This is a genomic window from Neisseria sp. P0008.S004 (genome assembly GCF_051962755.1).
GTDB lineage: Bacteria > Pseudomonadota > Gammaproteobacteria > Burkholderiales > Neisseriaceae > Neisseria > Neisseria subflava_A.
The window spans coordinates 34,485-90,440 of record NZ_JBQCUZ010000008.1 but is presented as its reverse complement, the minus strand read 5'-3'; the positions used below and the strand labels follow the sequence as shown (position 1 = coordinate 90,440).

At 49.6% G+C, this 55,956-nt stretch carries 55 protein-coding genes, 4 tRNA genes and 1 pseudogene (1 of these 60 cut by a window edge); 32 read left to right on the top strand and 28 right to left on the bottom strand.

Features of this window, described 5'->3' with window-relative positions; translation table 11 throughout:
• A protein-coding gene (locus ACTHSW_RS09360; protein ID WP_107831885.1) for an efflux transporter outer membrane subunit crosses the window boundary here: on the top strand, positions 1-1,382 show its 3' portion. 25 nt of this gene lie to the left of the window's left edge; only the last 1,382 of its 1,407 coding nucleotides appear in the window; the start codon falls outside the window, past its left edge; its stop codon occupies positions 1,380-1,382.
• Between the two features lie 74 nt (positions 1,383-1,456).
• On the opposite strand, the gene ACTHSW_RS09355 is transcribed toward ACTHSW_RS09360, so the two are convergent.
• Both ACTHSW_RS09355 and ACTHSW_RS09350 read right to left on the bottom strand, forming a co-directional pair.
• Positions 1,457-2,794, bottom strand: coding sequence for a GTPase/DUF3482 domain-containing protein (locus ACTHSW_RS09355; RefSeq protein WP_440373885.1), 1,338 nt, complete (start codon positions 2,792-2,794; stop codon positions 1,457-1,459).
• Between the two features lie 573 nt (positions 2,795-3,367).
• Positions 3,368-3,829, bottom strand: a complete 462-nt coding sequence (locus ACTHSW_RS09350; protein ID WP_079453694.1) for a winged helix-turn-helix transcriptional regulator — start codon at positions 3,827-3,829, stop codon at positions 3,368-3,370.
• Positions 3,830-4,045: 216 nt separating this feature from the next.
• Between ACTHSW_RS09350 and alr the strand changes: the two genes are divergently transcribed.
• A complete protein-coding gene (alr, locus tag ACTHSW_RS09345; RefSeq protein ID WP_070462007.1) occupies positions 4,046-5,104 on the top strand; it encodes an alanine racemase in 1,059 nt (352 codons plus the stop codon).
• 59 nt (positions 5,105-5,163) lie between these two features.
• Here the strand turns inward: alr and ACTHSW_RS09340 are convergent, their stop codons facing one another.
• Positions 5,164-5,907 (bottom strand): pseudouridine synthase, encoded by a 744-nt coding sequence (locus ACTHSW_RS09340; RefSeq protein ID WP_070462009.1) that lies wholly within the window; start codon positions 5,905-5,907, stop codon positions 5,164-5,166.
• A gap of 330 nt (positions 5,908-6,237) precedes the next feature.
• On the opposite strand from ACTHSW_RS09340, the gene ACTHSW_RS09335 reads away from it, so the two are divergent.
• Both ACTHSW_RS09335 and ACTHSW_RS09330 read left to right on the top strand, forming a co-directional pair.
• Entirely contained in the window at positions 6,238-8,319 is a 2,082-nt protein-coding gene (locus ACTHSW_RS09335) for a carbon starvation CstA family protein (RefSeq protein WP_070462011.1), read from the top strand.
• A complete protein-coding gene (locus ACTHSW_RS09330; RefSeq protein WP_049343946.1) occupies positions 8,309-8,503 on the top strand; it encodes a YbdD/YjiX family protein in 195 nt (64 codons plus the stop codon). The genes ACTHSW_RS09335 and ACTHSW_RS09330 overlap by 11 nt, the downstream gene beginning before the upstream one ends.
• Before the next feature lie 60 nt (positions 8,504-8,563).
• Here ACTHSW_RS09330 and ACTHSW_RS09325 read toward each other — a convergent pair whose 3' ends face one another.
• The 3 genes from ACTHSW_RS09325 to ppsA form a co-directional block, all read right to left on the bottom strand.
• On the bottom strand, positions 8,564-9,046 hold the full coding sequence (locus tag ACTHSW_RS09325) for a hypothetical protein (protein ID WP_070462013.1): 483 nt from the start codon (positions 9,044-9,046) through the stop codon (positions 8,564-8,566).
• A 170-nt stretch (positions 9,047-9,216) separates the two neighbouring features.
• Positions 9,217-9,921: a peptidoglycan DD-metalloendopeptidase family protein gene (locus ACTHSW_RS09320; RefSeq protein WP_070462015.1), complete on the bottom strand. Its 705-nt coding sequence runs from the start codon at positions 9,919-9,921 to the stop codon at positions 9,217-9,219.
• Positions 9,922-10,191: 270 nt separating this feature from the next.
• Entirely contained in the window at positions 10,192-12,576 is a 2,385-nt protein-coding gene (ppsA, locus tag ACTHSW_RS09315) for a phosphoenolpyruvate synthase (protein WP_070462017.1), read from the bottom strand.
• A gap of 417 nt (positions 12,577-12,993) precedes the next feature.
• Here ppsA and ppsR point away from each other — a divergent pair, with 417 nt between their 5' ends.
• Positions 12,994-13,815, top strand: a complete 822-nt coding sequence (gene ppsR, locus ACTHSW_RS09310; protein WP_036491303.1) for a posphoenolpyruvate synthetase regulatory kinase/phosphorylase PpsR — start codon at positions 12,994-12,996, stop codon at positions 13,813-13,815.
• A 55-nt stretch (positions 13,816-13,870) separates the two neighbouring features.
• On the opposite strand, the gene dcd is transcribed toward ppsR, so the two are convergent.
• The 6 genes from dcd to ACTHSW_RS09280 form a co-directional block, all read right to left on the bottom strand.
• Entirely contained in the window at positions 13,871-14,437 is a 567-nt protein-coding gene (gene dcd / locus ACTHSW_RS09305) for a dCTP deaminase (RefSeq protein WP_003680541.1), read from the bottom strand.
• A gap of 125 nt (positions 14,438-14,562) precedes the next feature.
• On the bottom strand, positions 14,563-14,994 hold the full coding sequence (locus ACTHSW_RS09300; protein ID WP_070462019.1) for a hypothetical protein: 432 nt from the start codon (positions 14,992-14,994) through the stop codon (positions 14,563-14,565).
• A 22-nt stretch (positions 14,995-15,016) separates the two neighbouring features.
• Positions 15,017-15,799 carry an ADP-ribosylglycohydrolase family protein gene (locus tag ACTHSW_RS09295; RefSeq protein ID WP_070462021.1) on the bottom strand — a complete coding sequence of 261 codons (783 nt, stop codon included), beginning with the start codon at positions 15,797-15,799 and terminating at the stop codon, positions 15,017-15,019.
• On the bottom strand, positions 15,799-16,371 hold the full coding sequence (locus ACTHSW_RS09290) for a hypothetical protein (protein ID WP_070462023.1): 573 nt from the start codon (positions 16,369-16,371) through the stop codon (positions 15,799-15,801). The genes ACTHSW_RS09295 and ACTHSW_RS09290 overlap by 1 nt, the downstream gene beginning before the upstream one ends.
• A 124-nt stretch (positions 16,372-16,495) precedes the next feature.
• Positions 16,496-16,648: a hypothetical protein gene (locus ACTHSW_RS09285; RefSeq protein ID WP_225905468.1), complete on the bottom strand. Its 153-nt coding sequence runs from the start codon at positions 16,646-16,648 to the stop codon at positions 16,496-16,498.
• Positions 16,649-16,679: 31 nt separating this feature from the next.
• A complete protein-coding gene (locus tag ACTHSW_RS09280) occupies positions 16,680-17,426 on the bottom strand; it encodes a hypothetical protein (RefSeq protein ID WP_225905513.1) in 747 nt (248 codons plus the stop codon).
• 220 nt (positions 17,427-17,646) lie between these two features.
• Here ACTHSW_RS09280 and ACTHSW_RS09275 point away from each other — a divergent pair.
• Positions 17,647-18,078, top strand: a pseudogene (locus ACTHSW_RS09275) (HD domain-containing protein); the annotation flags it as partial.
• Between the two features lie 53 nt (positions 18,079-18,131).
• Here ACTHSW_RS09275 and ACTHSW_RS09270 read toward each other — a convergent pair.
• Positions 18,132-19,031: a recombination-associated protein RdgC gene (locus tag ACTHSW_RS09270; RefSeq protein ID WP_070461640.1), complete on the bottom strand. Its 900-nt coding sequence runs from the start codon at positions 19,029-19,031 to the stop codon at positions 18,132-18,134.
• 133 nt (positions 19,032-19,164) lie between these two features.
• Here ACTHSW_RS09270 and ACTHSW_RS09265 point away from each other — a divergent pair.
• Together ACTHSW_RS09265 and serS are read left to right on the top strand one after the other, a co-directional pair.
• Positions 19,165-19,240: transfer RNA gene (locus tag ACTHSW_RS09265), tRNA-Glu, on the top strand.
• Positions 19,241-19,364: 124 nt separating this feature from the next.
• The gene (gene serS / locus ACTHSW_RS09260; protein ID WP_070461639.1) at positions 19,365-20,660 is read left to right on the top strand and encodes a serine--tRNA ligase; all 1,296 of its coding nucleotides are present in this window, start codon (positions 19,365-19,367) and stop codon (positions 20,658-20,660) included.
• 66 nt (positions 20,661-20,726) lie between these two features.
• Here serS and ACTHSW_RS09255 read toward each other — a convergent pair whose 3' ends face one another.
• The 3 genes from ACTHSW_RS09255 to ACTHSW_RS09245 all read right to left on the bottom strand — a co-directional run bounded on the left by ACTHSW_RS09255 (position 20,727) and on the right by ACTHSW_RS09245 (position 22,227).
• Positions 20,727-20,966 carry a putative hemolysin gene (locus ACTHSW_RS09255; RefSeq protein WP_070461638.1) on the bottom strand — a complete coding sequence of 80 codons (240 nt, stop codon included), beginning with the start codon at positions 20,964-20,966 and terminating at the stop codon, positions 20,727-20,729.
• Positions 20,967-21,095: 129 nt separating this feature from the next.
• The gene (locus ACTHSW_RS09250) at positions 21,096-21,899 is read right to left on the bottom strand and encodes a basic amino acid ABC transporter substrate-binding protein (protein ID WP_070461637.1); all 804 of its coding nucleotides are present in this window, start codon (positions 21,897-21,899) and stop codon (positions 21,096-21,098) included.
• A 76-nt stretch (positions 21,900-21,975) separates the two neighbouring features.
• Complete coding sequence (locus tag ACTHSW_RS09245; protein ID WP_003680526.1) at positions 21,976-22,227, bottom strand: NGO1151 family protein; 252 nt, start codon at positions 22,225-22,227, stop codon at positions 21,976-21,978.
• A 158-nt stretch (positions 22,228-22,385) separates the two neighbouring features.
• On the opposite strand from ACTHSW_RS09245, the gene ACTHSW_RS09240 reads away from it, so the two are divergent.
• The 4 genes from ACTHSW_RS09240 to ACTHSW_RS09225 all read left to right on the top strand — a co-directional run bounded on the left by ACTHSW_RS09240 (position 22,386) and on the right by ACTHSW_RS09225 (position 25,449).
• Positions 22,386-23,186, top strand: a complete 801-nt coding sequence (locus ACTHSW_RS09240; protein ID WP_070461636.1) for a hypothetical protein — start codon at positions 22,386-22,388, stop codon at positions 23,184-23,186.
• A gap of 121 nt (positions 23,187-23,307) precedes the next feature.
• A complete protein-coding gene (locus tag ACTHSW_RS09235) occupies positions 23,308-23,868 on the top strand; it encodes a DUF3465 domain-containing protein (RefSeq protein WP_070461635.1) in 561 nt (186 codons plus the stop codon).
• 116 nt (positions 23,869-23,984) lie between these two features.
• Positions 23,985-25,154, top strand: coding sequence for an O-succinylhomoserine sulfhydrylase (gene metZ / locus ACTHSW_RS09230; RefSeq protein ID WP_070461634.1), 1,170 nt, complete (start codon positions 23,985-23,987; stop codon positions 25,152-25,154).
• Positions 25,155-25,242: 88 nt separating this feature from the next.
• The gene (locus tag ACTHSW_RS09225) at positions 25,243-25,449 is read left to right on the top strand and encodes a DUF2788 domain-containing protein (RefSeq protein ID WP_003747401.1); all 207 of its coding nucleotides are present in this window, start codon (positions 25,243-25,245) and stop codon (positions 25,447-25,449) included.
• 66 nt (positions 25,450-25,515) lie between these two features.
• On the opposite strand, the gene ACTHSW_RS09220 is transcribed toward ACTHSW_RS09225, so the two are convergent.
• Complete coding sequence (locus ACTHSW_RS09220) at positions 25,516-26,307, bottom strand: Cof-type HAD-IIB family hydrolase (RefSeq protein WP_070461633.1); 792 nt, start codon at positions 26,305-26,307, stop codon at positions 25,516-25,518.
• 198 nt (positions 26,308-26,505) lie between these two features.
• A complete protein-coding gene (locus ACTHSW_RS09215; RefSeq protein ID WP_107811057.1) occupies positions 26,506-27,897 on the bottom strand; it encodes a 3'-5' exonuclease family protein in 1,392 nt (463 codons plus the stop codon).
• Positions 27,898-28,012: 115 nt separating this feature from the next.
• On the opposite strand from ACTHSW_RS09215, the gene ACTHSW_RS09210 reads away from it, so the two are divergent.
• From ACTHSW_RS09210 to ylqF, 17 genes are all read left to right on the top strand, one after another.
• Positions 28,013-28,089, top strand: a tRNA-Arg gene (locus tag ACTHSW_RS09210).
• Between the two features lie 12 nt (positions 28,090-28,101).
• A tRNA-Glu gene (locus ACTHSW_RS09205) sits at positions 28,102-28,176 on the top strand.
• Positions 28,177-28,345: 169 nt separating this feature from the next.
• Positions 28,346-30,571, top strand: a complete 2,226-nt coding sequence (locus ACTHSW_RS09200) for a DNA internalization-related competence protein ComEC/Rec2 (RefSeq protein WP_070461631.1) — start codon at positions 28,346-28,348, stop codon at positions 30,569-30,571.
• Between the two features lie 402 nt (positions 30,572-30,973).
• Complete coding sequence (locus ACTHSW_RS09195) at positions 30,974-31,594, top strand: phosphoribosylanthranilate isomerase (RefSeq protein ID WP_070461630.1); 621 nt, start codon at positions 30,974-30,976, stop codon at positions 31,592-31,594.
• 36 nt (positions 31,595-31,630) lie between these two features.
• On the top strand, positions 31,631-32,233 hold the full coding sequence (locus ACTHSW_RS09190) for a DNA glycosylase (RefSeq protein ID WP_049336521.1): 603 nt from the start codon (positions 31,631-31,633) through the stop codon (positions 32,231-32,233).
• 4 nt (positions 32,234-32,237) lie between these two features.
• Complete coding sequence (locus ACTHSW_RS09185) at positions 32,238-32,648, top strand: hypothetical protein (protein WP_049336439.1); 411 nt, start codon at positions 32,238-32,240, stop codon at positions 32,646-32,648.
• A gap of 112 nt (positions 32,649-32,760) precedes the next feature.
• Positions 32,761-33,963 carry a tryptophan synthase subunit beta gene (gene trpB / locus ACTHSW_RS09180; RefSeq protein ID WP_049344021.1) on the top strand — a complete coding sequence of 401 codons (1,203 nt, stop codon included), beginning with the start codon at positions 32,761-32,763 and terminating at the stop codon, positions 33,961-33,963.
• A gap of 195 nt (positions 33,964-34,158) precedes the next feature.
• Positions 34,159-35,064 carry a DMT family transporter gene (locus tag ACTHSW_RS09175; protein WP_070461629.1) on the top strand — a complete coding sequence of 302 codons (906 nt, stop codon included), beginning with the start codon at positions 34,159-34,161 and terminating at the stop codon, positions 35,062-35,064.
• Positions 35,065-35,116: 52 nt separating this feature from the next.
• A complete protein-coding gene (bioA, locus tag ACTHSW_RS09170; protein WP_070461628.1) occupies positions 35,117-36,406 on the top strand; it encodes an adenosylmethionine--8-amino-7-oxononanoate transaminase in 1,290 nt (429 codons plus the stop codon).
• Entirely contained in the window at positions 36,403-37,059 is a 657-nt protein-coding gene (bioD, locus tag ACTHSW_RS09165) for a dethiobiotin synthase (RefSeq protein ID WP_107811056.1), read from the top strand. The genes bioA and bioD overlap by 4 nt, the downstream gene beginning before the upstream one ends.
• The gene (locus ACTHSW_RS09160; RefSeq protein WP_070461626.1) at positions 37,049-37,543 is read left to right on the top strand and encodes a chorismate--pyruvate lyase family protein; all 495 of its coding nucleotides are present in this window, start codon (positions 37,049-37,051) and stop codon (positions 37,541-37,543) included. Before bioD ends, ACTHSW_RS09160 begins: the two co-directional genes overlap by 11 nt.
• Positions 37,544-37,716: 173 nt before the next feature.
• The gene (gene ubiA / locus ACTHSW_RS09155; protein WP_070843283.1) at positions 37,717-38,637 is read left to right on the top strand and encodes a 4-hydroxybenzoate octaprenyltransferase; all 921 of its coding nucleotides are present in this window, start codon (positions 37,717-37,719) and stop codon (positions 38,635-38,637) included.
• 269 nt (positions 38,638-38,906) lie between these two features.
• Entirely contained in the window at positions 38,907-39,356 is a 450-nt protein-coding gene (gene ptsN, locus ACTHSW_RS09150) for a PTS IIA-like nitrogen regulatory protein PtsN (RefSeq protein ID WP_039862228.1), read from the top strand.
• Between the two features lie 3 nt (positions 39,357-39,359).
• The gene (gene hprK, locus ACTHSW_RS09145; protein ID WP_003747372.1) at positions 39,360-40,322 is read left to right on the top strand and encodes an HPr(Ser) kinase/phosphatase; all 963 of its coding nucleotides are present in this window, start codon (positions 39,360-39,362) and stop codon (positions 40,320-40,322) included.
• Positions 40,303-41,157, top strand: coding sequence for an RNase adapter RapZ (gene rapZ / locus ACTHSW_RS09140; protein WP_070461625.1), 855 nt, complete (start codon positions 40,303-40,305; stop codon positions 41,155-41,157). Before hprK ends, rapZ begins: the two co-directional genes overlap by 20 nt.
• Positions 41,158-41,191: 34 nt before the next feature.
• Positions 41,192-41,416 (top strand): protocatechuate 3,4-dioxygenase, encoded by a 225-nt coding sequence (locus tag ACTHSW_RS09135; protein ID WP_070461624.1) that lies wholly within the window; start codon positions 41,192-41,194, stop codon positions 41,414-41,416.
• Between the two features lie 93 nt (positions 41,417-41,509).
• Positions 41,510-42,451, top strand: a complete 942-nt coding sequence (gene ylqF, locus ACTHSW_RS09130; RefSeq protein WP_377073150.1) for a ribosome biogenesis GTPase YlqF — start codon at positions 41,510-41,512, stop codon at positions 42,449-42,451.
• 55 nt (positions 42,452-42,506) lie between these two features.
• Here ylqF and ACTHSW_RS09125 read toward each other — a convergent pair whose 3' ends face one another.
• The 8 genes from ACTHSW_RS09125 to ACTHSW_RS09090 all read right to left on the bottom strand — a co-directional run bounded on the left by ACTHSW_RS09125 (position 42,507) and on the right by ACTHSW_RS09090 (position 52,343).
• The gene (locus ACTHSW_RS09125) at positions 42,507-43,100 is read right to left on the bottom strand and encodes a LolA family protein (RefSeq protein WP_070461622.1); all 594 of its coding nucleotides are present in this window, start codon (positions 43,098-43,100) and stop codon (positions 42,507-42,509) included.
• 58 nt (positions 43,101-43,158) lie between these two features.
• Complete coding sequence (locus ACTHSW_RS09120; protein ID WP_070461621.1) at positions 43,159-45,381, bottom strand: NADP-dependent isocitrate dehydrogenase; 2,223 nt, start codon at positions 45,379-45,381, stop codon at positions 43,159-43,161.
• A gap of 172 nt (positions 45,382-45,553) precedes the next feature.
• Entirely contained in the window at positions 45,554-46,756 is a 1,203-nt protein-coding gene (locus tag ACTHSW_RS09115; protein ID WP_070461620.1) for a beta-ketoacyl-ACP synthase, read from the bottom strand.
• 3 nt (positions 46,757-46,759) lie between these two features.
• A complete protein-coding gene (locus ACTHSW_RS09110) occupies positions 46,760-47,278 on the bottom strand; it encodes a hypothetical protein (RefSeq protein WP_107769280.1) in 519 nt (172 codons plus the stop codon).
• Between the two features lie 97 nt (positions 47,279-47,375).
• Positions 47,376-48,614 carry an NAD(P)/FAD-dependent oxidoreductase gene (locus tag ACTHSW_RS09105; protein WP_440373884.1) on the bottom strand — a complete coding sequence of 413 codons (1,239 nt, stop codon included), beginning with the start codon at positions 48,612-48,614 and terminating at the stop codon, positions 47,376-47,378.
• A 134-nt stretch (positions 48,615-48,748) separates the two neighbouring features.
• A complete protein-coding gene (locus ACTHSW_RS09100) occupies positions 48,749-51,067 on the bottom strand; it encodes an MMPL family transporter (protein ID WP_440373883.1) in 2,319 nt (772 codons plus the stop codon).
• A gap of 93 nt (positions 51,068-51,160) precedes the next feature.
• A complete protein-coding gene (locus tag ACTHSW_RS09095; RefSeq protein WP_070461616.1) occupies positions 51,161-51,778 on the bottom strand; it encodes a 4'-phosphopantetheinyl transferase family protein in 618 nt (205 codons plus the stop codon).
• 52 nt (positions 51,779-51,830) lie between these two features.
• Entirely contained in the window at positions 51,831-52,343 is a 513-nt protein-coding gene (locus tag ACTHSW_RS09090; RefSeq protein ID WP_234395463.1) for a hypothetical protein, read from the bottom strand.
• A 198-nt stretch (positions 52,344-52,541) separates the two neighbouring features.
• Here ACTHSW_RS09090 and ACTHSW_RS09085 point away from each other — a divergent pair.
• Both ACTHSW_RS09085 and ACTHSW_RS09080 read left to right on the top strand, forming a co-directional pair.
• Positions 52,542-52,634: transfer RNA gene (locus ACTHSW_RS09085), tRNA-Ser, on the top strand.
• Between the two features lie 80 nt (positions 52,635-52,714).
• Positions 52,715-53,275 carry a pseudouridine synthase gene (locus tag ACTHSW_RS09080; RefSeq protein ID WP_049332414.1) on the top strand — a complete coding sequence of 187 codons (561 nt, stop codon included), beginning with the start codon at positions 52,715-52,717 and terminating at the stop codon, positions 53,273-53,275.
• 55 nt (positions 53,276-53,330) lie between these two features.
• Here the strand turns inward: ACTHSW_RS09080 and ACTHSW_RS09075 are convergent, their stop codons facing one another.
• Both ACTHSW_RS09075 and radA read right to left on the bottom strand, forming a co-directional pair.
• Positions 53,331-54,137 (bottom strand): DUF4198 domain-containing protein, encoded by an 807-nt coding sequence (locus ACTHSW_RS09075; RefSeq protein ID WP_070461615.1) that lies wholly within the window; start codon positions 54,135-54,137, stop codon positions 53,331-53,333.
• Between the two features lie 149 nt (positions 54,138-54,286).
• Positions 54,287-55,663 carry a DNA repair protein RadA gene (gene radA / locus ACTHSW_RS09070; protein ID WP_070461614.1) on the bottom strand — a complete coding sequence of 459 codons (1,377 nt, stop codon included), beginning with the start codon at positions 55,661-55,663 and terminating at the stop codon, positions 54,287-54,289.
• 78 nt (positions 55,664-55,741) lie between these two features.
• Between radA and ACTHSW_RS09065 the strand changes: the two genes are divergently transcribed.
• On the top strand, positions 55,742-55,956 hold a 215-nt coding region (locus ACTHSW_RS09065; protein WP_440373882.1), incomplete at its 3' end, for a hypothetical protein.

Genomic DNA, 55,956 nt, shown 5'->3' with positions numbered 1-55,956 from the left:
TACTGACCGCCGTTGCCGCCGCCGTGGCTTTGTCGGCCTGTACCATGATGCCGAAATATGAGCAGCCTCAAGTTGCCGTGGCCGATACGTTTAAATACGACACTGTTGACGACGGTATCCGTGCAGCCGAATTGGGTTGGCAAGATTACTTTGCCGATCCTCGCCTTCACCGCCTGATCGACATCGCATTGGAACGCAATACCGATTTGCGTACAGCCGCGCTGAATGCGGAAATCTACCGCAAGCAATACATGATTGCGCGTAATAATTTGTTGCCAACCGTCAATGCCAGCGGTACAGGTTCGCGTCAAGGCAGTTTGAGTGGCGGCAGCGTTAGCAGCCAATACAGCGTGGGTTTGGGCGCAGCCTCTTATGAGCTTGACCTCTTCGGCCGTGTCCGCAGTACCAGCGAAGCCGCGTTGCAAGGTTATTTTAATGTGGCCGCAAACCGCGATGCCGCCCATCTGACCCTGATTTCTACCGTTGCCAAAGCCTACTTTAACGAACGCTACGCGGAAGAAACCATGGCATTGGCACAACGCGTATTACAAACCCGTGAAGCGACTTACAAGCTCTCGCAATTACGCCATAAGGCCGGCGTGATTTCCGCCGTTGATTTGCACCAACAGGAAGCGCTGATTGAATCGGCCAAAGCCGATTACGCATCTGCGGTAAAAAACCGCGAGCAAGCGCGAAATTCCTTGGCTATGTTGATTAATCAACCTTTGCCTGAAGACTTGCCTGCCGGTTTGCCTTTGAACAAACAGTTCAAAATGACCAAACTGCCTGCCGGTTTGAGTTCGGACCTGTTGCTCAACCGTCCGGATATCCGTGCGGCCGAACACGCGCTCAAACAAGCCAATGCCAATATCGGTGCGGCACGTGCGGCGTTTTTCCCGCGCATCAGCCTGACCGGTTCTGTCGGTACCGCTTCCGGCGAGTTGAGCGGCCTGTTTAAGAGCGGCACGGGTATTTGGGCTTTTGCACCATCCATCACTCTGCCTATCTTTGATTGGGGCACAAACAAAGCCAATCTTGACGTAGCCAAACTGCGCCAACAGGCACAAATCGTTGCTTATGAAGCCGCTGTTCAATCCGCATTCAAAGACGTTTCCAATGCGTTGGTTGCACGCGAACAGCTGGATAAAAGCTATGCCGCTTTGAGCAAACAAAGCCGTGCCTACAACGACAGCCTGCGCCTCATCAGCCTGCGCTACAAACATGGCGTATCCAGTGCATTGGATTTGCTGGATGCCGAGCGCAGCAGTTACGGCGCAGAAACTGCTCTTTTGGCTAATCAGCTGACCCGTTTGGAAAACCTTGCCGACTTGTATAAAGCACTTGGCGGCGGTTTGAAACGCGAAACCAAAGCTTCTGAATAAATATTTGCCTGCTAAGCTTAAAAGGCCGTCTGAAACATTTGGGTTTCAGACGGCCTTTTTGTTATGCGGCAATTCTAAGCTTTTAATTTCTCGCTTAAAGTGGCGACATAGGCTGCGCGTTCGTTACGGCTGGCTTCGGGCTGGTGTGTATTGAGCGAAGACCATTTGCGGTTGCTGCGTGCTTTGTTGAGTTCGCTTGGCAATTTGGCCGTATTCCATGGCGCTTTGCGTTCTTTTAGCTCGATATGTGATTGAGCCGCGTGGCCGCGCGTTTGCAAGACGTGCAATAAATCCAGTGCGCGTGCGGCGAGCAGGGTAAGGGTTTCCGGATCAGTATGCAGGGTTTGCCGGCCGTTGATTTTGTCGGTGATGTCTTGGGCATTGGGCAAAATGCCGCCCAACAGTCCACCGATGGCTGTGCCCAAACCAAGCGAGCCGCCAAGCGTGGCAATATCCAAGCCTAAGCCGATGAGTGCACCTGCGGTTGCGCCGGTACCGGTACGGATGCCGTAATGTTTGAGCAATTCGCTGTCAAACGGATCTTGTTTGAAGGCTTTGGGCATCCATGTGCTGTCACTGCCGACTTCGTCGTGATAGAAGCGGTAAAGTGTGAACAGGCGTTGTTGCATTTGCCGCTCAAGTTGGCGGATTTCCGATTGCATGACTTCCAAAGTCGGGGCAGGGTCGTCGTTTTCGGCAATTTCTTGGGTAAATGCGGCGGCATCCAGCAGAAAATCGGCAATTTCACGACGCGCTTCCGTATCCAGCCGTTGCCACTCGCGACGGCGCATATTGATGAGGCGGTCGAGGATGTCGCGCTTAGGTAACATGGTGGCAAGGTTGTCCCACAATCGGATTTCGCCTTCAAAGTCGAAGGCAACGGTATCGAAACCGGCGTAAACATGCAGGTTTCTGCGGGCGAGCATATTGGTCCAAGCGCTCAGGTCTTGATTTTGGGTGAAGTTGAACACGGGCATGATGGGCTTGGCGCACCAAGATAAAATGGTCAGCTCGTCTTTGTATTTGTCGAGGACGGGTTCCCGCGCGTCGATGACGTACATGGCCATATCGCTTTGCATGACTTGGCGCAGCACTTTGGCCTCTTGGTTGAACTCGTGATGCGCCTCATGACTGCTGAGGAATTGCTGGATGCGTTCGATACCGTCATCGCGTGCGGATGTGTGGGTTTCCAGCCAGTCCAATACGCCGCCGGCATCTTCAAGGCCAGGGGTGTCGTAGAGGTAAACCAAGCTGTCGTCACCGTCGTTTATGAGGGCTTCTTCGACATGGCGCGTGGTGGATGGCGCGTTTTTCACTTCGCCGAAGGTACTGTCGCGCAAAAGCGTACGTAAGAGCGAGGTTTTGCCTGTATTGGTATGGCCGACGACGGCAAGGGAAAGTGGGGTGGTCATGGTCTTTGGGTCGGGTTGATATGGACTATGAATGTGTGAGTATGGAGCCGTTTATCTTTAGTGGCAATATATGTTTCAGACGGCCCTAAATTTTTTATATATGGGCGAAAATAGCAAGAAAAAGAGGGGAATAGCGACTTTGTTGTTTTTTAGCAAAATACTTGAAAATAGATAGGAAAACAGTTGACAGGAGGGTAGAAGGCTAGGATAATTCGCGCCGTTGAGTTGCTTGATGCAGCTTGATTTTTCTCCTCTATTTCTCCTTTGTAGACTTGGCGCATATCAAAACGGTATGCGCATTTTTTTATCTATATTGAAATATGATTACATTTAAAATCTGTAAATCGAATAATTAAGAAACTTTACAAGAAAAATACTTGCGCGGTTGAGTCTCTTGTTGCATAATTCGTTTCGTTAGCTGGTTCGAGTAGTCAGTTAATAGTTTCTCCTCTATTTCTCCTTTGTAGACTTGGCACACATTCTGTCGGATGTGTGCATTTTTTTTTGCCTATTTAAAATAAAGGCCGTCTGAATGTTGTAATATTTCAGACGGCATTTGTGTGTTGAATAGAATTAGATGTCTAATACTACTTCTTCTTTGACTTCTTCCATGACAACATAGCTGCGGCTTTCGGACGCAGCCGGCAGTTGCAGCAGGATATTGCCGAGCATATCGCGATAGGCAGACATATTGGGCAGGCGGACTTTGATAAGGTAGTCGTATTCGCCGGAGACTAAGTGGCATTCCAGAATTTGCGGAATCTTCAGTACTTCGCGTTTGAAGTCTTCAAAAATATTGCCGGATTTGGAACGTAGTTTCAGCTCGACAAAGACCAATAGGCTTTGGCCTAAAGCATGAGGATTCAGATGGGCGTGATAGCCGGTGATAAGGTTGTCGCGTTCCAAACGGCGGACGCGTTCGGTTACCGGCGTGGTGGAGAGGCCGACTTTTTCAGCCAATTCGGTCATGGGGATACGTGCGTTTTGTTGTAGGAGCTTGAGAATTTTTAAGTCGGTTTTGTCGAGTTCTTTCATGGCCTTGATGTCTGTCGTTTTCATTTGGATTGAATCATAACCTTAAAACAGGCTGAGAAGAAGCATAAATGCCTAAAGGTGCGCATGAGGTCTAAATTATGAATAGATTATTCTTGTGGATTTCATGGAATCCTGTGTAGTTTTTGACCTATAATATTTGCTTCAAAGTAATGGGGCAGGCCGTCTGAAACGGAATGCCGATAAGAGGAATACATTATGCGTCCGCTCAATGCGCAAATCCGTTTGGATAATTTACGTCAAAATTATCGTTTTCTCAAAGAGTTGCATGGCAATAAATTGTTGGCTGTGATTAAGGCCGATGCTTACGGTCATGGCGCGGTCAGATGTGCACACGCGTTGGCGGATATTGCCGACGGCTTTGCGGTAGCAACGGTAGATGAAGGCGTGGAACTGCGTCAAAACGGCATTAAAAACCCGATTGTTTTGTTGGAAGGCGTATTTGATGCTGCGGAGTATGCGGATGTTGACCGTTATGATTTGTGGCCGGCAATCGGCAGCCAATGGCAACTGGAGGCATTTGTGCATCATGAGTGGCAACATCCGACAACTGTATGGCTGAAAATGGACTCTGGTATGCACCGTGCCGGTTTCTTTCCACACAATTATGCCGCTGCCTATACTGCATTGAAACAATCCGAATCGGTTGAAAATATTGTGAAATTCAGCCATTTTTCCTGCGCGGACGAACCGGAAAACGGCATGACCGAAATGCAGCTTGAAGCGTTTGATTTGGCGTGTGAAGGTTTGGAAGGCGAAGAGAGTTTGGCCAATTCCGCCGCGATTTTGAACGTGCCTGAAGCGCGCCGCGATTGGGGACGTGCCGGTCTGGCTTTATATGGTATTTCGCCTTTCGGTGGCGTGGATGATCATTTGAAACCGGTTATGCGCCTGACTTCCCGTGTTTTCGGCGAGCGCGTGTTGCAGCCGCATTCTCCGATTGGCTACGGCGCAACGTTCTACACCAGCAAATCTACCCGTGTCGGTTTGATTGCCTGCGGTTATGCCGACGGTTATCCGCGTCGCGCTTCTACTAATTCCCCTGTGGCCGTGGATGGTAAGCGTAGCCGTATTATCGGCAGGGTATCTATGGATATGATTACGGTTGAACTGGAAGCCTCGAAAGAGGGCTTGGGTGCGGAAGTCGAGCTTTGGGGCGATGTGATTAATATCAATGAAGTTTCCGAAGTTGCCGGTATGATTCCGTACGAAATCCTTTGCAATATTAAACGTGCGAAGTTTACTTATATCGAGTAAGCAGTAAAAGATCAGGCCGTCTGAAATGTGTTTTCAGATGGCCTTTTTGTTATCTGCAATTAAAACGATTCGTCAGCGCGTAAATAACGCCATTTGCCCGGCGGCAGTCGGCCAAGTTTGACTTTGCCCATGCGGATGCGTTTCAAACCGATGACGCGCAGGCCGACAAGTTCGCACATGCGGCGGATTTGTCGTTTTTTGCCTTGTCGCAAAATAAAGCGCAACTGGTCTTCGTTTTGCCATTCGACTTTGGCGGGACGCAATTTTTCTCCGTCCAAACTCAAGCCGTGGTTGAGCAGGGCGAGGCCTTTGTCGTCCAGTTTGCCGCGGACGCGGACGAGGTATTCTTTTTCGCTGCTGCTGTTTTCGCCAATCAGTTGTTTGGCAATGCGGCCGTCCTGAGTGAGTACCAACAATCCGACAGAGTCAATGTCCAAGCGGCCGGCAGGGGCTAAGCCGAATTTGTGCTTTTCGCTGAAAGGGATACGGCTGTCGTCGCCTTCCCAATGGTTGTCGGCGGTAATGAGTTCTGCGGCAGATTTATAGCCTTTTTCTGCCTGCGCGCTGACGTAGCCGACGGGTTTATTCAGAAGGATGGTTACACGCGCTGCTTGTTTTTCATGGGCTTGTTTGTTGAGGTCGATGCGGTCGCGCTCGGTGACTTTTTGACCGAGTACGGCGGTTTGGCCGTTTACTTTGACCCAGCCTTGCTCGATGTAGCTGTCTGCCTCGCGGCGCGAGCATAAGCCTAATTGCGCCATGCGTTTGGAGAGGCGCATGGTTTCGGAATCGTTGTTTTGCATGGTATGGCAATATAGAGAAATGGGAATGTCGGATTATAGCATTGACTGTTTGTCAGGCCGTCTGAAAACTGAATATTTGGGTTTTCAGACGGCCTTTCGTTTGCTATATGTTAAGGAATATTTGGTTTTGAAGTAAAAAATGAAGGGTATATTGTCTGTTTGTGTTAACCTTACGGACGAACTAATCATTTTGTTTTCAGTCGAATTGGGGTTGAAATGACATTTCACTCATGAAATCATGAAGACTATAATGACTGGTCTTTCTGAAGCGCATTAAGGCAGTTTGTCGCTAAAGCAAGCCTTGGTGCATCACGTTTTAAGGATAAATCAATGAAATCGCTCAAATCATTTTTGATTTGGGGCATTGTGGTTTTGGTCGGCCTGGCCTCCTTTACCACTTTGGCCCTCAGTCGCGGCGAGCGTGTCAGTGCGATTTGGATGGTTACGGCCGCCATTTCGGTATACTGCATTGCCTACCGTTTTTACAGTCTTTACATTGCCAACCGTGTGATGCAGCTTGATCCTAACCGTCTGACTCCGGCAGAACGCCACAATGACGGCTTGGACTATGTTCCCACACATAAAGGCGTACTGTTCGGCCACCACTTTGCCGCTATTGCCGGCGCAGGTCCTTTGGTTGGTCCTGTATTGGCAGCGCAAATGGGTTATCTGCCCGGTACTTTGTGGATTATCTTCGGCGTGGTATTTGCCGGTGCCGTACAGGATATGATGGTACTGTTTGTTTCTATGCGCCGTGACGGTAAGTCTTTGGGCGATATCGTGAAACAAGAACTCGGTACTGTTCCCGGCGTGATTGCATCCATCGGTATTTTGATGATTATGGTCATCATTATGGCGGTGTTGGCGCTGATCGTTGTGAAAGCATTGGTTCACAGCCCTTGGGGTACGTTCACCATCGCAGCGACTATGCCGATTGCCCTGTTTATGGGTATCTACACCCGTTACATCCGTCCGGGCAAAATTGGCGAGATTTCCATCGTCGGCTTTATTTTGCTGATGTTGGCTGTGATTTACGGTGAAGATGTTGCCCACAGCTCCTTCGGCCATTGGTTCGACCTTGATGGCATTCAGCTGACTTGGGCGATTATGATTTACGGTTTCGTGGCTTCCGTATTGCCGGTTTGGCTCTTGCTGACTCCGCGCGACTATCTGTCTACCTTCCTGAAAATCGGTACGATTGCAGCTTTGGCTTTGGGTATCGTTATTGTTAACCCGACTCTGCAAATGCCTGCAGTTACCCACTTTATTGACGGTTCAGGCCCAGTATTCTCTGGTGCATTGTTCCCATTCTTATTCATTACCATTGCTTGTGGTGCGGTTTCAGGCTTCCATGCGTTGATTTCTTCAGGTACTACGCCAAAAATGGTGGAAAACGAAACCCACGTCCGCATGATCGGTTACGGTGGCATGATTATGGAAAGCTTTGTGGCCATTATGGCTCTGGCTGCTGCCGCTTCGCTTGATCCAGGCGTGTACTTCGCGATGAACAGCCCGGCCGCGCTGATTGGTACAGATGCCAACACAGCTGCCGAAGTCATTACCACTAAACTGAACTTCCCTGTTGATGCCGCAACCTTGTTGCACACTGCTAGAGAAGTGGGCGAAAACACCATTCTGTCCCGTGCAGGTGGCGCACCAACCCTTGCAGTCGGTATGGCACACATCATGAGCCGTCTGATTCCGGGCGAAGCCATGATGGCGTTCTGGTATCACTTTGCCTTGCTGTTTGAAGCCTTGTTCATCTTGACCGCGGTTGACGCAGGTACACGCGTTGCCCGTTTCATGATTCAAGACTTGGGCAGTATCTTCTACAAACCATTCGGTAATACCGACTCTATCCCTGCCAACTTGGTTGCAACATTCTTTGCCGTGGCATTGTGGGGTTACTTCCTCTATACCGGCGTAACCGACCCTCTGGGTGGTATCAACTCGCTCTGGCCGTTGTTCGGTATCGCCAACCAAATGCTTGCAGGCGTAGCGTTGATTATGTGTACCGTTGTATTGGTGAAAATGAAACGCGACCGCTATGTTTGGGTAACTTTGGTTCCTGCTTTCGGCGTATTGTTTGTAACCTGCTATGCCGGTTTGCAAAAACTGTTCCACAGCGACCCGCGCATCAGCTTCTTGGCTCACGCAGGCAAATACCGCGATGCCTTGGCTTCAGGCGAAGTCCTTGCTCCTGCTAAAGACATTGGCGAAATGTCACAAATCATCTTCAACGACCAAATCAATGCCGGTCTGACCGCTTTGTTCCTGGCAGTTGTCGTGATTGTCGCCGTGTACGGTTTCCGTACCGCCATGAAAGCCCGCAAAGTCGGCTGGCCAACTGCTAAAGAAATTCCAGCAGTGTACCGCGACGGTAAACAGCCGGAGGCTCAGAATGAAGCATAAGCTTGCCTCTTGGTGGAAAACCATCAAGTTGACAGCAAACTTGATGGCCGGTGTCCCAGATTATGAAAACTACGTTGCCCGCCAGCGCAAACATAATCCCAATGCGCCGGTCATGACCGAGCTGCAATTCCAAGACTACTGCCGCAAACGCCGTTGCGGTAGCAACGGCGGACGCTGTTGTTAATGAAGGCATGAAAAAAGGCCGTCTGAAAATACTTTCAGATGGCCTTTTTAGTTCGATAAATTATTTATCTTGAGCGTTTTTTTGTTCGCGGACAACCCATTGGGCAATGTCAGAACCCAATACTTTGGAAGTACGGTTCAAGACGGCACAAGAGCTTTTATAAGCGCCAAACATACCGCCGGAAGAATTGCGGGTAAAGGTTTTTTTGCCAACTTGTTTACCGTCAACATACAAAGTGGCTGAAACAGCCATACCTTTGGCGTGACTGATAAAGGCATTGCCTGCACTCATGGCCGAAGTAATGGCGATATCTGCGTATGTGCCTTGTTTTTTACCGTCACGGACAACCGTTACATCGCTTTTGGCTGCAGTTTCTTGCAAAGATTTGGACATGATGCCGCCCACTTCTAAACACTCGGAAACAATACGGGTATCGATTTCTTCTTCATCGCGGTAAGGGATGCTTTCATCAATATGGACATCCGCGCTGGCGAATGCAGACGCAAACAAGAATGCGGTTGCAAGGATACGGTTAGGAGACATAGTAGGGTACCTGAAATGGAATGTTAAAAAGAGTTGTTATTGTATAACGGCATTTACACTCAATCAACATAAGTTAAATAGGAAAAGATTTTGTTGAAATAGCTGTTATAGCAAGATAATCAAAAGGCCGTCTGAAATACTGCTATTCAGACGGCCTTTTGATTAAGGTATTAATTTGTTCTGGTCAAATAAGGCAGGGGATCGACTGCTTTGCCGTTTAGACGAACTTCAAAATGAAGCTTGACGCTGTCTGTATCGCTGCTGCCCATGGTGGCGATAACTTGACCTGCTTGGACTTTTTGATCTTTTTGTACCAAAAGCGTGTCGTTGTGGGCATAGGCGGTAATGGTGTAATCGTTGTGGCTGATTAAAATCAGCTTGCCGTAGCCGCGGACTTCTTCGCCAACGTAGATGACGGTACCGGCTGCGGCAGAACGGATTTGTTGGCCTTGCGTGCCTGCAATATCTATGCCTTTGCTGGTTGTGCCGTTGTAGCGTTGGATAATGGAGGATGAGGCGTTATCGGTCGGCCATTGCAGGTTCAATCGGTTGATCGGAGTAACGGCAGTAGTTTGGCGTTGCTGTGTTGCGGTGCTGCGTGGGGCGACATGACGGCGGACGCGCAATACTTGACCGACTTCGATTTGTGAGGCGTTGGGAAGATTGTTCCATGCAACCAGTGTATTGACGTTTTGTCCGTAGCGTTTGGCGATTTGGGTCAGGGTATCGCCGGGGCGGACTTTGTAGTAGCCGTCGGGTACGGCGCGGTTGGAAGAGGTATTGTTGCCGGCGCAGGCTGCTAAGACGGCAATGGTGCTGATGAGTGCCAGACGTTTCAAGGCCGTCTGAAAGGTGGAAATAAAGTTTGTATTCATGGGTTGTTTCTAAATGTATCGTTATGCTGTGTATGATAGATAGGAAGAGTTGAAAAAGGTTCACTCAAAAGGCATGGAATAAACTGCATAAAGGCAGTATATTAACATTGAAAATTTGTGAATATGTCGGCATATTTTTTTATCATTTTGATGATAAAGGATTTTTTTGATAAGGTAAAAGAAAGTGAAAGTTTTTTCAGACGGCATTGAATAAGGCAATAAAAATCCCCTGCCGGGATAAACGGGCAGGGGATTTTTGTATTATCGAACTTATTTGTTCAATTCGTTAGCCAGATACAGCCAGGTTTCAATAACGGTATCAGGGTTGAGCGATACGCTTTCGATACCTTCTTCAACCAGCCATTTGGCAAAGTCCGGATGGTCTGATGGACCTTGACCGCAAATGCCGACGTATTTATTTTGTTTGCGGCAGGCAGAGATTGCCAAGTGCAACATCACTTTAACGGCAGGATTACGTTCGTCAAAGGAGTCGGATACCAAGCCGCTGTCACGGTCGAGGCCGAGGGTCAGCTGGGTCATGTCGTTAGAGCCGATGGAGAAGCCGTCGAAGTATTGCAGGAATTGTTCTGCCAATACCGCGTTGCTTGGCAATTCGCACATCATGATCAGGCGCAGACCGTTTTTGCCGCGTTCCAAACCGTTTTCTTTCAGGGCTTTAACAACAGCTTCTGCTTCACCCAAAGTACGAACGAATGGAATCATGATTTCGACGTTGGTCAAACCCATTTCATCGCGAACGCGTTTCAAGGCTTTACACTCGAGTGCGAAGCAGTCTTTGAAGTTATCGGCTACATAACGCGCTGCACCACGGAAGCCCAACATTGGGTTTTCTTCGTGAGGTTCGTAGATGCTGCCACCCACCAAGTTAGCGTACTCGTTGGATTTGAAGTCAGACATACGAACGATGGTTTTGCGTGGATAAACCGAAGCAGCCAAAGTTGCCACACCTTCCGCGATTTTATCGACATAGAAGTCAACAGGAGAAGCGTAGCCGGCGATGCGGCGGGTAATTTCAGCTTTCAACTCGTCGTCTTGTTTGTCAAATTCCAACAAGGCTTTAGGGTGGATACCGATTTGACGGTTGATAATAAATTCCATACGTGCCAAGCCGATACCTTCGCTAGGCAGGTTGGCGAAGCTGAATGCCAATTCAGGGTTACCAACGTTCATCATCACTTTGACAGGGGCTTTAGGCATGTTGTCCAAAGCAACATCGGTAACTTGTACGTCCAGCAGGCCGGAGTAGATGAAGCCGGTATCGCCTTCGGCACAAGATACGGTAACTTCTTGGCCGTCTGAAAGCAGATCGGTAGCATCGCCACAACCTACAACAGCCGGAATACCCAATTCACGCGCGATAATCGCTGCGTGGCAGGTACGGCCGCCACGGTTGGTCACGATGGCAGAAGCACGTTTCATCACCGGTTCCCAATCCGGGTCGGTCATGTCGGTAACGAGTACGTCGCCTGCTTCAACGGAATCCATCTCGGAAGCATCTTTCACCAAGCGAACTTTACCTTGGCCAACTTTTTGACCGATGGCTCGGCCTTCGCACAAGACGACTTTTTCGCCGTTGATAGAGAAGCGGCGCAGATTGCGGCTGCCGTCTTCTTGAGATTTCACGGTTTCAGGACGCGCTTGCAGGATGTAGAGTTTGCCATCCAAGCCGTCGCGGCCCCATTCGATGTCCATTGGGCGGCCGTAGTGTTTTTCGATGGTCAGCGCGTAATGAGCCAACTCGGTTACTTCGGCGTCGGTAATGGAGAAGCGTTGACGGTCTTCTGCAGGTACATCAACGTTGGTTACAGATTTACCGGCTTCGGCTTTGTCGGTAAAGATCATTTTGATTTGTTTCGAACCCATGGTTTTGCGCAGGATAGCCGGTTTGCCTGCTTTCAAAGTAGGTTTGAATACATAGAATTCGTCAGGGTTTACCGCGCCTTGTACGACGTTTTCGCCCAGGCCGTAAGAAGAGGTAACGAAAACGACTTGGTCGTAACCAGATTCGGTATCGATGGTAAACATCACACCGGAAGCACCGCTGTCAGAGCGCACCATGCGTTGTACGCCTGCGGAAAGGGCAACGATGTCGTGTTCGAAGCCTTTGTGGACACGGTAAGAAATGGCACGGTCGTTGTACAGGGAAGCAAATACATGGTGCATGGCTTCTTTAACGTTATCCAAGCCATTGATATTCAGGAAGGTTTCTTGTTGGCCGGCGAAAGAAGCGTCCGGCAAGTCTTCTGCTGTTGCGGAAGAACGTACGGCAACGGAAATGTCCGCACCGCCGGCATCAGCAACCATTTTGTTCCAAGCTGTTTCGATTTCAGCATCCAGCTGGTCAGGGAACGGAGTATCCAAAATCCATTGACGGATTTCTTTACCCACGCGCGCCAACTCGGCAACGTCTTCAACATCCAGTTGTTTCAGGGCTTCGGAAATACGCTCGCTCAGACCATTGTGAGCCAGGAAAGCACGATAAGCTTCGGCTGTGGTTGCAAAACCGCCGGGAACGCGCACGCCTTTTTCAGTCAGTTGGCTGATCATTTCGCCCAAAGAGGCATTTTTACCGCCCACTCGCTCAACGTCAGTCATACGCAGGTTTTCAAACCAAATAACGTAGTTTTCGGCCATTTGTGTGTCCAATCCAATCCAAAAAATGTTAAAAAAGAAACAAATCCGCCTGCTTATTGTAGCCATTCGTTTGATGGCTGTCATGTGTTTTATCTTTTTAAAAATCACAAATTCGTCTGTGATATTGTGCTTTTCAGGCGTGTAGCCTTCTGAAATGTGAATATCAGATTCATGTTTTTACGTGTTATCTTCTTGTTAAATATGGAAAACAAAATAAGTTAATAAATTTGATAAACAAGATTTATTTTGCAATTTTAGAATAAAATTCTACAAAATAGAAAAAAATAAAATTTTGTGCCAATTTAAAAATTGTTCAAATTTGTTGTAATCCTGTGTAATCTGTCGGGAATCGCTTTATTGCAAAGGCTGTAACTGCTATGATTGCCGTCTGAAACGTTACCCTCAAGAGGATTCATTATGACTGATCCACGCCAAGTCTTCTATATTTCCGACCGAACCGGCCTGACCGCTGAAAATATCGGTGAAGCCTTGCTGAACCAATTTGGCAATGTTGAGTTCAAACGCCATACCTATCCGTTTATCGATACGCCTGAAAAAGCGCGTGCTGTTGTAGACAAAGTCAACCAGTCAGCTGAAAAATTCGGCGTGCGCCCGATTGCTTTTGTCAGTGTGGTCAATGACGAAATCCGTGAAATCATCAAGAAAGCCAATGCGTTCCATATTAATTTCTTTGAAACCTTTCTCGGTCTTTTGGAAAAGGAACTCAATACGGAGGCGGTTGCCGCCCGGCAGGGGCACCACAGTATCGGCAATACCCAACGCTATGATGCGCGTATGGAGGCGGTCAATTTTTCACTGAATCATGATGACGGCGTCAGCGATAAAAACCTGCAGGAAGCGGATGTGATTTTGATGGGCGTGTCCCGTTCCGGCAAAACGCCGACTTGTCTCTATCTGGCCTTGCAATACGGTATCCGTGCCGCCAACTATCCATTGATTCCTGATGATTTGGAATCCACAGATTTGCCGCGTATGGTCAAGCCTTATAAAGACAAGCTGTTTGGTTTGACCATTCAGCCTGAACGCTTGCAGGCAATCCGTCAGGAGCGCCGTCCTAATTCGACTTATGCCAAAATCGATACTTGCCGCAGCGAGATTGCCGATGCGCAAAATATGTTCAAACGCCACGGTGTGCCGTTTACCAATACAACCGATAAATCTGTGGAAGAACTCGCCGTTCATATCTTGCAGGCTTGCAAGCTGAAACGCCGTTTCTAAATGAAATGATAAAAGGCCGTCTGAAATTTCAGACGGCCTTTTTTTATTTTGTGTATTAAGTCTTAGGCAGGGTAACACCGGTTTGTCCCATGTATTTGCCGTTGCGGTCTTTGTATGAAGTTTCGCAGACTTCATCGCTTTCAAAGAACAAGACTTGAGCCACGCCTTCGCCGGCATAGATTTTGGCAGGCAGGGGGGTGGTGTTGGAAAACTCAAGCGTAACGTAGCCTTCCCACTCTGGCTCAAACGGGGTAACGTTGACGATGATGCCGCAGCGTGCGTAAGTGGATTTCCCTAAGCAGACAGTCAGGACGTTGCGCGGGATGCGGAAATATTCGACTGTGCGCGCCAAAGCAAAGGAGTTGGGCGGAATGATGCAGCAGTCATCTTCGACTGTAACGAAGTTTTTCGGGTCGAAGTTTTTCGGGTCGACGATGGTGCTGTTGATATTGGTGAAGATTTTAAATTCATTGGCACAGCGGATGTCGTAGCCGTAGCTGGATGTGCCGTAGGAAATGATGCGTTGACCGTTGGCCTCTTTGATTTGGTTGGGCTCGAACGGCTCAATCATGCCGTGTTCTTCGGCCATGCGGCGTATCCATTTGTCGGATTTAATGCTCATGGTGGTTGTCCTGAGGTAAGGGTTGTTTGGAAATTCTTTGAAATCAACACGACAGCCTTTAGACAGGCTTGTCAATTGATGTTTCAGACGGCCTAAAAGCTGGATAAGGCCGTCTGAAAGGCTGTTTATTTGGTTTTGGAAGCAGATTTCTTAGGCAGTTTGACTTCTTTAATCATACCGTCTTCGCATTTCATGATGAAGACTGGTGTGCCGTTTTGGGAGGCAGTAAAGTTTCCGTGCGCCCTGCCTTTTTTGAACACGCCCTCCAGCGTCATATTGCGTAATTTGGCGCTGTTGGAGGAGAAAGGTTCGATAAAGGTTTCGCCGTTGCCGGAAACGGTATATACGCCTTTGCCGTCAAATTTGCCGTTTTTAAATGTGCCGACATAACTGCGGCCGTCTTGGCATTTCCATGTACCTTTACCGGACGGTTTGCCGTCTTTGCCGACATCGCCATCATAAGCGCAACCTTTTTCCTGATAAGGATTGATGGTTTCAGCAATGGCAGGCGTGCCCAGCATGAAGGCGATAGGGAGTAGGGCGAGGTATTTCATCATTCATTCCTTTTTGCAGGCAGTTTCAGACGGCCTGATATTGGGATTCAAAAGTCAGCAGGGTTTCAGCAATATGGCGTGGCAATATGGCTAAAGCGTGTTCGCGCATAGACGTAGGGATACCGTAGCAGGCTTCGGCAATACTGCCGGTAATGGCCGCCAAGGTATCGCTGTCTCCGCCAAGGGAAACTGCCAGTCGGATGGCGTGTTCAAAATCATCGCTTTCAAGAAAGGCAGTAATCGCTTGAGGCACGGTTTCCTGACAGCTTTCGTTGAAATGATAATGCGGGCGGATTTGGTCGCAACTTTGGCTCAAGTCGTAGCCGAATTGTCGTGTAATGTTTTCTTTAATTTGCGCTTTGCTTATACCAGTACGCGCCCAAAAGATGGCGGCGGCTACGGCTTGCGCACCTTTAATGCCTTCCGGGTGGTTGTGCGTTACGATAGCGGATTGTTCGGCAAAATGCAGGGTTTCTTCCAATGTGGCAAATGTCCAACCAACGGCAGAAACACGCATGGCCGAGCCGTTGCCCCAGCTATTATAAGGTTCTGGATCTTTCCATTCTATCCATTGTGAGAAGCGGCCGCCATATGCGCCTTTAGCGCAGGGATATGCCCTACACCAGCCTTGTAAAATAGAGGCCAAATTATCGTTGCAGCCTTGTAAAACCCAATCGGCGATGGCAACAGTGCAAATCGTGTCATCTGTAAAGTCGCTGTCGGGGCTGAAAATGTCAAAATCGGTGTGACGGTAGTTGTCAAACTCAAATCGTGATCCGGCAATATCGCCGATGACTGCGCCCAACATCATGACATCCTTTCTGATACTTCTATCGTCGTTACCGTACCGTCTGCCAAACGGCTGTTGGCAGGTACAAATACCACCATCAGCGTAGGATTTCCACGTGCCATCATCGGCATCAGACTAAGCGGCATATTTGGATCGGTTTTCTGAAAGCGTATCCGTTCATCACCTACACCAAACAACCTGTTTGGATGGCTGTGTGCCGCCTCATCCATTCCGGCCTGCAGGATTTTTTGTTTTTCGGCCGGAGTTTTACCGGTTAGCAGGCTTGGATTGGTTTTCTCAAAGAAGTTAGATTTTGCCAGCGTCCAATAAGTATCACCGGGCTGCCCGCTGGGGTTTTGGGTTTTCATCTTATGGGCAAAATAATCAACAGCCTGTTGCTGGTTCATTGCCTTGATTGCTTCTGTATTTGAGCCGTATTTGGTTTCTTTTGGGTTGTTCCGCAAATCAAACTGAAAACGGTTGTATTCGGCTTTTCCTTCTTCATAAACAAATCTTCGTGCATATTCATTCGCTGTTATATTGCGATTTCCATCAATATCAAGATCAAGCTTGGAAATGGTTTTCGACAAACCATGTCCTAACTCATGAGCCCAATCAGAAGCAGTCAGATATCTTTTGTCTGCCGTACTGAATACAATACTTCTATTTTCTTTACTGCCAATTAGTTTGCTTTGGAAAAATATGCCGGAATATTTAGTGTATTGCTTGAATACTCCCTAACCCCCATTGATTGATAAAGTTATGGGTTTGCCCCAGTAAAATTGAATCCCGAATAATCTGATTAACTTCCGAAACAGGCATCCCTAATTTTAAAAAATGCTGCCGGATTTGTGCTGTTGTAGCCATACCATATACCTTTAAAATTAAATACTATCGACTATCTGATAAGAAAGATGCTGGAAATATCATTAATGCATTTGTCTGTTGGATGCTGAAATAATATTCCTGCACCTTTCTCCTCCCTTATAACCAAATGTCTATCACTCCCGATCAAATGGTTGTTTTCATCTACTGCTACTTGTTTTACTACCGTATACCTAGGAAAAACTTGTTCTGTTCCATTGTTAAAGCATACGCTGACCGGGCTTAGGATATGAGATGAAACATAGGGTTTCGGCAAATCATCAGGATAACGGTCGTCAGGAAACAATGAACGGTATCGTTTTATATAATCAGGCGTTGCTTCGATTTCTAAAAAAGTACTGCCGTCGTAGTTGGTCTGATGCACTACCGTAAAGCCGTCGGTCGGCCGTTTTAGCTTACGCCGCCTGTGTTTGAGCCATTTCTGCCGCTCTGCCTTGTCTTTCCATCTGAGTACCGCCTGTTTTTCTCCGTCAGGCCGCAAACGGCCGGAAAGCCGCAGATAGCGCCGGTACACGGGAACCTGCCACTTTTTCGCTAAATCTTCAGGCGGCATATCAAGCAAACAGGCACTATGCAGCGTGCCGGCCATCTGTCTGAACAAATTCTCGAAGCTCTCTACAGGATAAAGCTGCCCGCAGCCCGTTGCGTCATCCGCATATGCTTGAGAAACAGAGACCGTCTGAATGCCGCTATCGGCATGAGACAAAATGGGCAGCAACATGGCCGGCCACAACAAAGCAGCTAAAAATTTCACACTCATCTCCTTCTTGATAAAAATTATTACTTGCATAAATATTATTCCCAATATTTTTCACTGCAAGCACATTTACACGCTAATTGTTTGTTTTATTTTGATGTTTATATGTTATTGCAAGTTGGGTAGCCCAGGCCGTCTGAAACATGCTTTGTCGCAAAATACGGGCAAGCTGCTACAATACAGCCGCTATGTCGAAACAAAACAAACGGAGAAACGGCATGCCATGAGCAACACACGACAAACACCGGAAATCCCCGCCGCACCGCTGCAAGAATCCCGCGCGTGGTTTGACGCGCACACCGCCGGTTTGCCCGAACCTGCGCAAAAGCTGCTTCAGACGGCCTTGTCGCTGGCCGAGACGCATTATCCTGCCGATGCGGCCACGCCTGCGGGCGAGCCGCTTTTGGCGCACCTTTTGGGTGCGGCGCGTATGGTGAACGAATTGGATTTGCTGCCCGATGCGGTGGCCGCCACGCTTTTGGCCGACATCGTGCGTTTTGTGCCCGACTGGCGTGAGCTGCTCACGGAACGCTGCAACAGTACTGTCGCCGAGCTGGTCAAAGGTGTGGACGAAGTGCAGAAGCTTACACACTTTGCCCGTGTGGACAGCCTCGCCACGCCTGAAGAGCGCGCCCAACAGGCGGAAACCATGCGTATTATATTTCAGACGGCCTTTGATATTTCCCAATCAAAAGGCCGTCTGAAAAATTATTCTTGCCAGCCGCCCAAATAAGAAACCAGTTCTTCCAACATGGTGCTGATGGCTTCGGTCATCAGGATTTGTGAGGCAAAGGCGAGGCTGGCTGCATCGTCGCCGTTGCTTTCGGCTTCTTCTTGCAAAACGTCCAGATACTGGATGCGTTTGAGTGTAAAGTCTTGAGTAAGGATGAACGCGATTTGTTCGCGCCATACCAAACCCAGCTGGGTAACGGTTTTGCCATTTTTGACGTGTTGTACCACTTCATCGGCGGTCAGGTCTTGTTTGGAAACTTTGACGACCGGAACAACATCGCCTACGCCTTTGAGTTCGCAATCGCTGTCCAATTCAAAACCGCCTTCGCAATGGCCTTGCAGCAGCCAGCTGGTCATCAGGGAGGAGGGCGATTGTTTGGTGTTGGGCAGGGCGGCTTCCAAACCACCCAACGCTTCGCGCAGTTTGGTCAGGATATTTTCCGCTTTGGCAGAGGCGGCATTGTTGACCAAAAGATACCCGTGGCGCGTGTCGAAAATCGCCTGTGTGCGGCTGCTGCGCGTAAAGGCACGGGGCAGCAGGTCGTCAGTAATCTGTTCTTTCAGTTCTTGTTTTTCCTTACGGCCTACATTACGCGCTTCGTTGTTTTGGATTTCCAAAACCTTTTCATCCAAAATATCGCGGATGACGCCGGCAGGCAGGACTTTTTCTTCTTTTTTCAGGGCAACGCGCCAAGTGTAATCGGCAGGGAAAACTAGCTCTGGCGAAAAGGAAACCGGCGTGGAAAAGCCTTCGCTAAACCAGTCCAAACCCTGACAATGGGCAAATTCGGATTGCGCCAATTTGTCGGCAAGGACTTCCAATTCGGGCAACTTGTCTTTGTTGAGCGGATAAAAACTGATTTGCTTAAACCACATGGCGAGTTTTCCTTTTTATTAAAACCGGCATTATACAGGGAAAATAACATACGGAAATCGGCAGCCTCTTTAAAAATGCAGTAAAGGCGTTGACAGAAGAAAAGGGTTTCTGTATAGTTCGCGCTTCGGTTACGCGCCCATCGTCTAGAGGCCTAGGACACTGCCCTTTCACGGCGGCAACCGGGGTTCGAATCCCCGTGGGCGTGCCAGAATTCTTAAAAAACGCTCCTGCTTTTGCAGGGGCGTTTTTTGTTTTCAGACGGCCTGTCGCTGTGAAAATATCTTTAAATTGGTTTACAATAATGCCATTCTGAATCTTAACGAGAGAAAACAATGTTAGACATCCAATTGCTCCGCAGCAATACCGCCGCAGTTGCCGAACGTTTGGCCGCCCGCGGTTACGAGTTTGATATCGCGCGTTTCAACGCTTTGGAAGAGCAACGCAAAGCCGTTCAAGTGAAAACAGAAGAGTTGCAGGCTTCGCGCAACAGTATTTCCAAACAAATCGGTGCGTTGAAAGGTCAAGGCAAACACGAGGAGGCTCAAGCTGCGATGGATCAGGTTGCCCAAATCAAAGTTGATTTGGAGCAGGCAGCCGCTGATTTGGATGCCGTTCAGAAAGAATTGGATGCTTGGCTGCTGAGCATTCCGAACCTGCCGCACGAAAGTGTGCCTGTCGGTAAAGACGAAACTGAAAACGTTGAGGTCCGCAAAGTTGGCACGCCGCGAGAATTTGACTTTGAAATCAAAGACCATGTTGATTTGGGCGAGCCTTTGGGTTTGGATTTTGAAGGCGGTGCGAAACTTTCCGGCGCGCGCTTTACCGTGATGAAAGGCCAAATCGCCCGTCTGCATCGCGCTTTGGCTCAGTTCATGCTGGACACGCACACGCTGAAACACGGCTATACCGAGCATTACACGCCTTATATCGTGGATGACACCACTTTGCAGGGCACGGGCCAACTGCCTAAATTTGCAGAAGATTTGTTCCATGTTACCCGCGGCGGTGACGAGAGCAAGAAAACGCAATATCTGATTCCGACCGCCGAAGTAACGCTGACCAATACCGTTGCCGACAGCATCGTGGCCGGCAGCGATTTGCCGTTGAAATTGACTGCGCATTCCCCATGTTTTCGTTCCGAAGCGGGCGCATACGGCAAAGACGTGCGCGGTTTGATTCGCCAACACCAATTCGACAAAGTGGAAATGGTGCAAATCGTTCATCCGGAAAAATCATACGAAGCGCTGGAAGAAATGGTCGGTCATGCTGAAAATATTTTGAAAGCGTTGGAACTGCCATACCGCGTGATCACTTTGTGTACCGGCGACATGGGCTTCGGCGCAACCAAAACCTACGACTTGGAAGTTTGGGTTCCTGCGCAAAATACCTACCGTGAAATTTCCAGCTGCTCCAATTGCGAAGATTTTCAAGCTCGCCGCATGAAAGCGCGTTTCAAAGATGAAAACGGTAAAAACCGTTTGGTGCATACTTTGAACGGCTCAGGCTTGGCAGTCGGCCGTACTTTGGTGGCGGTTTTGGAAAACCATCAAAATGCCGACGGCAGCATTAATGTTCCTGCTGCGTTGCAACCGTATATGGGTGGCGTGACCAAATTGGAAGTAAAATAATCGCTGTTTAAAAGAAAAAGGCCGTCTGAAACTTGGGTTCAGACGGCCTTTTCTATGATTGAGTAATTATTTGTTGTGTTGACGGAAATATTCCCATTCTTCGACAACGGTACCGTCAGGCAAGTGGCACACGCCGTATTCGTTGCCGTCTTTGTCTCTTTTGATTTCGGATTTGCCGCCTTGTTTGACGCAGAATTTGGAAGCCGGATTGGCCACGCCGACGTTAGGAGATTCTTGTTTTTCAGAAGCGGAGCAGGCGGCCAAAGCGGTTGCGGCAGCGAGGCTGAGGATGATGGGCTTGATCATGGTGTGTCTTTCATTTGAAAGATAAAAACAAGCGGATTATAGGGGGTGCTTGCGTTTAATTGAGTTAACCAGATTAAAGGCCGTCTGAAAAGTTTTCAGACGGCCTTTAGTTTAGGAAGTCAAACCAGATTATTTGGCTGCTTCGGCTTTTTCGCCTTCTTTAGCAAAGTATTTGGCGTAAATTTTGTCGTATTCGCCACTTTCGCGTACTTTTTTCAGTGCATCGTTCAACATTTTGATGGTTGCTTCGTCGCCTTTGCGTGCAGCGATACCGTAGTTTTCGATGGTGAAGTCAGGCAGGGAGATGAAATCCAAGCCTTTGGTCGGGTTGTTTTTTACATAGTTGGCAATAACCGCGCTGTCGCTGACTACGGAATCTAGACCGCCGTTTTCCAATTCTTTAATAATTAGAGGAACGCTTTCAAAGCGGGCGATTTTCGGATTGTCGTTGCCCAAGAGTTTGGAAACAGAGAAGTCGCCGGTGTAGCCGGTTACCACGCCGACTTTGGCCATGTTTTTCAGGTCTTCGGAAGAAGCTACTTTTTTGCCTTTTGGAACGAGGACAACTTGGGTGATTTCAAAGTATGGATCGCTGAAGAGCATGCTTTGTTTGCGGTCGTCAGTGATGGTTACGCCGGACATAACGATGTCCACGTCGCCGTTGTTCAAAGAAGGGAAGAGGCTTTCCCATGGCTGGTGTTTGAATTCGACTTTGAAGTTGCCGGCTTTAGCCATGGCGTCCATCAAGTCAACGTCAAAACCTTCTACTTTGCCGGCAGAATCCAAAGATTCAAATGGGGCAAACTCGGCGTTAGAGCCGACACGGTACACTTTATCGGCAGGAGCAGAGGCATTGTTGCTTTGACCGCCGCAGGCAGTCAGGGCAAGGGCGGAGCAAGCGAGGGCAGTGGCCAGCCATTTTTTCATGTTCATGATATGTGCTTTCTTAATAAAATGTTAACGGATAAAATCTTAGTTTAGCATAATTTTGTGAACAAACTAGCCGAAATCAGTGGTCTTTTTCTCGGAAAAATGCGTAGGTTACGTCATGGAAGAGGTCGGTGTGCGGACTGTCTTCATAGCTCAATTCCGCCAACGCGTCTTCAAAGGCAAGCTGGATGGATTCTACGGCATCGTTGGCCATGTCGGAGGGCAGGGAGCGGATGAGGCCTTTGAGTGCGGTGGCGAGGACGTGGTTTTGCATACGCAAAGCGTCGTTGGCCTCTTCCAGATATTCGAGGCGTTGTTCGATGCTGCTCATGATGTATCCTTGAGTTAAATAAAATAGTGATTATATAGCGAATTAATATTAAAATGTGACGCTTGCGCCGGCTTGCCGGATATGTCCAACCATTGGCCGTATTTCAAGTAATTTTAGGTTTGAAATACGGTTCACAATAAAAATGAAAAAACGAGATTATGGAAAACAACCGTCTTGACCCCACAGCCCTCGAGGAAGAAGACCTGAATTGGGAAAAACGCCTGGAAAGATTGCGTCAGGCACGACAATTCAATACTGAGCCGACTCATGCGCCATTGGTCAAAAAATCGGACGACGCTGTCGATGTTGCGCCCAAAACCGCGCCTAAAAAAGAATATAAACTGGATGCTGACAATCGTGAAAAAGTATTGGAAGAGTATTTGTACCGCTGGCAGTTGGAACACAATACTGCCCTTGCCGACGAGGGCGAGGCAGTGGAAACCGATGCAATGGTGGTTTTGCAGGATAACTGGTTGAGCGCGCAATCGGCATTGCAGGCTGCGGCTTCAGAGCGTCATATCGAATCAACGCGCACCGTCAGACTGAATCCGAAATCAGGTGCCGTAGATTTTGATGCGCCTGAAGTGGAAGAAACTGAAAAACCGGAAAATGATGATGCGGAAGTGGCTGAAGAGGCGGTTTCAGACGGCCTTGAAAAAGAACCGGCCATTAATGTCCATATCAATGTATTGAACCCGCAAGCGATTGGCCGTCGGGAGGTATTCTGCGTTTCTGAAAAAGATTTGACCGAGCGTCTGATTAAGCGTTTACGCCCCCATGTGGCCGATGCGGTCAATGGCATGATTCGGATTGCCGTGCAAAAACAAATGGCCTTGTTCACTTACCAGTTGCAGCAAATGCTGAACGAGCAGGCTCCGGGCTTGGTGGAAGATGTGTTGGAACACAACGTCAAACGTATTTTGGACGATATGAAGACCGAAATGAAATACCGCCGTTGAGTATCTGGGCTGTCTGAAAAGCTTCAGACGGCCTTCGGCGTAAATTTCCCTTAAAATTTTACGAAGCGTGTATAATAGTGGCTCACGTTTTCGTGATAAATATCCTTTCTAAATAGTTGATATGCCCGATGCAGAATCGGGCATTTTTTTTGAGATTGTTATGAATAAAAATAAAATCATTGTATTGCTGATTGCTTTGGTTGCCGTATTTGCCTATAACAAAATGCAAAACAAGCAGCCGGTACAATCGCAGAATCACCAGAAAATAGAAGCCGTTCAGAAACAAAATAATGCGGGCAAAAAGAATGCCGATACGGCTCAGCAGCAAATCGGTTCGGACAAGGAATCAGCCGAAGCGGTTTTGAAACAGGCGTTTGAAAACGAACAAAGCGATATTCAGGTTGAGGGCGAGGGCACGGTATGGAAAACCCTGCCGGATGACAACAAAGGCACGCGCCACCAACGCTTTATCTTGAAGCTCTCCAGCGGCCAGACGCTTTTGGTGGCACACAATATCGACCTTGCCGATAAGATTAAGGGTTTGAAAAAAGGCGATAAAGTAGCGTTTTACGGCGAATACGAATGGTCGGAGCAGGGCGGTGTTATCCATTGGACGCATCATGACCCGGCAGGCCGTCATGAAGACGGTTGGCTGAAGCACGGCGGACAGGTTTATCAATAACCGTTCAGACGGCCTCCTGCTTGAAAGATGACAGGAATAAGCGCAAAATGTTAACAAGTTAAACAGACGGAAAATATTGTTCCGTCCATTGGAATACACAGTAGATTGGAGAATAAATGAACAAAAAACTTCATCCGCAAACGCTGGCCATCCGGGGCGGCAAAGAGCAGACCGAATATCGTGAACACAATCAGGCGCTGTTTTTGACCAGCAGCTTCATGTGGGAAAGCGCACAACATGCGGCAGATTTGTTTTCCAAAAAAATTAAAGGCTTTACCTATACCCGTACAGCCAATCCGACTACTGCCGCTTTTGAAAAACGCATTGCTGCATTGGAAGGCGCAGAGCGCGCGGTAGCCACTTCGACCGGTATGTCCGCGATTCAGGCAGCGTTTTTTACCTTCTTGCAAGCTGGTGATCATGTTATTTCCAGCCGCAGTCTGTTTGGTACGACTGTTGGTTTTATCAATAATATCGTAACTAAGTTCGGCATCGAGGTCAGTCATGTGTCGCCAACCGATTTGAACGAGTGGAAAGCCGCGGTTAAAGACAATACCAAATTGCTGTTTTTGGAAACGCCGTCCAACCCTTTGGGCGAAGTTGCCGATTTGGAAGCTTTGGCCGAACTGGCACACAGCATCGGTGCGCTTTTGGTAGTGGACAACAGCCTCTTGTCGCCAGTCGGCTCGCAGCCTTTGAAACACGGTGCGGATATTTCTGTTTCTTCCGCAACCAAAGCGATTGATGGTCACGGCCGCGTGATGGGCGGCGTGTTGGCCGGTTCGGAAGAATTGATGACGCAAGTTGCCATGTATTGCAACTCTTGCGGTTTGGCGATGTCTCCGTTTAACGCATGGCAGCTGTTAAGCGGCGTGGAAACTCTGTCGCTGCGTATGGAAAAACAATACGACAATGCGCTGAAAATCGCGCAATGGTTGAAAGAGCAACCGCAAGTCCAAGCCGTGTACTACACCGGTTTGCCCGACCATCCGCAAGCCGAACTGATCCGCAAACAGCAAAATGGCGGCGGTATCGTCGTGGGTTTTGAAGTTGCAGACCAAGAAGAAGCATGGAAAATCGTGGACGGCGTAGAACTCTTTTCCCGTACTGCCAACCTCGGCGATGTGCGCTCGACCATCACCCATCCGTGGACAACCACGCACGGCCGGATGCAGCCTGAAGAAAAACTCGCCGCCAATATCCGCCCGGGCTTGATACGCCTCTCTGTTGGTTTGGAACACATCGACGATTTGATTGATGATTTGCAACAAGCATTGAACAAATAATCTAAAAACAAATTGCAGACGGCCTTAAATTTTAATAGGCCGTCTGAAAGCAATTAAACACACATCTTAAGAATAAAAGGAAAAAATAATGTCTGAAGCAGAATTCGCCTCGTGGGCAATGAAAATCCTCCTCACCGGCCTGATTATCTTTTTGGGCTTTATCGTTTGGAACTTGGGTAAAGAATCCAAAGCCGGCAAATTCGGCATTGCCATGCTCTTCTTGGTTTTGGGCTTGGGTGTGTTTGGATTCGTATTTAAAGAGTTGCTGATTAGCTTTTTGGTATTGCCAAAGTAAGCAGAAAGTTTATAGATAGAACAAGGCCTTCTGAAAAAATGTTCAGACGGCCTTTTGATTTGAAATTTAAATTACGCCCAATTCTTGCAAGCCGCGCAAGACGCCATCTTCATCAACACTTGGGCAGACGAATTGTGTGGCCGCTTTGGCTGCTTCTTCGCCATTGCCCATGGCAACGCCAAAGCCGACGGTTGACAGCATTTCCAAGTCGTTGAAGCTATCACCGAATGCCATCACTTTGCTCATATCAATGCCCAGTTTTTCCACTGCGTGGGTGATGCCCCGTGCTTTTGAACCTTCTTTGCGCAGCAGGTCCACGGCATATTCATGCCAGCGGACGGATTTGAAGCCGTGTTGCTGGGTTAGCGGTTGCAGGATTTTTTCTTCTTCTTTATCCACAAATACCAACATTTGATAAACAGGCTGTTTTCGGAAATATTCTTTATCCATCAGGAAGTTGGGCAGGATATGCGATAAGCCTTCGGCAACGCGCGGCGAATGGGAGGAAACGGCAATTTCTTGGTTGTTGACGAATGCGTAGTCTATTTTATGTTGTTCAAGCAGGTTGATGGCTGTTTCGATGTCGGCAATGTCCAAGGGGTAGCTTTGCAGGGGTTCGCCGTGAAAGGAAATATATTGGCCGTTGATGGTAACGAGCATGTCGATACCGCATTCTTGAATCAAGGCTTTGACTTTGGCGGGAATGGCGGCTTCCGGACGGCCGGTGGCAATGGCAGTCAAAATGCCTTTGGCTTTCAATTCGTGCATGGCTTTGGGAACTGAGGGACGCAGGGTATCCGTGTATTTGCGGTAGAGGGTGTCGTCGATGTCAAAGAAGATGATTTCAGGGTTGTTCATGGTTTACTCGTTGGGCTGGGTATACACAGCTTTCATTGAAAATTGTGTGAACAGCTTGTGTATAAATTGGTTTAGTATTTGATTGCTATTATAAAAATAAGTTCTGATTAAATTTTAGGCAGATTTTTATTTTGGGAATAAAGCGGAAAGTTATTCACAATAGGCCGTCTGAAAATTTGGTTTTTAGACGGCCTTGTTTTAAGCAATCAAACGGATATTTTCTTTGTCTTGCCTGAATTTGTTTTTAATCACGAGAGGCAGGCTGCTGTCGAAATACCAGCTGCCGTCAGGCAATGCCAACGCACCGCCGGCGCAGAGCAGGGTAATGCTGTTTCCGGTCAGGGGGTCGGTTTCGGTAATTTCAATTTCGTGCGCTTTGCCCCAATCGGTTACGGGGAGTAGGGCGGCAAGCTCGGTAATGCGTTGGTTTTGATGTTTGATGCCGTTTGGCTGGCGGCAGTTGCCATTGCATTTTCCGACGGCCTCAACTGGGCAGGGTTCTCCCTTTGCGTAGCTGGTCGGCAAAATGTTGAGCGAATCTGGGCAGAGCCTGTGTTCTTGCGACCATTGTGTCAAGGCGCGTTTGGCTGCTTTTTTGTGGGCAAACAAACCGTATGGACGCCAGTTTCTGGTGCCGCTGTTTAACAAGACAATGCGTGCTTGAAGGCTGCCGTGTTCGTCCGCGATAAAGCGGACGGTAGAAAACGATGTGGACTTTTCAGACGGCATCAGTTGGTATTCCTGCATGGTCTGTGCTTTGAGCCATAATGTATGAAGCTGTCCGACTGCCGGAATAAAACGGATGGAGGCCGCAGCTTTGATGTGCGGTGGCAGTTTTTTGCTGTGCAGCAGGGTAGCGGTTTCACTGTATGCGCGTTCGTGTGCTTCAATGGATTGGGCTTTGCCGAAATGGTCAAACCAAACCAATACACCGTAACTGTCGGGCAGGGCATAGAGCTGTTGGGCAAGCGAATCAGGCAGCCAAGTGGGCAACATTTTCGGATTCATCAATACACGGACGTGTTCGTCCCATTGTTGATGATTTTTTTCTGCTAGACTTAATTCGAGATAATCACACAATGCGGCAACATCGGTCATGGCACGGTGGCGGTTGGCCGTCCGAATGCCGGTGCGTTCGATAATGCTGTCGAGACTGTGTTTGTAAAATTCAGGATACAGGCGACGAGACAGTTGAACCGTACAGAGCGAGGGTGCGGCAAAGTCAGTATGGATACGGGCAAACTCGTGGCGCAGGAAGGTGTAGTCAAAGCGGCTGTTGTGTGCAACAACCACTGCACCTTGCAACAGCGGCAACAAATCGGCTGCAATATCGGCAAAGACAGGCGCGTTTTTCACCGTTTCATCATGAATTCCGGTCAGCCTGGCAACAAATTCGGGAATGCTGCGGCAAGGATTGACCAATTGCTCGTAATGTGTGGCGCGTCCTTGCTCAAAACGAACAAGGGCGACTTCCGTTATCCTGTCTTGATAGAAATTTCCACCGGTCGTCTCCAAATCCACCACAACCACAGGCCGTCCCAAACGGGAAAATGCTTCGGATAAGAGCGGCCAGCGTGCGAAATCTGACATTTTATTCTCTGTAAATTCAATAGCAAATGCGCATTTTACACGCTGTCTGCAAGTTTTCCAATTAAAACGCTTGACAGTAAACAGCCCTCTCTTTATAATTCAAATCTTTGTTGATGCACCCGTAGCTCAGTTGGATAGAGTATCTGGCTACGAACCAGAGGGTCGGGCGTTCGAATCGCTCCGGGTGCGCCACAGAAAATCTCCGCGCCCATCGTCTAGCGGTTAGGACATCGCCCTTTCACGGCGGTAACCGGGGTTCGATTCCCCGTGGGCGTGCCAGTTTATTAAAAAGCGCAATCTGTTTCGGATTGCGCTTTTTTGCGTCTATCGGTTTTGAAATGATTTGAACCTCTCTTTTTATCTACTAACGCTGGTTGGCATTTGTCATAATATACTAAAAGCATTTATTATTGCATATCTAATAATCATAATTTAAGGGAAAACGTTCATGGCGTGGCAGTTTGTGTTGCCTGCCTGGGTGGTTGGTGTAGTGCTTTCGTTTGCGCTGCCATTTGTGCCGCTATGGTGGGCTTGGTTGTCTGTAATCATTGGCGCGCTTGCGTTGTGTCGAAGATTTGCTGTGGCTTGGTTGGTGCTGGCCGTCTGTATGGGCATGGCGTTTGGTGTGTGGCGGACCGGGCTGGTGTTGGCTGGTCAATGGCCTGCAGGGGAAGTGGCTGCTCAAGTTTTGACGCTTGAAGTGGCGGATATGCCGCGTGATGATGGTCGGCGTGTGCAGTTTGCGGCAAGGGCTTGGGATGAGCGTGGGCAGGCTTTTGATTTGATGTTGTCGGATTATCAGCGGCGCAATTGGACGGTGGGCAGTCGGTGGTCTGTATCGGCACGGGTAAGGCCGGTGATCGGTGAAGTGAATGTGCGCGGTTTGAACCGTGAAACATGGGCTTTGGCCAATGGTATCGACGGCATGGGTACTTTGGGGCGCGACAGGAAACTCGTGCGGCAAGGCGGCGGTTTCGGTTTGGCTAATATGCGTGATGCGGTAAGCCGAAGTTGGCAGGGAACGGCGGACAAATATCCTGAGTTTTCAGACGGCATAGGGCTGATGCGTGCTTTGAGTATTGGCGAGCAATCGGCGTTGCGGCCGCCTTTGTGGCAGGCATTCCGGCCTTTGGGGCTGACGCACTTGGTCAGTATTTCAGGCTTGCATGTGACGATGGTGGCGGTATTGTTTGCCTGGCTGATCAAGCGAATTTTCCGTTATTTGCCGTGGATTCCGGCGAAACCGCGTGTGTGGATATTGGCTGGTGGTGTTGCTGGTGCTTTGTTTTATGCGCTTTTGGCAGGTTTTTCCGTACCGACGCAACGCAGTGTGTTGATGTTGGCTGCGTTTGCGTGGGCATGGTGGCGCGGAAGTGGCGGCTCGGGCTGGATGGCGTGGTGGCAGGCTTTGGCCGTTGTTTTGTTGTTGGACCCGTTGGCTGTATTGGGCGTGGGAACTTGGTTGTCTTTCGGTTTAGTTGCTGCTTTGATTTGGGCTTCATCAGGCCGTCTGAAAGAGTTGGGTTGGCGTTTGGCTGTACGGGGGCAATGGGCGGCAACGGTATTGTCGGTGGTATTGCTGGGCTATTTGTTTGCTTCGTTACCTTTGCTCAGTCCGTTGGTTAATGCCCTGGCTATTCCTTGGTTTTCTTGGGTGTTGACGCCGTTGGCTTTGCTGGGTTCGGTTTTTCCCTTTGAGCTTGTCCAGTCGGTAGCGGCATTTTTGGCGGAATATACTTTACGCGGTTTGGTATGGCTGGCTACGGTATCGCCTGAATTTGCCGTCGCAGCGGCGCCTGTGCCTTTGCTGGTGTTGGCGATGATGGCAGCTTTGCTGTTATTGCTACCTAAAGGAATGGGCTTAAAACCTTGGGCATGTCTGGTTTTATTGGGCTTTGTGTTTTACCATCCTGCCAAGCTGGAGGAGGGGGTAGCAAGAGTTATGGTGATGGATGCAGGACAAGGTTTGTCGGTGTTGATACAAACGCGTAACCGCAATCTTTTGTTTGATACGGGAACGGAGCAAGTGGCGCAAACAGGTATTGTGCCGAGTTTGAACGCTATGGGCGTGCGCCGTTTGGACAGCCTGATTTTGTCGCACCATGATATTGATCATGACGGCGGTTTTCAAAGTGTAGCGGCTGTCGGTGCTGATAAATTGCTTGCCGGACAACCTGAGTTTTATCCGAATGCAGAGTTTTGCCAAGAAGACAAATGGCAATGGGACGGCGTAGATTTCGAGTTACTCAGGCCGTCTGAAAATGCAGGCAAGGAAGATAATGACCAAAGCTGCGTATTGCGTGTCGTGGCAAACGGCAAAGCCTTGTTGATAACCGGCGATTTGGGCGTGAAGGGCGAGGCCGGTTTGATTGAGAAATACGGCAATGCGCTGTATAGCCAAGTGTTGGTATTGGGACATCACGGCAGCAGCACGGCTTCGTCAGGCAGCTTTCTGCATACGGTTTCGCCACAATATGCCGTGGCATCCAGCGGCTATGCCAATGCCTACAAACATCCGACCGTTGCCGTACAAAATCGTGTCCGCGCGCACGGTATTACTTTGTTGAGAACGGATTTGTCAGGCGCGTTGGTGTTTGCTTTGGGACAGGACGATATATTTCAAGGCCGTCTGAAAAAGGATAAGTTTTATTGGCAGAAGAAACCGTTTGAGTAAAAAGGCTAAAAGGCCGTCTGAAAGACTTTTCAGACGGCCTTAATATTTTTCATTGACGGGCATTATCCAAATTTTGTGTGAATCCAATTGTGGATAGTTTGGTTTGATATTTGATAATAAAGAATAAATTAATTGTGATGAAAAAATAGGCAGTTTAAAAATAGGGTAATAATTACAAAGTTATTAGTAATAATCGGTATGATGTTCTGTATATCAAGCAGAGCCTAAAGCAGCACAGAGTTTGCACGTTTCTACAATGAAGATGCTGCGCAGCTGACAGCCGCCAATATTATCGGCTGATTGTTATTTTAAAGTTTAAGGCCGTCTGAACCTGATATTTCATGTTCAGACGGCCTTAAACTTATATAATATCCGACTCATCTGTTTAAAAAGGCAATTTCCATGCACACCATACGCACCAAAATTTGCGGCATTACCCGACCTGAAGACGCGCTGACTGCGGCCGAATTGGGTGCGGATGCCATCGGGCTGGTGTTTTACGCCAAGAGTAAACGGGCAGTGAGTATTGAGCAGGCGCAGGCGGTTGTGAAAAATCTGCCGCCGTTTGTATCGGTGGTGGCCTTGTTTGTGAATGAAAACGAGCAAACCATCCGCGAGATTCTGCGTCAGGTGCCGATAGATATGATTCAGTTTCATGGCGATGAAGACGATGATTTTTGCCGTCGGTTTGACCGCCCGTATTTGAAGGCCGTGCGTGTACAGTCCGCAGCCGATTTTCAGACGGCCTGTGCCAAATTTCCGAATGCACGCGCCTTGTTGTTTGATGCTTATCATCCGACCGAATACGGCGGTACGGGACAAAGTTTCGATTGGACCATGTTGCACGGCAATATCGGCAAACCGTGGATACTTGCCGGCGGATTGACTGCGGAAAACGTTGCCGAAGCGGTAAAAATCAGTGGCGCGGCGGCGGTGGATGTGTCCGGCGGCGTGGAGATCTCCGGTGGGGTTAAGAGCAGGGAGAAAATGGCGGCGTTTATTCAGGCAGTAAAGGCCGTCTGAAAATTTGTTTGAATGAAAAACAACCGGAATACAGATATGCAAGAGTCAATCGTTGAGTCCCACCCCTTCGCAGCCTTGTTGCCTCCGCAGGCAACGGTCATGATGATGGGGACGTTTCCGCCTAAAGAAGAAAAACACGCGATGCAGTTTCATTATCCGAATTTTCAAAACGATATGTGGCGTGTGTATGGGCTGGTGTTTTTCGGCGATGCGGCGCATTTTCAAAAGCAGGGCGAAAAAGCGTTTGATGCCGATAAAATCAAAGCGTTTTTGAGTGAAAAGGGGATTGCATCCTGTCCGACCGTATTGAAGGCAATACGCGAACATGGCAATGCTTCGGATAAGTTTTTAAAAGTGATAGAAACTGTCGATTTGGCGGCAGTATTGGCGCAAATGCCCGAGTGCCGCCATCTTTGCACCACTGGCGGCAAGGCAACCGAAGTTTTGTTGGAGATTCAAGGCAGCGGCATGAAAATGCCGAAAACCGGCGAAACAGTGCCGTTCCCCTATGCAGGGCGTGAGTTGACCCTGACGCGTCTGCCTTCGACTTCGCGTGCCTATCCTTTGAGTTTGGCAAAAAAAGCAGCGGCGTATCGGGCTTTTTTTGAAATGGCTGGATTGACTGTTTTTCAGGAGTAGGGCGATGGATCGTTATGAAATCTCTTTAATGGTGTTTATGGCTTTGTGGTGGCTTTTTAATGTCGTCTCAGTGTGGCTGAAGGCCAAAAAATGGCACATCAGGGTATTGTTGGGCGGAACGCTTTTGTATGTGATACAAATATCTGCAGTCATTATGTCTGTTAACGGCCTTAATTGGATATTTTTGAACGTAAGTACTATAAATACCAATGAGTTGATTATTGCTTTGCTTGTGCTTAACTTTCTGGGTTGTTGGTTGCTGGCGCTGTGGCTGGGGATGTTGGCATTGAAACTATGCCTGAGAAACAAAAACGAAGAAAAATATATCGCGCCTCCGTTGGGTACGGCATTGATTGCAACATCGAGCTGTACGCTGTTGTTCCTATTTTGTCTGCTGATATTATTATTCAATTAGTTGCCGACAAGATGAATGGAAAACAGCTATAATTGCTGACAATTTTTACTTTCAGACGGCCTTTTACTGAATCAGGCCGTCTGAAACCATAAAACGAACAAGGAAAAATCCCATGAAAAATTATCACGCTCCCGACGAGAAAGGCTTTTTCGGCGAACACGGCGGCCTGTACGTTTCCGAAACCCTGATTCCGGCATTGCAAGAATTGGCAGAAGCCTATAAAGCAGCGAAAGAAGATCCTTCATTTTGGGAAGAGTTCCGCCATGATTTGAAACACTATGTCGGCCGTCCCAGCCCTGTTTACCATGCCGCGCGCTTGTCCGAGCATTTGGGCGGCGCGCAAATCTGGCTGAAGCGTGAAGATTTGAACCACACTGGCGCGCACAAAGTGAACAACACCATCGGTCAGGCTCTGCTTGCCCGCCGCATGGGCAAAAAACGCGTGATTGCCGAAACCGGCGCGGGTCAGCACGGCGTGGCTTCTGCTACCGTCGCCGCACGCTTCGGCATGACTTGTGACGTGTACATGGGCGCGGACGATATCCAACGTCAAATGCCGAATGTGTTCCGCATGAAATTATTGGGTGCGAACGTGGTCAGCGTTGACAGCGGCAGCCGTACTTTGAAGGACGCGATGAACGAAGCCATGCGCGAATGGGTGGCGCGTGTGGACGATACGTTCTACATCATCGGCACCGCCGCCGGTCCCGCGCCGTATCCCGAAATGGTGCGCGACTTCCAATGCGTGATCGGCAATGAAGCCAAAGAGCAAATGTTGGAAGCCATCGGCCGCCAACCTGATGTTGCCGTTGCCTGCGTGGGTGGCGGCTCGAACGCCATCGGTTTGTTCCATCCCTATATCGAAGAAGAAAACGTACGTTTGGTCGGCGTAGAAGCCGGCGGTTTGGGTGTGGATACCCCTGACCACGCCGCACCGATTACCAGTAAAGCCCCTATCGGCGTATTGCACGGTTTCCGCAGCTATTTGATGCAGGACGAAAACGGTCAAGTCTTGGGTACGCACTCCGTTTCCGCAGGCTTGGACTACCCAGGCATCGGCCCGGAACACAGCCATTTAAACGATATCAACCGCGTGGAATACACCGTTGCCAAAGACGACGAAGCACTCGAAGCCTTTGACTTGCTCTGCCGTTTCGAGGGTATTATTCCTGCGCTGGAATCCAGTCACGCAGTCGCTTGGGCAGTCGCCAACGCGCCGAAAATGGGCAAAGACCAAGTGATTCTGGTCAACCTGTCCGGTCGCGGCGACAAAGACATTAATACTGTGGCGAAACTCAAAGGCATTGAGTTGTAAGCCTTATTGATTGAGCAGTAAAGGCCGTCTGAAAAAGCTGGATTTCAGTCTTTCAGACGGCCTTTGTTTCCGTAATGATTCAGCGTAGTATTTTATCCGCGCAAACTCTATCAAGTATCGGCGGCTAAGGAAATTTATCCTTCCAAACTGCGTGTGTACGCTTTCTAAACCGATTTATTCAAGTTATCCATCACCATGAAACATTTAGCAATCCATCTAAAACTATTGGGCATGGCGGCGTTTTGGGGCGCATCTTGGCCGATGGGGCGGATGCTGGGACAGGCGCTGCCGCCTTTAACGGGCGGTATGCTGCGCTTTTTGACGGCGGCAATCTTGCTTTTGGGCTGGCTGTTTGCACGGTATCGATTGCGTACTTTGGCGGTTTTGTCGCGCAAACAATGGCTTGGATTGGCACTGGCGGCGGCATTCGGCGTATTTGGTTTTACTGTGTTATCTATGCTGGGTTTGCAGCGGATTCCTGCTTCAAGGGCGACGGTGTTGGTTACGTTTAATCCTGTGTTGACGATGTTTTTTGCGGCTTTGCTGTTTGGCGAGAAGCTCAACGGCAAGATTGTGTCGGGCATGTTGTTGGCAGTGGCAGGCTCGATATGGGCGGTTACGCATGGCGAGATTGCGGCATTTTTATCGGGCGGCGGCATAGGGTGGGGCGAAGTTCTGGTGTTTTGCAGCCTTTGCTGCTTGGTTACTTATACGATGATAGGCAGGGCGGTGTTGCAGGGGATTGATGCGCTGACGGTTACCGTGGCCACCGCTTGGCTGGGTGCAATGATGTTGCTGCCGCCTGCGTTGGTTTCAGACGGACTGCCGTTTGGCATGCTTGCCGAAATGGACGGCAGGGGCTGGTTTGCTTTGATTGGCCTGTCTGTCGGCGCAACGGTCTTAAGCTATGCGTGGTATTTTGAAGGCGTGAAGACTTTGGGCGCAGGCAGCGCGGCGGCGTACATCACTTTGGTTCCGGTATTCGGCATTTTGTGTTCTGCTTGGTTTTTGGACGAGGCATTGCATGTTTCCTTGGTTGTCGGCTGTTTGGCGGCGGTGGGCGGATTGGCGTTGATGCAGTACGGAAGACGTGCCGTCTGAAAAGGTAAATATGTTATATAATAATGAAACTGATTAAACCATTGTTTTCAACATGTCCGAACATTCCTCCCTGCTCGATTTCGACCGCGCCCACCTGCTCCATCCCTATACATCTATGACCGATCCGTTGCCTGTTTATCCGGTGCGACGAGCGGAGGGTGTACACATCGAATTGGCGGACGGCACGCGGCTGATTGACGGGATGTCGTCTTGGTGGTGTGCGATACACGGTTACAATCATCCCGTTTTGAATCAGGCGGTTGAGGCGCAGATTAAGCAAATGTCGCATGTGATGTTCGGTGGTCTGACGCATGAGCCTGCGGTGGAACTGGGTAAATTATTGGTCGAGATTTTGCCACAGGGACTGGACCGTATTTTTTATGCGGACTCGGGTTCGGTTTCGGTAGAGGTCGCGCTGAAGATGGCAGTGCAATACCAGCAGGCGCGGGGGCTGAAGGCGAAGCAGAATATCGCGACGGTGCGGCGCGGGTATCACGGTGATACTTGGAACGCGATGTCCGTCTGCGATCCGGAAACAGGGATGCACCATATTTTCGGCAGCGCGTTGCCGCAGCGTTATTTTGTCGATAATCCGAAAAGCCGCTTCGACGATGAATGGGACGAGGCGGATTTGCAGCCTGTCCGCGCCTTGTTTGAAGCACATCATGCGGATATTGCCGCCTTTATTTTGGAACCGGTCGTGCAGGGCGCGGGCGGCATGTATTTTTATCATCCGCAGTATCTTCGCGGTTTGCGTGATTTGTGCGACGAATTTGATATCGTGTTGATTTTTGATGAAATCGCCACCGGCTTCGGGCGAACGGGCAAGATGTTTGCCTGCGAACACGCAAATGTCGTGCCGGATATTATGTGCATCGGCAAGGGCTTGAGCGGCGGCTATATGACGCTGGCGGCGGTAATCACTTCGCAAAAAGTCACCGAAACGATTTCGCGCGGCGAAGCGGGCGTGTTCATGCACGGGCCGACGTTTATGGCAAACCCGCTGGCGTGTGCCGTAGCCTGCGCTTCGGTCAAACTGCTTTTGTCCCAAGATTGGCAGGCAAATATCCGCCGCATCGAAAGCATCTTAAAAGGCCGTCTGAAAGCTGCGTGGGACATTCGCGGTGTGAAAGATGTTCGCGTTTTGGGTGCTATTGGGGTGATTGAGTTGGAAAAAGGCGTGGATATGGCGCGTTTTCAAGCGGATTGCGTGGCGCAGGGCATTTGGGTGCGCCCCTTCGGCAGGCTGGTATATCTGATGCCGCCTTACATCATTTCAGACGACCTCTTAACCGAACTTGCCGACAAAACCGTGCACATTTTGAAGGAACACAACAAATGAAAGGCGTTTACTTCGTCAGCGGCATTGATACGGACATTGGCAAAACCGTCGCCACCGGTGTGTTGGCAAAACAATTGTTGCAGCAGGGCAAAAGCGTGATCACGCAAAAGCCTGTGCAAACTGGTTGCCAAGACATCGCTGAAGACATTGCCGTCCACCGTAAAATCATGGGCATACCCATGCAGGAAGTCGACAAGCAAGGGCTGACCATGCCCGAAATCTTCGGCTATCCCGCCTCGCCCCATCTCGCCGCCCGTCTTGACGGCAGGGCTTTGGATTTGGACAAAATCCGTACCTCCACTCAAGAGTTGGCGACGCAATACGAAATCGTCTTGGTCGAAGGCGCGGGCGGATTGATGGTTCCGCTGACGGAAAATCTGTTGACCATTGATTATATCCGTCAGCAAGGCTATCCCGTCATCCTCGTTACCAGTGGACGGCTCGGTAGCATCAACCACACCCTGCTCAGCTTTTCCGCGCTCAAACAATACGGTATCAGCTTGTATAGCCTGATTTTCAACCATATTCACGACAGCAAAGATGAAACCATTGCAGGCGATACCTTGGAATATCTTAAAGGCCGTCTGAAAGATGAGTTTCCCGAAGCCAAATGGCAGGAGTTGGCCAAAACAGAGGTGTCAGATGGAGCTTGATATACCGTGTGGCACGCTTTGTTCGTATGCCGAAGCTTCAAGTCTTTTGTCGTCTAAGGCCGGACATTTGCTGACCGTTTCTTCGCTAACCGCTGCTTTACGTGCTTCCGGTAAGGATTTTTCAGTCGAGCCCGTGTATTTGGGTTTGACGAATTGTGCGGAAAACGGAGACGAAATCTTTGTACGCGATGTTTTGCTCAAACTGGACGGCGAAACAGTGATACAAGCCAGAAGCGCGTGCCGACCGGACAGCAGTCTATGGACAGAATTATTAGATTGCGGAACGCAGCCTTTGGGCGAGCGCCTGTTTGACGGTACATTGCCGTTGAAACGTTCGGATTTTGAGTTTCTTCGTTTTGAAGATTCCGACTATCCATCTTTCAGACGGCCTGTTACCGCGCGCCGTTCGTATTTCGATTGGAACGGCGAAACATTGGAATTAACAGAATATTTCTTATTGAAATTAATAGATTTATACCGCTAAGGCTGTCTGAAAATAAAACCGTTTACCGATGTTTGTCATAATTCTGATATAATACAATAAATTAAATTGTTAAGATCTGTTTGATTTCAGACGGCAATAAATTATAATAAGAGCTAAGGCTCTAAAAAGCCTTTCCTTCCGAATCGACACATAAACAACGACACATTACATCAATGAACATAAGGCGCTTTTTTCTACAATTTCTACCGCGTTACGCTGTCGGACGGATGGTGATATACGCCAAACTGATGCGCGTCGACAAACCCATTGGCACACTGCTTTTGCTGTGGCCGACTTATTGGGCATTGTGGATTGCGTCTAAAGGCGTTCCTGACGCGGATATTTTTCTTGCCTTTAGCGCAGGCACATTTTTGATGCGCAGCGCAGGTTGCGTGGTAAATGACTTTGCCGACCGCAATTTTGACGGTGCAGTAGAGCGCACTAAAAACCGCCCGTTTGCCAAAGGTTTGGTTTCTAAAATCGAAGCGCTGCTTTTGACCGTCATGTTGTGTCTGATGGCAGCTTTATGCTTGGTGCAGCTCAACCGCTTTACTTGGCTGATGAGCCTTCCGGCCTTGTTCCTGGCCATCACATATCCCTTTACCAAACGCTTTTTCCCGTTGCCGCAGTTTTATTTAGGACTGGCATTTTCGTTCGGCATTCCCATGGCCTTTGCCGCCGTGCAAGGCCGAGTGCCTTCCGAAGCGTGGCTGATGTTTACCGCCAATGCCTTATGGACGTTGGCTTACGACACGATTTATGCCATGGCGGACAAAGAAGACGATTTGAAAATTGGCATTAAAACTTCGGCAATCACATTTGGCCATCACGACATTACTGCCTCTATGCTTTGCCATTTTTGGTTTACGGTATTGATGGCGGTGTTGGGTATCAAAATCGGTGCAACTTGGCCGTATTGGTTGATATTGCCGATAACTGTTTATTGGCAGTATCAGCAATATGTTGTCATCCGTACGCGCAATCGCCAGTTGTGCTTCCAAACGTTTTTGGCCAATAACCGCATCGGTTTGGCGTGGTTTTGCGGATTGGTCTGCCATTATTTCTGGGTATTTTTGGTTTCCAAACTGTTTTAAAAAAAGAAGTTGGGGCCGTCTGAAAAGAAGGGGAAAAGGGGTATGCCGGGCATACCCCTTTTCATTTGAATCATAGTTTGGCTATTGATAGCATTTTTACTTTAAATTCAATATAAGCAAGCAGTTGGATTATTTTTAGCTCGTTAAAAAATATCAAGAACAACATGGAAAATGTTAGCAGGGCGAGTGTAAATTACGCCTTCAGGATTGAGATTTGCACCGACAATCGGTACAATCCTATTGTTTTGCGACATTTAAAAGAGATACACATGAGCCTGATTGGCGAAATTTTACCTTTGTCCCATATCGTTTTGGATTTGGAAGTCAGCAGCAAAAAGCGTCTGTTTGAAGAGGCCGCCCAGCTGCTGGAGAATGAAGCAGAATTACCGAATACCAACGTGTTCGACTGCCTGTTTGCCCGTGAAAAGCTTGGTTCGACCGGTTTGGGGCAGGGGGTGGCGATTCCTCACGGCCGTCACGCATGCGTGAAAAAAGCCACCGGTGCGTTTATCCGCACCAAAGAGCCGGTTGCCTTTGATGCGCCCGACGGCAAACCCGTTTCCTTGATTTTCATCCTGCTTGTGCCTGAAAACGCTACCGGCGAACATTTGGAAGTCTTGTCCAAACTGGCCGGCAGATTCTCTCAAAAAGCCATCCGTGAAGCATTAATGGCCGCAACTTCTGCCGAAGAAGTACGCACACTTCTGACCGAAGAGTAATTCATGCCCAGCATATCCGTCCGCCGCCTGTTTTCCGACAATCAGCACAAACTCGAACTTGCTTGGGCTGCCGGCAATTCTGGCGCGGACAACCGTATCGGTGTCGAAGCCGATAAACCCGTCTTGGCCTTGGTCGGCCACTTAAACTTTATCCATCCCAACCAAATTCAAGTTGTCGGCGTAGCTGAAGCCGAATATTTGCGCCGCTTGGAGTCGGGCGAGCTCAACTACGATTTCGGAGAGCTTTTCGACATCCCCATGTCTTTGGTCATTGTCGCCAACGGCTTGCCGGTATCGCCCAAATTGCGCGATTATTGCCATACCAACAGTATCCCCTTGCTGACTTCCAAACAGGAAAGCCCGCACCTGATGGACGTTTTGCGGATTTATCTGCAACGGACATTGGCAACTTCCACCATCAAGCACGGCGTATTTTTGGATGTATTTGAAGTGGGCGTACTCATTACCGGACAATCCGGCTTGGGTAAGAGCGAATTGGCATTGGAGCTGATTTCGCGCGGCCACAGCCTGATTGCCGATGATGCGGTCGAACTTTTCCGTACCGGCCCGGAAATGCTGGAAGGCCGTTGCCCGCCTATGCTGCGTGATTTCCTCGAAGTACGCGGTTTGGGCATACTTAATATCCGCCATATTTTTGGCGAAACCTCTATCCGTCCGAAAAAAATCCTCCAGCTGATTATCAATTTGGTTCCGGCCGACGACGGATATATGAAACAACTTGATCGATTGAGCATCCGTACCGAAACAGAATCTATCCTCAACGTCAGCGTCCGTTCCGTTACCCTGCCTGTTGCAATCGGTCGAAACTTAGCAGTATTGGTTGAAGCTGCAGTACGCAATTACATCCTTCAATTGCGTGGTAAAGACAGCACCAAAGAATTTCTCGAACGTCACCAAACACAACTCAAAGAAAACGAACAAAATCATGAAAATCGTCCTGATTAGCGGCTTATCCGGCTCGGGAAAGTCCGTAGCTCTTAAGCAGCTCGAAGATTTGGGCTATTACTGTGTCGATAATCTTCCCTTGGAAATGCTTCCATCATTGGTTTCACTCCATATCGAACGGGCCGATGAAACCAAACTCGGTGTCAGCGTTGATATCCGTTCCCGTATTAATATCCAAGAAGCGCAAGAGCAAATCCAATATTTGCGTGACGAAGGACATCAGGTTGAAGTCCTGTTTGTTGAAGCAGAAGAGGGTGTTTTGGTTCGCCGCTTCTCAGAAACCCGACGTGGACACCCTTTGTCTGGTCAAAACCTGACTTTGTTGGAAAGCCTGCAAAAAGAACGCGAGTGGCTCTTTCCGCTTAGAGACATCGCATATTGCATCGATACGTCCAAAATGAATGCTCAGCAGCTGCGTTATGCTGTGCAACAATGGCTCAATATTGAACGTGTCGGTTTGCTGGTCATTCTTGAATCCTTTGGTTTCAAATATGGCGCTCCCAATAATGCCGACTTTATGTTTGATATGCGCAGCCTGCCCAATCCGTATTACGATCCGGAATTACGCCCCTTTACTGGCATGGACAAACCTATTCAAGATTATTTGGGCCAGCAGCCGTTGGTTCAAGAAATGGTTGATGACATCGACCATTTTATTAGCCGCTGGTTGCCGCGCCTGCAACAAGAGAGCCGCAGTTATGTGACGATTGCCATCGGTTGTACCGGCGGTCAGCACCGCTCCGTTTATGTTGTGGAAAAACTGGCCGAGCGCCTCAAAGGCCGTTATGAACTCCTTGTCCGCCACCGTCAGGCTCAAAGCTTGGCAGGACGCTAACTTGCCGTTTCAGACGGCCTCAAAGGAAGAAACCATGAAAAAAATCAGTCTGACCGCATTATCCTTGCTTATCTTGACCGCCTGCGCGACAGAGCCTGTCACTGCTTACCGTTGGCATCGTACCGGCGCGAGCGAAGCTGAAGTTTCCCGCCAAATCAATACTTGCAAATCGCAAGTCCAAAATAGAAATACATACAAGACGTTCGAGCAATGTATGGATGAAGCAGGTTATTACAGCTATGAACATGGCAATCTCTAAATCCGGATTGACCGATTATCCAAATACCGAGGCCGTCTGAAAAAAAATGATTGTTCAGACGGCCTCAGATACGAATAGAAAGAACAAAAAGACATGGCTATCCAATGGTTTCCCGGCCACATGAACAAGGCAAAAAAAGCCATTGCCGAACGCATTAAAAGCGTTGATATGGTGATTGAGATGTTAGACGCGCGTATGCCTGCTTCCAGCGAAAACCCTTTGCTTGCCCAGTTGTCCAAAGGCAAGCCAAAACTCAAAATCTTAAACAAGCAAGATCTTGCCGATCCCGAGCGTACCAAAGTTTGGCTCGAACACTACAACAGCCGCCAAGATACCCGCGCCATTGCGCTTGATTCTTCCGAAACCGGCGCTCATGGCAAAATTACCCAAGCCTGCCGCGCCATGATTCCGCATCGCCAAGGTATCGAGAAGCCGCTACGTGTCCTGATTTGCGGCATTCCCAACGTCGGCAAATCCACCTTGATTAACGGCATGATCGGCAAAAAATCTGCCAAAACCGGTAACGAACCCGGTATTACCAAAGCCGAACAACGCCTTTTCCTTGCAGACGATTTCTGGCTTTACGATACCCCCGGTATGTTGTGGCCGAAAATTATCGTCGAAGAAGGCGGCTACAACCTTGCGGCCGGCGGTGCAGTCGGACGCAACGCACTGGATGAAGAAGAAGTAGCGCTTGAGCTTTTGGATTACCTCCGCCGCCATTATCTGGCCCTGTTGCAAGAGCGCTATCAAGCCGACAAAGATCCAAGCAGCCATTGGGACGATACTTCTTGGCTGGAGTGGATTGCCAAGAAACGCGGTGCGGTTTTGAGCGGCGGACGGATCAACTACCAAAAAGCCGCTGAAAATATCCTGACTGATTTCCGTGAAGGAAAAATCGGCAGAATCACGCTGGAAACGCCAAACCAATGGGAAACTTGGCTGAAAAAAGCCAGACAGAAAGAGGCCGAACTCAAAGCCATTCGCGAAGCCAGAAAGGCGGAAAGAAAAGGGCAGCAGCCTTCAGCCGATTAATCTAAAAGGCCGTCTGAAATCTATTTTCAGACGGCCTTTTGTTGGAATAGGCAATTTAGAGGGCGGTACGGCTGAAGCTGTCCAGGGCTTTATCAGTTTGGATTTGGTTGAACTGCATGATGGTTTTGTCGCCTTGCTTTTCGTCTAATTCGATTTTACGTACCAGCGTATCGCCGTTGATTTCGATACGGTTGAAGATTTGACGGGTAATGGCGGTTTTCGGAGTTAAGGTCAACGTCCATTTTTTCTCGTTGCCGTTTAATTTCAAATCAAATTGTTTTTCCAGGCCTTGGGTATTGCCGCCCAAAAGGTCGAGGAAGAGTTTGATTTGGCGGCTTTGGCCGTTGAGCTTGCTGGCATTTGGGTTGACCCATTGGCTGCCGTTCCATTGCATGATGCCGTCTGAACGCACGCGCAGGGTGGTTTCAAATGGTTTTTGCATTTTCCAGAGCAGGCCTTTTTGTGGGACAAGGGTAAAGCTGCCGCTGGTGGTCATGGGTTTGCTGAGGGATTTAAGCTGGCGTTGTTGGACAAAATTGCCTTGCACGTTTTGCGGTTTTTGCAGGGTTTGTGCCAATTCGGCAGGGGAAAATGCCCACAAAGCCGGAGCGCTGATGAGGAGAGTAAGAGAAAGAATGTTTTTTTTCATTGTGCTTCCATAAGGTTTGAGGCCGTCTGAAAATTCAGACGGCCTTTTATTGCTTTAATTATAAGGCTGACAAGGCCTGATTAAAGGTTGCGCTTGGACGCATCGCTTGTGCCGCTTTTTCAGGATTGGCTGCGTAGTAGCCGCCGATGTCGACCGCTTTGCCTTGTACGGCAGAGAGTTCTTCAACGATTTTGGCTTCGTCGGCAGTCAAAGCGGCTGCCAATGGAGCAAATGCGGCTTTCAGTTCGGCATCTTTGTCTTGCGCCGCCAATTCTTGCGCCCAGTAGAGGGTGAGGTAGAAATGGCTGCCGCGGTTGTCGAGTTCGCCTGCTTTGCGTTTAGGCGATTTGTCGTTCAACAGCAGTTTTTCGGTGGCTGCATCCAAAGTGTCGGCGAGGACTTGGGCTTTGGAGTTGCCGGTTTTTTGCGCCAGATGTTCAAACGATACGGCGAGTGCGAGGAATTCGCCCAAAGAGTCCCAACGCAAGTGGTTTTCTTCGAGGAATTGTTGGACATGTTTCGGTGCGGAGCCGCCAGCGCCGGTTTCAAACATACCGCCACCATTCATCAATGGAACGATAGACAGCATTTTCGCGCTGGTACCCAGTTCCAAAATTGGGAACAAGTCGGTCAGGTAGTCGCGCAGGACGTTACCGGTTACAGAGATGGTGTCTTCGCCGTTTTTCAGACGACCCAAGCTGAACTTGGCAGCTTCTTCGGGAGCGAGGACGCGGATGTCGAGACCGTTGGTATCCAGTTCGGCAAGGTAGGCTTTAACCTTGGCGAGCAGGCTCTTGTCGTGCGGACGGTTTTCGTCGAGCCAGAACACGGCTGGCGTGTTGCTCAGACGGGCGCGGTTGACGGCGAGTTGTACCCAGTCTTTGACGGGCGCGTCTTTGGTTTGGCACATACGCCAGATGTCACCGGCTTCAACGTCGTGTTGCATCAGGACATTGCCAGCTGCATCAATGACTTGAACTTGGCCGTCGGCTTCGATTTCAAAAGTTTTGTTGTGCGAACCGTATTCTTCGGCTGCTTGCGCCATCAGGCCGACGTTAGGAACGGTACCCATTGTTGTCGGATCGAACGCGCCGTGTTCGCGGCAGAAGTCGATGGTTGCTTGGTAAACGCCGGCGTAGCTGCTGTCAGGAATGACGGCTTTGGTGTCTTGCGCTTTGCCGTCTTTGTCCCACATACGGCCAGAATTACGAATCATCGCAGGCATAGAAGCATCGACGATGACATCGCTAGGAACATGCAGGTTGGTAATGCCTTTGTCGGAATCAACCATGGCCAAATCAGGGTTGGCGGCGTAAACGGCAGCGATTTCAGCTTCAACGGCGGCGCGGGTGTCCGCATCCAGTTTGTCCAGATTGGCAAGCAGGTTGCCGAAGCCGTTGTTGACGTTGACGCCTGCGGCAGCCAGTTTGTCGCCGAATTTTTCAAATACAGGCGCGAAGAACACTTTGACGGCGTGTCCGAAGATAATCGGGTCGGACACTTTCATCATGGTGGCTTTCATGTGCAGCGAGAACAATACGCCTTTAGCTTTTGCGTCTTTCACTTGTTCGGCAAGGAAGGCGAGCAGGGCTTTTTTGCTCATTACGGTCGCGTCGATGATTTCGCCGGCTTTCAAGGCAACAGGTTCACGCAGCTCTTTTTTGTTGCCTTGTTTGTCGGTGAACACGATGGATACGGAAGTCGCTTCAGGTACGGTAACGGATTGTTCGTTATGGAAAAAGTCGCCGCTTTGCATGGTGGCAACATGGGTTTTGGAATCTTTGGTCCATGCGCCCATGCTGTGCGGATGTTTTTTCGCAAAGTTTTTCACTGCTTTAGGCGCGCGACGGTCGGAGTTGCCTTCACGCAGGACAGGGTTTACCGCACTGCCTTTGATGCGGTCGTAGCGTTCGCGTACGGCTTTTTCTTCATCGGTTTGAGGATCGGCAGGATAGTCGGGAACGGCAAAGCCTTTAGACTGCAATTCTTTAATCGCGGCCGTCAGTTGAGGTACGGATGCGCTGATGTTCGGCAGTTTGATCACGTTTGCATCGGGTTGTTTCACCAGTTCGCCCAATTCGGCAAGCGCATCGGGTACGCGTTGCGCTTCGGTCAGGTATTCGGGAAACGCCGCCAAAATACGGCCGGAGAGAGAAATGTCGCTGGTTTTGACATCAATATCGGCGTGGCGGGTAAACGCCTGCACGATTGGCAACAGGGATTGAGTGGCCAATGCAGGAGCTTCGTCGGTGTAGGTATAGATAATGGTGGATTTAGTCATGGGATTATTCTCTATGTAGGTTAAGTTTTTCTTTTCGGGCACATCGCGAGAAGAAACGTGCTAAGCCTATTATGGCATATTTCGGCGGATTTGGTTGTTGTTTTGATGTTATTGTTTTTTAAGTTGCGGAAAAGAAAAAGGCCGTCTGAAAAGACAGCCTAAATATAAGGACTTATCCGATAATCAAAACAGCATTGCTGCCGCCGAATGCGAATGACGAGCTGGCGGCAATGCGTTTTTCAGACGGCCAGCGGCTGTTTTCGTCGGTCAAAGCGATGTTGGGCAGCTCGGAATCGGGTATGTTGTCCCATTGTTGCGGCGGCAGTTTGCCTTCCGGATTGTATTGGCGGTTGGCCATCAACCAGGCAAACGCGGCTTCGATCGCACCGGCTGCACCCAAAGTATGACCGGTGGACGGCTTGGTTGAGGTGCAAAGGGTGTGGTTGCCAAATACTTCGGCAACGGCTCGGCTTTCCATGCTGTCGTTGTGTTGCGTGCCAGTGCCGTGCAGATTGATCCAGCCGATGTCTTCTGCTTTCAAACTGGCTTTATCCAAAGCAGCCTGAAAGGATTGGGCAGCACCCAAACCGTCGGGGCGGGGAGAAGACATATGGTAGGCATCACTGCTTGCACCATAGCCCAGCAACTGCATTTTGCCGTCAAAATCCGCATCGCGCGTCATCACGAAAAATGCGGCTGCTTCGCCGATATTGATGCCGTTGCGGTTGGCAGAAAAGGGCTTGGCGATGCCGTCTGAAAGCACTTCCAAAGAGGCAAAACCATTAATCGTCAGCGGAGAAAGCGTATCCGCGCCGCCGCAAATCACGGCATCACACAATCCGGCACGAAGCAATCGGGCTGCGCTGATGAGGGCGCGTGCGCCGGAAGTGCAGGCGGTGGAGACGGTATAGCGCAAGCCGTCCAAACCGTAAACTTGGGCGATAAATTCGGAGGGCGAAGCCATGGTGTGTTGCAGCTGCTTGAACGGAACATCCGTCCATTCACCACCTTGGATAACGTGTTGGAACAAAGGGATATTTTCATCTGCGCCACTGGTGGACGTACCGGTAACGACAGCAACCCTTTCTTTGCCGTAACGTGCAATGGCCGTCTGAATCAGTCCGTCTATTTGCGAAAGCGCGTGCAGGATAAGCTGGTTGTTGAGGCTGCGATGCGCTTTGGGAATGCTGTCGGGCAGAGGCATCAGGGTTTCTTTGACCGCACCGAAAGCATGCGTTTTGCCTTTTACCCATTGGTCTGAAAAAGTCAGGGGTGTGTTTTCAGACGGCGTGAGTAAGGCATCGGCATGAACTTGCAAGCCGCTGCCCAATGCGCTGGTCAGTGCCGGACGGCTGAGATAAACAGGAGTATTCATGAATTAGTCTTCTGCAATCGGGCTGACCGTCCAGAAAGTTTGGTCGGGGAAGCCGATAAGGAATTGTTCGGAATGGTGGGCGACACACCACAAATCACGCTCGTGGTAGCTGAACACCGCGCCTTTGCCGTCAGGGCAGAAGCCTTTATGAGTGGCGTTTTGTTGGTGGGCTTCAGGGTAAAGCGTGGCGGCTTGTTCGGCGGCCAAAAGCGGCAACAGGGCGGCAAACAGTCGACGCGAATTGGCATTGGGCATCACAAAGCCGTCGTTTTTCCAGCCTTTGGTACTGACCGATTGGCGCGATACCGGCGCTCCCAGTGCATCGGTTTGGACAAAGCGGATGCCGTCTGAATGAGGCTCGACTGCCAAGAGATTGGTTTGAACGGTTTGCCCCGCCGCATTAGTCTGCTCAAGTTTGAACCATTGCCCTTCTTTGGAAAGCAGCGGCAGCGTTTGCGGATGGGGGAGCGAGGTCGCACATGCGGAAAGCAGCAGTGCGGCAAGCAAAGGGATAAATCGCATAAGGTTTTATCTATCGGTCAAAATATTTAATGGTGTGGATGAAGTTTCAGACGGCCTGTTCTGTTTTCAGTCTAGGCCGTCTGAAAGGCATTCGTCCTTATTCTACCTTCAAATCGCCCACCAATGCGGCAAGTGTGGACAAGCGTTGCTCGGATTTTTCCACGAATGGATTGTCTGTATCCCAAGCATAGCCTGCCAAAATAGACGAAATCATGCGGCTGATTTCAGGGCTGCGGTTGGGCGCATAGATGGCGTTTTGGAAGCGGAAATCGTACCAACCGTTTACATAAGTGCGGAACGCGTTCACGCCGATCATCAGTTGGTCGGCAAATTCGGTTTGCCAATCGACGGCTTCGCCTTTGAGCTGTTTGCCCAACAAATCGGCATCCAGTTTGGCAGAGTGCAGGGCAATGGTTACACCGGAGGAGAAGACTGGGTCGAGGAATTCGGCGGCGTTGCCCAAAAGGGCGAAATGTTTGCCGTATAAGGTTTTCACGTTGGCGGAATAGCCTTGGATAGAGCGGAACGGAAAGTCGTTTTCCCAAACGGCTTTATCTAAAATTTCCGCCAGCATCGGGCATTCGTACACAAATTTTTTCAACACGGCTTCTGATTCGCCTGCCAGTTTGTCGGGCGTGCCGACAACGCCGATGGAGCAGCGGTTGTCGCCGAAAGGAATCAGCCAAATCCAGACATCGCGATGTTCAGGATGCGTGTTGATCAGGATTTTGTTGCGGTCGAATTTCGGGCTGGTGATGTTGTCGTCGATATGCGTGAAGTGGGCTTGGCGCGGAGGCAGCTCGGACGGGCTTTCCAAGTCCAAAAGGCGGGGCAGGACACGGCCGTAACCGCTGGCATCCAAAACGAATTTGGCAGTCAGTTCATAGTTTTCGCCTGTATCGGTCGCAACGCTCAAACGTGCCACATCGCCGCTGTTGTCAAACGCGGTTACGCCGTGTCCGAAGCGGACATCGACGCCTTGTTTTGCCGCTTCATCAATCAGGATTTTGTCGAAGATGCCGCGGCGCACTTGATAAATGGTGCCAGGACCGTCTGAAAATTTTTCAGTAAAGTTGAAATCTGTGTAACGGCTGCCCCATGAAAACGCAGCACCGTCTTTAAATTGAAAGCTGGGCTCGGCATGTACTGCATCGGCAAAACCGGCTTCTTCCAACATTTCCATGCAATGCGGCAACAGGCTTTCGCCGATGACAAAGCGCGGGAAATGTTGTTTTTCCAATACGCAAACTTTAAAGCCTTGTTTGTTCAGCAAAGCGGAAGCAACCGAACCTGAAGGGCCTGCGCCGATAACGGCAACGTCAAATTCTACGGACATTTGAAAATACCTTTGATTTTAATGATAAAAAAATGTTTAAACTAGCGTCTGAAGTTTTTCAGACGGCCTCTTACAACGTGACGATAGAAGTTGAAAAAAATATCGCTTCAACTTCAATCGCCTTCATCTTTTGTCTAATTTTTCAACAATGTGCCTGCCAGCCAAATATTGAATGCCACACCGATGGTAACCGTCATGCCGAACGCGGCAACAGCGGGCGTGCTGCTGATGGCGAGCAGGGCAAAGGAAATGGCTGTCGTCGCGGCGGCAAGCAGCATACCGCCTAATTTTGCCGGCGCGCTGTGGTGTGCGGTGGCGGCATAGACGGCATAGTCCACGCCGATGGCGGACACTAAAAGCAGGCCGAACATGGCAAACAGACTGACGGGAATGCTGGCCAAACCGAGTACGGCAACGGTGCAGATGGCGGCGGCCAGCGGCACGGCAAGGATTTTGCTGCCGCGTTTGAAACCGAACATTTTCCATAAAAGCAGCCATGCCAACGCATAGGAAGCCAGTTTTAACCATGCGGCCTGATTGCGCGTGTGGTGGAAAAGCTCGTTTAAGTGGGCGCGTTTGTCTGCCCAATGTATGCCGGAGACGTGTTGCACTGCGGCGTGTACGGCGGCTTCATCGGTCATGCCGTTCAAACGCACGACGGCAGCAAAACGGCCTGGTTCCACTTCACCCAAATACAAGGAACGCCAAGCTTCTGCCAAATCGGTATTCAGGCCGTCTGAAAGCGATAATGGTTGCGTATCGGCGGCTTGCAGCAGGGCATCGCGCACGGTTTTGCGCGGAATACCGATTTCTATGAGCGGTTTCCAGCTATCAGGCAATTTGGTCAATTCGCGCAGGCGGTTTTGCAGTTTTTGCTGTTCCGTTGTCGGCAGGATGAATTGGTCGGGCGATTGGATGCCGGACAGTTTGCCTTGCACAATTAAGGGCTGCAGGGCGCGGCCGAGTTCGGCGGTTTTCTTCAACAGGGCATCTTCGCTTTGTGCTTCGGCCACCAAATATTTGCCGCCAAAATCCGTGCCGCTCAACTGGCCGATTTGTTGTACTTCGGCCAACATCGCGGTCGGCATATTGACCCATTGACGGATGTCGTCACGCCAGTCGCTGCGCCACAGTCCGGCTGCCAGCAAAATTCCGCCTACGATTAACCAGCCGCGTTTGTGCAGGCGGTTTTTCAGACGGCCTGACAAGGAATAGAGCTTTTCGGTTAATGCGGCAAAAGGCACGGTTTTGGCACGGTAGCGGCGAAACAGCGGCGGCAGCCATAAAACGGTGGCACCAAACGCGCCAAATAAAGCGAAGCCTGAAAATACCGCGGTTTGGCGCAATACAGGCAAAGGGGTAAACCACAGCAGTGCGTAGCCCAAGACGGTAATTGTCAGGCTGACAGCAAAACTCGGCAAGACATGTTTCATTGCCGATTCAGCCTGCCAAACGGTCTTTTCAGACGGCCCGAATACCGACGGAGCAAGCCAGTGCAACGGGAAATCCACCAACATACCCACCAGGCTGGTGCCGATGACGATGGTCAGGATATGTACTTCGTTGAATACCAATAAAGCGACCGCCAATCCGGTCAACATACCGGCTGCCAGCGGCAAGGACAGCAAAAATACGCGGCCGCTGCGGAAGACCCACAAAAGCAGCGCAAAGGTCAGTCCAAGTCCGACCATACTCATCAGCCGACTTTCTTTTTCTGCGGCTGCTTTGGATACGGCGGCGAACAATGCGCCACCTGCGCTTAAGGTTTCGGCGCCGTTTTCCGAAGCGATTTGACGGCTTTGCGCCATCAGCGGCAAGAGGGCATCGTTGCCGGAAAATTGATCGCCGCCGGCGAGCCGTCCGCGCAAGAATACCCAAGTTTTGCCTTTGTCTTCGGCAAAGAGCATGCCGTTGTCCATGTCCCACTGCAAACGGCTTTGCGGATTGGCCTTGTTGGCAACAAAGCGTCCGAAGCCCAGCCAGTCTTGTTCTAAAGACAAAGGGGAGGGGGTGGCAAACGGATTGGCCGCGGCTTCTGCCCGAGCCTGAAAATAGGCTTGCGGCTGCTCAAACAGCAGGCGTATTTCGTCTTGCGGCAAAACTGCCAAACTCAGTTTCTGCATATCCGCCCGCACTTTGTCCAAATTCGGCGTCATGCTGCTGTCGACTTGTTCAAATACGCCGCTTTTGCGCCATACGTCGGCAATTTGTGAGGCAGTCTGAAAAGCGGTTTCGGCATCGGTGCTGCCTGCAAGCAAAATGACTTGCGAATTGAGCTGCGCTTCTGCGGCTTTATCCGCGGCCGTTAATAAGGCATCGGGTTGCTGCTCGCTTGGCAATAACGCGGTCAAATCGGTTTGGATGCGCGCTTGTGAAGCAAAGGCATAAACCAAAAACAGGGTAAGAAACAGGATAAGGGCAGTATAGAGGCGGTTTAGGAGGCGAAGATTCATCGTTCAGACGGCCTTTTGCAAATGCTGCTGTTGGTGTGTGGAATAAGTAAAAGTGCAGTAAATTAAATCAGATTATTATTAGTTTGTCAGTTGTTAGATAGTTTGCTGGTCGGTTAAGTCATTGAGCTTGAGTGAGCCGAAAAACTGCCATTGCAGAGCGACGGCTTTTCCCTTCCAAACGCAGGCAAGTGCCATCGTATCCGCCAAAATCGCGCTTGTGCCGTGCCAATCGGTTTGCTTTCCAGCGCGTAAACCGACGGGTTGCCCTGAATCGAAAACATAGCCGACCGATTTCATGTCTGACGGAAAATCCAAATTTGCCGCTTTAATCAAGGCTTCCTTGAAACACCATAATCGGTAAAACGTTTCAGACGGCCAGTTTGCCGTTTCCAAATAGTCTTGTTCTTCCTGCGTGCAGACTAAAGCCGACAGCGCTTTGAAATCGCGCGGGCGGATAAACTCGATATCGATACCGGCTGTTAAGGGCTGAGGCGCACACAATAAAGCGGCAAAGCCTTTGCTGTGGCTCAGCGATACAGTCGGTAAATCGGTTTGCTGTTTTAATGCGCGGCTGACTTGCCAGTCTTGACGCTGCGCCAGTTGAGGCGTGGTAGCCAAACGTTGGGAATCGGCTGCGTTTAGAGACGCATGGTCGTAGCAGGCGGCAAAAGAGGGATCGGCCAGCAGACAGTGAAGGGGTGTCGTATCCATAAAATAGAAAAATGCCAAACTTCATATTGAAGTCCGGCATTTTTGACATTGCTTAGTGGAAGCTGCCTTTCAAAACCACACGGCTGTTGAATGTAGCGATGTGGCATTCGTATTCGTTACCGCCTTTGGTTACTTTGTCAAAGTAGCTAACCAGATGAACGGATTTGGCTTTTTTGCGATGAGCAGTGCTTTGGAAGCGTTTAACCGCGCTTAAGAATGCGCGTTGGCAGGTTTCATCAGGGGTTTTGCCGACTGTGTTGGCAATTTGACGAGAAGTCAAAGTTGCGCCGGATGTACTGCCGTAGTGAACGCGGATGCTAGGATCCAAAACAGATTTAGCTTCGGTAGAGTTTAAAGCTACATCGACTTTACACATATAAATATCGTTTTGACCTTTGCCATGGACTTTATGGCCCTCACCCATGCTACGGCAGGCAGAACCGGCGGCAGTTGTTTTTGGAGTAGAAGTTTGAGAGGAGGAAGTGGATGGTTGGGAATTGCCAGATTGTGAGCAAGCGGCAAGCATCAGGGCGGATACGGCAACCAAAGCAGAAAAACGTAACATACGAACTCCTTTGTAATAATGGGCGTAGAAAAAGTTTACAGAAAACAGAATCATTTTAACATATATGAAAGAAGTATAAAAATAGGATGATGTAAAAAATATTATATTTTTATTTAAATGATTTCATGGCGTTAAGAAAGTTTGAGGCGGTAATGCTTGACGAAGGAGGGCAGAAAGCGTATATTGCGGTCTTCCTTAGGAGTAATGGCTGAGAGGCTGAAGGCACTTCCCTGCTAAGGAAGCATGTGGGGTCAACCTGCATCGAGGGTTCGAATCCCTCTTACTCCGCCAAATATGAAAGACACCGTTTATACGGTGTCTTTTTTATTATCCGGAATTTCTTGGAATCTAAGGCCGTCTGAAAGTGTGAAATGAACGATTTGATTATTCTAAACAAGCCTTATGGCGTGATTTGCCAGTTTTCTGCACATGAAAAACATCAATGCCTTAAGGATTTTGTCGAGAAACCGGGATTTTATCCGGCCGGCCGTTTGGATACGGACAGCGAGGGTTTGCTGCTGCTGACCAATAATGGCCGTTTGCAGGCGCAGATTGCCGACCCGAAATTCAAGCAGGTCAAAACTTATTGGGCGCAGGTGGAGGGTTCTCCTGATGAAGCCAAATTGGATTTGTTGCGCCGTGGCGTAGATTTGGGCGATTTTGTCACCCGTCCGGCCGAGGTTAGGGTATTGGAAGAAGGCGAAGCGGATGTTTTATGGCCGCGCGTGCCGCCGATTCGCGTGCGCAAGTCCGTGCCTGATTTTTGGGTGGAAATCAAAATTTCGGAAGGGAAAAATCGCCAAGTGCGAAGGATGACGGCGAAAGCAGGCTTTCCGTGTTTACGCTTGGTTCGTGTGGCGATAGGCCGTCTGAATCTGTTTGATTTGAATTTGGAATTGGGACAATGGCAGTTTGCGCCGCATCGTCCTTAAATAGAATGAATAAAGGCCGTCTGAAATATTCAGACGGCCTTTTGTTATGGAAAAATTAATGATGTGAATGACCGATTTGGAAGGTCATTGTGGTGTAGTTCGCCTGTTTTTGGCACACGCTTTGATCAGGGAAATCGGCTTTGTGTTCTACGCTGGCCTTCCAGAAACCTTGGCGCAATGGAATGATGCTGACTTCGCCTTTGTCATCGGTGGTATCGGAGAAAGCTTGGGCTTCGGTTTTATGGGTTTTGCTGCGGTCGCTGGTGTCGAAGCCGTCAAATGTGGCGGTAACGGTGGCGTTAGGCAGCGGCTCGCCATTGAAGAGGACGCGGACTTTGAAGCGTTCGCCGACGTGGACGTTAGCAGGGTTGTCCAAAGGTACGATTTCCAAATGTTGGCCAACTTGCTTAGTAATGATAGCGGTATCTGCGCTTTCGTGGCCGACATTGACGATGTTTTTGCCGAACATACGGGTTTGTTCGCAATAGCTTGCATCAGGCATTTCTTTGATGCTTGCCTGCTTCCAGCCTGCGCTGTTTTTTGACCAGAAAGTCGGTTGGTATTCGGCAGTTACCAAGTAGCTGCCGTCTTTGACCGGCAGTTTGCTGCGGTATTGGTAATTGTATGTGCCTTTTTGAATCATGTTTTCTTTGCCTTTTTCAGTCACCAGTTGCATGGGTTTGCTGAAAATGTGCAGGCGGTCTTTGGCGATCGGCTCAAGCTCAGGGAATTCGCCATAGCCCAATTCGGCTTCAAGGTATTCACCGCCATGTGTGTGGGCGGTTTCAACCCAAACGCGATGGGCGTGGGCGGCAGTGCTGAACAGGAAGGTGGATGCGATAAGCAAAGCGGTTTTTTTCAAGATTTCTCTCCGATTTTCGATGTGTAGAAAAGATAGAATAAATCGTTCGTTATAATATAACAAAAATATTTAAATTTAAAGAGAGGCCGTCTGAAAGTTTTCAGACGGCCTTTTAGATGATTGTTTTTTAGGAGGATTATCGAAACGGTTTAGTCCCCGTCACGACAAACGTCAATCGCTTCCTGCAAACTGCTGACGCCGTAGATTTTCAGGTTCGGAAACTCTTTGTCATGGCGCGGCATATTGGCTTTGGGGACGATGGCGCGTTTGAAGCCGAGTTTTTCCGCTTCTTTGAGCCGCTCTTGTCCGCGTGCGACGGGACGGACTTCGCCGCTCAAACCGATTTCGCCGAATGCGACCATTTTTTCGGGCAGCGGGCGGTTACGGAAGCTGGAGAGCATGGCGAGGATGACGGCAAGGTCGGCAGCGGGTTCGCCGATTTTGACGCCGCCGACGGCGTTGAGGAACACGTCTTGGTCGAAACAGGCGATGCCGCCGTGGCGGTTGAGGACAGCGAGCAGCATGGCGAGGCGGTTTTGTTCGAGACCGACGGTGAGTCGTTTGGGGGTGAAACCGTGTGCATCATCGACCAATGCCTGAATTTCGACCAAAAGTGGGCGGCTGCCTTCTTGTGTAACCAAAACGCACGAGCCGAGCGTGTCGTCGCGGTAGCTGGCGAGGAAGATGGCGGACGGGTTGGACACGCCTTTCAAACCGTTTTCGGTCATGGCGAATACGCCCAATTCGTTTGCCGCGCCGAAGCGGTTTTTGATGGCGCGTATCATGCGGTAGTTGGAATGTTGGTCGCCCTCGAAATACAGCACGGTATCGACCATGTGTTCCAGCACGCGCGGGCCGGCAATCGCACCGTCTTTGGTAACGTGTCCGACCAGTATCATGGCGATGCCCATCTGTTTCGCCATGCGCGTCAGCTGGGCGGCACACTCGCGCACCTGCGACACGGAACCAGGGGCGGAAGTGATTTGGTCGGAATACATGGTTTGGATGGAGTCGATGACCACGACTTCGGGCTGATGCTGTTTCAAGGCCGTCTGAATCGCTTCCATGCGGATTTCGGCAAGCAGGTTTACGCCTTCGGTGGGCAGTTCCAAACGTTGCGCGCGCAGGGCGACTTGTTGGGCGGATTCTTCGCCAGAAACGTACAGCACTTTGCGGCTTTGCGCCATTTTGGCGATGGTTTGCAACAGTAGTGTGGATTTGCCGATACCGGGGTCGCCGCCGAGCAGGATGACTGCACCATCGACCAAACCGCCGCCTAATACGCGGTCGAGTTCGCTCATGCCCGTCGGATTGCGCGGCACTTCGGTCGCGGTAACGGCAGAGAGGGATTGGACGGTCGAAGTGTCCGCCGCCCAAGATTGGAAGCGGGCGTTTTTTGGCTCGGGCGCGGCTAGGCTTTCCTGAAGCGTGTTCCACTCGCCGCAATGCGGGCATTTGCCTTGCCATTTCGGGGAAGTGCCACCGCATTCGGAACATTGGTAAATGGTTTTGGGGGCTTTTGCCATGGTGTTTTCCCTATGGATATTTGATGTGTGAAAAGGTCGTCTGAAAAGTGAGGAAGGTTTTCAGACGGCCTTGGGATTATGAATACTTTATTTATAATTTCAAGTATTCATCACTTGTTTAATGCAGCGGCATTTGCTGTTTTTTTGCGGCATAATAGGAAAAATTTACATGGAAGTTTTAGAAAAATGATTTTATTTCAAAAAAGTGATGGTAAGCTTGCCTTGCCTTGCCTTGCCTTGCCTTGCCTTGCCTTGCCTTGCCTTGCCTTGCCTTGCCTTGCCTTGCCTTGCCT

Coding starts and splice junctions, on each gene's coding strand:
- ACTHSW_RS09355 (WP_440373885.1), bottom strand. CDS start 2,794: ATGACCACCCCACTTTCCCTTGCCGTCGTCGGCCATACCAATACAGGC.
- ACTHSW_RS09350 (WP_079453694.1), bottom strand. CDS start 3,829: ATGAAAGAACTCGACAAAACCGACTTAAAAATTCTCAAGCTCCTACAA.
- alr (WP_070462007.1), top strand. CDS start 4,046: ATGCGTCCGCTCAATGCGCAAATCCGTTTGGATAATTTACGTCAAAAT.
- ACTHSW_RS09340 (WP_070462009.1), bottom strand. CDS start 5,907: ATGCAAAACAACGATTCCGAAACCATGCGCCTCTCCAAACGCATGGCG.
- ACTHSW_RS09335 (WP_070462011.1), top strand. CDS start 6,238: ATGAAATCGCTCAAATCATTTTTGATTTGGGGCATTGTGGTTTTGGTC.
- ACTHSW_RS09330 (WP_049343946.1), top strand. CDS start 8,309: ATGAAGCATAAGCTTGCCTCTTGGTGGAAAACCATCAAGTTGACAGCA.
- ACTHSW_RS09325 (WP_070462013.1), bottom strand. CDS start 9,046: ATGTCTCCTAACCGTATCCTTGCAACCGCATTCTTGTTTGCGTCTGCA.
- ACTHSW_RS09320 (WP_070462015.1), bottom strand. CDS start 9,921: ATGAATACAAACTTTATTTCCACCTTTCAGACGGCCTTGAAACGTCTG.
- ppsA (WP_070462017.1), bottom strand. CDS start 12,576: ATGGCCGAAAACTACGTTATTTGGTTTGAAAACCTGCGTATGACTGAC.
- ppsR (WP_036491303.1), top strand. CDS start 12,994: ATGACTGATCCACGCCAAGTCTTCTATATTTCCGACCGAACCGGCCTG.
- dcd (WP_003680541.1), bottom strand. CDS start 14,437: ATGAGCATTAAATCCGACAAATGGATACGCCGCATGGCCGAAGAACAC.
- ACTHSW_RS09300 (WP_070462019.1), bottom strand. CDS start 14,994: ATGATGAAATACCTCGCCCTACTCCCTATCGCCTTCATGCTGGGCACG.
- ACTHSW_RS09295 (WP_070462021.1), bottom strand. CDS start 15,799: ATGTTGGGCGCAGTCATCGGCGATATTGCCGGATCACGATTTGAGTTT.
- ACTHSW_RS09285 (WP_225905468.1), bottom strand. CDS start 16,648: ATGGCTACAACAGCACAAATCCGGCAGCATTTTTTAAAATTAGGGATG.
- ACTHSW_RS09280 (WP_225905513.1), bottom strand. CDS start 17,426: ATGAGTGTGAAATTTTTAGCTGCTTTGTTGTGGCCGGCCATGTTGCTG.
- ACTHSW_RS09270 (WP_070461640.1), bottom strand. CDS start 19,031: ATGTGGTTTAAGCAAATCAGTTTTTATCCGCTCAACAAAGACAAGTTG.
- serS (WP_070461639.1), top strand. CDS start 19,365: ATGTTAGACATCCAATTGCTCCGCAGCAATACCGCCGCAGTTGCCGAA.
- ACTHSW_RS09255 (WP_070461638.1), bottom strand. CDS start 20,966: ATGATCAAGCCCATCATCCTCAGCCTCGCTGCCGCAACCGCTTTGGCC.
- ACTHSW_RS09250 (WP_070461637.1), bottom strand. CDS start 21,899: ATGAACATGAAAAAATGGCTGGCCACTGCCCTCGCTTGCTCCGCCCTT.
- ACTHSW_RS09245 (WP_003680526.1), bottom strand. CDS start 22,227: ATGAGCAGCATCGAACAACGCCTCGAATATCTGGAAGAGGCCAACGAC.
- ACTHSW_RS09240 (WP_070461636.1), top strand. CDS start 22,386: ATGGAAAACAACCGTCTTGACCCCACAGCCCTCGAGGAAGAAGACCTG.
- ACTHSW_RS09235 (WP_070461635.1), top strand. CDS start 23,308: ATGCCCGATGCAGAATCGGGCATTTTTTTTGAGATTGTTATGAATAAA.
- metZ (WP_070461634.1), top strand. CDS start 23,985: ATGAACAAAAAACTTCATCCGCAAACGCTGGCCATCCGGGGCGGCAAA.
- ACTHSW_RS09225 (WP_003747401.1), top strand. CDS start 25,243: ATGTCTGAAGCAGAATTCGCCTCGTGGGCAATGAAAATCCTCCTCACC.
- ACTHSW_RS09220 (WP_070461633.1), bottom strand. CDS start 26,307: ATGAACAACCCTGAAATCATCTTCTTTGACATCGACGACACCCTCTAC.
- ACTHSW_RS09215 (WP_107811057.1), bottom strand. CDS start 27,897: ATGTCAGATTTCGCACGCTGGCCGCTCTTATCCGAAGCATTTTCCCGT.
- ACTHSW_RS09200 (WP_070461631.1), top strand. CDS start 28,346: ATGGCGTGGCAGTTTGTGTTGCCTGCCTGGGTGGTTGGTGTAGTGCTT.
- ACTHSW_RS09195 (WP_070461630.1), top strand. CDS start 30,974: ATGCACACCATACGCACCAAAATTTGCGGCATTACCCGACCTGAAGAC.
- ACTHSW_RS09190 (WP_049336521.1), top strand. CDS start 31,631: ATGCAAGAGTCAATCGTTGAGTCCCACCCCTTCGCAGCCTTGTTGCCT.
- ACTHSW_RS09185 (WP_049336439.1), top strand. CDS start 32,238: ATGGATCGTTATGAAATCTCTTTAATGGTGTTTATGGCTTTGTGGTGG.
- trpB (WP_049344021.1), top strand. CDS start 32,761: ATGAAAAATTATCACGCTCCCGACGAGAAAGGCTTTTTCGGCGAACAC.
- ACTHSW_RS09175 (WP_070461629.1), top strand. CDS start 34,159: ATGAAACATTTAGCAATCCATCTAAAACTATTGGGCATGGCGGCGTTT.
- bioA (WP_070461628.1), top strand. CDS start 35,117: ATGTCCGAACATTCCTCCCTGCTCGATTTCGACCGCGCCCACCTGCTC.
- bioD (WP_107811056.1), top strand. CDS start 36,403: ATGAAAGGCGTTTACTTCGTCAGCGGCATTGATACGGACATTGGCAAA.
- ACTHSW_RS09160 (WP_070461626.1), top strand. CDS start 37,049: ATGGAGCTTGATATACCGTGTGGCACGCTTTGTTCGTATGCCGAAGCT.
- ubiA (WP_070843283.1), top strand. CDS start 37,717: ATGAACATAAGGCGCTTTTTTCTACAATTTCTACCGCGTTACGCTGTC.
- ptsN (WP_039862228.1), top strand. CDS start 38,907: ATGAGCCTGATTGGCGAAATTTTACCTTTGTCCCATATCGTTTTGGAT.
- hprK (WP_003747372.1), top strand. CDS start 39,360: ATGCCCAGCATATCCGTCCGCCGCCTGTTTTCCGACAATCAGCACAAA.
- rapZ (WP_070461625.1), top strand. CDS start 40,303: ATGAAAATCGTCCTGATTAGCGGCTTATCCGGCTCGGGAAAGTCCGTA.
- ACTHSW_RS09135 (WP_070461624.1), top strand. CDS start 41,192: ATGAAAAAAATCAGTCTGACCGCATTATCCTTGCTTATCTTGACCGCC.
- ylqF (WP_377073150.1), top strand. CDS start 41,510: ATGGCTATCCAATGGTTTCCCGGCCACATGAACAAGGCAAAAAAAGCC.
- ACTHSW_RS09125 (WP_070461622.1), bottom strand. CDS start 43,100: ATGAAAAAAAACATTCTTTCTCTTACTCTCCTCATCAGCGCTCCGGCT.
- ACTHSW_RS09120 (WP_070461621.1), bottom strand. CDS start 45,381: ATGACTAAATCCACCATTATCTATACCTACACCGACGAAGCTCCTGCA.
- ACTHSW_RS09115 (WP_070461620.1), bottom strand. CDS start 46,756: ATGAATACTCCTGTTTATCTCAGCCGTCCGGCACTGACCAGCGCATTG.
- ACTHSW_RS09110 (WP_107769280.1), bottom strand. CDS start 47,278: ATGCGATTTATCCCTTTGCTTGCCGCACTGCTGCTTTCCGCATGTGCG.
- ACTHSW_RS09105 (WP_440373884.1), bottom strand. CDS start 48,614: ATGTCCGTAGAATTTGACGTTGCCGTTATCGGCGCAGGCCCTTCAGGT.
- ACTHSW_RS09100 (WP_440373883.1), bottom strand. CDS start 51,067: ATGAATCTTCGCCTCCTAAACCGCCTCTATACTGCCCTTATCCTGTTT.
- ACTHSW_RS09095 (WP_070461616.1), bottom strand. CDS start 51,778: ATGGATACGACACCCCTTCACTGTCTGCTGGCCGATCCCTCTTTTGCC.
- ACTHSW_RS09090 (WP_234395463.1), bottom strand. CDS start 52,343: ATGTTACGTTTTTCTGCTTTGGTTGCCGTATCCGCCCTGATGCTTGCC.
- ACTHSW_RS09080 (WP_049332414.1), top strand. CDS start 52,715: ATGAACGATTTGATTATTCTAAACAAGCCTTATGGCGTGATTTGCCAG.
- radA (WP_070461614.1), bottom strand. CDS start 55,663: ATGGCAAAAGCCCCCAAAACCATTTACCAATGTTCCGAATGCGGTGGC.